This window comes from Variovorax sp. SG517 (genome assembly GCF_013376045.1).
GTDB lineage: Bacteria > Pseudomonadota > Gammaproteobacteria > Burkholderiales > Burkholderiaceae_C > Variovorax.
On the sequence record NZ_JABMJG010000001.1, the window covers coordinates 230,687 to 288,132 of the forward strand.

Below are 57,446 nucleotides of genomic sequence, written 5' to 3' on the forward strand. Positions count from 1 at the left end.
GCGCTGGTGAAGGGCCGCACCGAGTTCCTGGTGGCGTACCAGAACGCCGCGTATGCGCAGCGCTATGCCGAGCTGGTGGAGCGCGTGCGCGCAGTCGAGCAGCGCGCGCGCGGCAGCGACCTGCTGGCGAAGGCCGTCGCCTCGGGTCTCTTCAAGCTCATGGCCTACAAGGACGAGTACGAGGTCGCGCGCCTCTACACCGACCGGCGCTTCATGGAAAAGCTGGGCGAGCAGTTCGAGGGCAAGCCGGTGCTGCGCTTCCACCTGGCGCCGCCGGTGCTGGGCCGCCGCGACGCCGAAGGCCGTGCGCTGAAGACCAGCTTCGGGCCGTGGATGATGGGTGCGTTCCGAATCCTCGCCGGTTTGCGCGGCCTGCGCGGCACGGCCTTCGACGTGTTCGGCCGCACCGCCGAGCGGCGCATGGAGCGGCAGCTCATCGAAGATTACCGCGCGATGGTGGAGGACGTGATCGCGCGCTTCGACGCGGTCGACTTCGACACCGCCCTGTCGCTGGCGCGGCTGCCGGAGCAGATCCGCGGCTTCGGGCACGTGAAGGAAGAGAGCGTGGTGTCGGCGCGGGTGCGGTGGACGGCGCTCGCGAAGCAGCTCGACGCGCGACCGGCGCAGCGGAGCACGCCACACACGACGACGCAGGTGCAGCCGGTGGCGGCCTGAGCTACAGGAGGGTCGGGGGCCACTGGGCCCGTGCGGGAGGATCAAGGCAAAATCCTCCCCGCCGCCGGTCGGCCCCGCCCTTCCATGCCGCCCACCTCCCTGTCGACCCCCGTCCCCGCCCCGACGCACACGGCGTCGGCGCCCTCCCCGGCCCGCCAGCGCCGCCGGCATCGCGCCGTGGCCGCGTGGGTGGCCGCATGCGCGGTGGCGCTGCTGCTGATTGGCCTGGCCGGCCAGTGGGCCGCACGCCGCGAGGCGAACTTCCAGGCCGATTCGATCCGGCGCGCGATGGAGGTGCACGTGCTCGGCCTGCGCGATGCCGCCGGCAAGTACAACTACCTGCCCTTCACCACCGGCCTGCATCCGCTCGTGCTGGCCGCGCTGGACCATCCGCGCGACCAGGCGGCCAAGCAGCGCGCCAACCTCTACATCGAGGGCGTGAACCGCCGCGCCGGCTCCGACGCGCTCTATCTGATCGACATGCAGGGCGTCACGCTTGCGGCCAGCAACTGGGCGACGCCGCAGAGCTTCGTCGGCCAGTCCTACGCCAACCGGCCCTACTTCATCGACGCGCGCGAGGGACGCAACGGCCTGTTCTACGGCGTGGGCCAGACGACCGGCGAGCCAGGGCTCTTCATCTCCTCGCCGGTTCGCGGTGCCGACGGCGACGTGCGCGGCGTGATCACGGTCAAGGTGAGCCTGCGCCAGGTGCAGGAGACGTGGACCTTCGTGCGCGACCCCATCCTGCTGACAGACGCGCGCGGCGTCGTGTTCCTGAGCTCGGTGCCGTCGTGGATGTACCAGTCCACGCGCACCCTGGCCGCCGCAGAGCTCGAGGGCATGCGGCGCGACCAGCAGTACGGCACGCGCACCAGCTTCCAGGCGGTGCCGTGGAAGGTGGAGCGCGACGAAGGCGCGCACAGCTACCTGGTGCGCGCCAGCGTCGGCGGCCGGCCCCGCCAGTTCCTCGCGGTGGACGAGCGCCTGCCCGACCTGGGCTGGACGCTGACCGTGATGGCCGACCACGCCGACGTGGACGTCGCGCGTGAGCGCGCCTGGATGCTGGGCCTGCTGTGCGCCGTGGTGCTGCTGCTGGCCGGCCTCTACTGGCAGTTGCGCGAGCGCCGCTTCGCCGAGCAGCGCGACGCGCGGCGCGACCTGGAACTGCGCGTGCGCGAGCGCACCCATGAGCTGGACGAAGCCCACGCCTTCCGCAAGGCGATGGAAGATTCGCTGCTGGTGGGCATGCGCGCGCGCGACCTCGAAGGCCGCATCATCTACGTCAACCCGGCGTTCTGCGAGATGACCGGCTACGACGCCGACGAGTTGCTGGGCAAGCTGCCGCCCTACCCTTACTGGCACCCGAACGACGTGACGCAGCACTGGCGCCACTACGACGCCATGATGAGCGGCCAGCCCGTGCGCTCGGGCTTCGAGTCGCGCCTGCGGCACCGCGACGGGCACGAGGTCATCACCATGGTCTACACCGCCGCGCTGATCGACGCCGACGGCAAGCACGCCGGCTGGATGAGCTCGGTGGTGGACATCACCGAGCAGAAGCGCGCGGAGCTGCGCCAGCGCCAGAACGACGAGCAGCTGCAGCACGCCCAGCGCCTGGCGAGCCTGGGCGAGATGGCCTCCACGCTGGCGCATGAACTCAACCAGCCGCTGATGGCGCTGAGCAACTTCGCGAGTGCCGCCAAGGCCTTTGCCCAGCAGGGCAACCAGCAGCTGCTGGTGAGCAGCCTCGACGAAGCCATGATGCAGGCCCAGCGCAGCGCCGAGATCGTTCGGCGCATCCGCGGCTTCGTGCGCCAGCGCACCGTGGGCACAGAAGATTGCTCGGTGGCCGCGCTGGCCGGCAACGCCATCGCGCTGCTGCAGGGCGAGATCCGCATGCGCCAGGCGCGTGCCGAGCTGCGCATTCCGCAGGAGCTGCCCGACGTGCGCGGCGACCGCGTGCTGCTCGAGCAGGTGCTGCTCAACCTGCTGTCGAACAGCCTGCACGCCATGCAGACCGTGCCGCCGGAGCAGCGGGTCGTGGAAGTCGAGGCCGGACTGGAAGGAGGCCGCATGCACATCCGCGTGGCCGACCGCGGCCCGGGCATCGACCCGGCCGTGGCAGACCAGGTGTTCTCGCCCTTCTTCACCACCAAGACCGGCGGGCTGGGCCTGGGCCTCAACATCTGCCGCACCATCGTCGAGGCGCACCGGGGAAGCCTGTCGTTCGCCGACCGGCCCGGCGGTGGCACAGTCTTCACGCTCGAGCTGGAAATATCGCCTCCGCCATGACCAACAACACCGCCGCTGCCGCCAACAACCTGTGCATCGTGGACGACGACGAGGCCGTGCGCCGCTCGCTGGGCCTGCTGCTGCTGTCGCGCGGCTATGCGGTGCAGACTTTTGCATCGGGCGAGGCGTTTCTCGAAGGCACCGACCTGCAGCGCGCCGGCTGCGTGATCCTGGACCTGCGCCTGGGCGGCATGAGCGGCCTGCAGGTGTTCGACGCGCTGCGCGCGCAGGACAGCCCGCTGGTGGTGATTTTCCTCTCAGGCCACGGAGACATTCCCGTGGCCGTGGAGGCCGTGCAGAACGGCGCCTTCGGCTGGCTCGAGAAGCCCTGCAACGACGAGCGCCTGCTCGACACCATCGCCCGCGCCCTGCAGCAGGCCGGCGAGATCGCCACCCGCCGCCAGGCCCGCCAGGCCGCGCAGGCACTGTGGGACAAGCTCACCCCGCGCGAGATGCAGGTCGCCCGCCTGGTGGCCGAGGGCAAGCCCAACAAGCAGATCGCGCAGGAACTCGCGCCGCTGGAGCAGCGCACGGTGGAAACGCACCGGGCGCACGTGTTCGCGAAGCTGGGGCTGGCGAACAGCCATCAGCTGGATCGGTTTCTGCGGGAGCATGGGTTGTAGCCTGCCGGGCGCCCCGATCTAGGGTTTACCCTTGCGTACCGATACGTAGACCGCCAACGGCCGGTTACGGACGACAGCGCTGCACGGGCGGGACAGACTCGCCGCAACGGCCCCCGCGTGCCTTTTCTTCTTACGCCGCGGGCCGCAGCCAGAGACAAGGACCCCTTTCATGACCGCCATCGCAAGCGCGGCCGCCGGCGCATCCAGCCCCGACGCGGCCTCCGCCAACGCCCAGAACAACAGCACGCCCTACACCTTCGAGGAAAAGCGCAAGCGCATCTTCGCGATCTTCGCGGCCTCTTCCGGCAACCTGGTGGAATGGTTCGACTTCTACGTCTACGCCTTCTGCGCCATCTATTTCGCGCCGGCCTTCTTTCCCAAGTCGGACCCGACCGTCCAGCTGCTGAACACCGCCGGCGTGTTCGCCGCCGGCTTCCTGATGCGCCCGATCGGCGGCTGGCTGTTTGGCCGCATCGCCGACCGCAAGGGCCGCAAGACCTCGATGGTGACCTCGGTGGTCATGATGTGCGTGGGCTCGCTGGTCATCGCCTGCCTGCCCACCTACGCGCAGATCGGCGCGGCCGCTCCGGCGCTGCTGCTGCTCGCACGGCTGCTGCAGGGCCTGTCGGTAGGTGGCGAGTACGGCACCACCGCCACCTACATGAGCGAAGTGGCGATGCGCGGCCAGCGCGGCTTCTTCTCGTCGTTCCAGTACGTCACGCTGATCGGCGGCCAGCTGCTCGCGGTGGTGGTCGTGGTGGTGCTGCAGCAACTGCTGGACGAGTCCGAGCTCAAGGCCTGGGGCTGGCGCATTCCCTTCGTGCTGGGTGCCGTGGCGGCCGTGGTCGCACTGCTGCTGCGCCGCACGCTGACCGAGACCGCCAGCACCAAGACCCGCGCCGCCAAGGGCGCGGGCACGATGCGCGAGCTGTTCACCCACCACAAGCGCGCCTTCTTCGTGGTGCTGGGCTACACGGCCGGCGGCTCGCTGATCTTCTACACCTTCACCACGTACATGCAGAAGTACCTGGTGAACTCGGCCGGCATGTCGATCAAGACTGCCAGCAACGTGATGACGGCCTGCCTGTTCATCTACATGTGCATGCAGCCGCTGTTCGGCGCGCTGTCGGACCGCATCGGCCGCCGCAGCAACATGCTGCTGTTCGGCGCGCTGGGCGCGCTGATGACGGTGCCGGTGCTGAGCAACCTGCAGAACGTGAGCAGCCCGCTGGTGGCCGGCGCGCTCATCACCCTCGCGCTGGCGGTGGTGAGCTTCTACACCTCGATCAGCGGCATCGTGAAGGCGGAGATGTTCCCGCCCGAGATCCGCGCGCTGGGCGTCGGCCTGTCCTACGCGGTGGGCAACGCCATCTTCGGCGGCAGCGCCGAGTATGTGGCGCTGGGGCTGAAGTCGATCGGACACGAGTCGTACTTCTATTGGTACGTGACGGCCATGATGGTCGTGGCGTTCACCGTGAGCCTGCTGCTGCCGAGGCAGGCGAGCTATCTGCATCACGACAAGTAAGACAGGCAGGCAGACAGGGGCGCCATCGCCCCGCCGGGAGGCTTGCCACCTCCCGACGCGATATCCCGGGAAAGCTTTTTCGAATCGTTCGATCCACCAGAAAGCATGAGGGTAAAGCCATGGCGAAACGGATGGTCCACAACGCAACCATTACCTTGAAGCTGCCGTTCGACCTGGACACCGACGCCAGGGTCAAGGCACTTCGGGCGGCCGGTGTCCCGGTGGATGCGGAAGGCAACGCACGACAGGGATTTCTCTTCGTGCGATCGGGCGACGGCTACAGGAGCCGGGTCGACATCTTCCGATGGTTTCCCGACGAGGTGAGCCCGATCTCGCGCGATGCGGCCACCATGGCGAAGCCCCTGCGCGAGCAACGCGCCGCGCCGCCGCAGGGCAACACGCTCGATCACTGGCTGGCCCGGATCCTCACCCGGCCTATTCCGAGCCTTTCCAGCCAGGACGCCGCGATGCGCTACGAGCCGGAAGCTCCTTCGACCACATTCGGTTGAGATTGCTCGCTCAGGGCACCGGCTGGAGCCGGATGCGCCCGAAGCTTCCGACGAGCACCGGCGCTGCGGTTCCGGGGGCGGCCCGGTGCGGTGTCTTGGGGATGGAAAGAAAGGCGACAGCGGTCGGCATCGAGGCGGTTCCCTGAGCGGTTTTTTTCTCCCTGGCCTCTACCAGCGCCGAACCACTGTCGGGACGCAGTGTGCTGGCGCCGCGTGAATTCGCAGTGAAGTTCAGGAGGGAGTTCCGTGAAACGGTACTTGCCGTCCTGCCTCATGCGACTCGCGGGCTGGAATCCGGGCAAGCCGCCCCGCTTCGAAAAAGAAAAAGCGCTGTCGGCACCGCCCCGGTTTCAGGGCGATGCCGACAGCGCTGATGTGCTCTCGCGTTATTCCTGCGGTTCGAGCGCCACCGGAGCCGCCGGAACACCCTTCTTCCGAGCCTGCAGGACGAAGGAAACGACCTGCCAGGCGACGAAGATCGCGATCAGGCCCAGCAGCGTTCCGCTGATCGGGCGGCTGACGAAGGTGCCGAAGCTGCCGCGGCTCAGCAGCATCGCGCGGCGGAAGTTCTCTTCAAGCATCGGGCCGAGGATGAAGCCGAGCATCAGCGGCGCCGCGTCCAGCTCGAGGCGCATGAACATGTAGCCCATGAAGCCGAAGGCCGCGGTGATGAACACGTCTTCCAGGTTGTTGTTCACGCTGTAGGTGCCGATGCAGCAGAAGAACAGGATCGACGGGAACAGCACGGCGTACGGAATCTTGAACACCGACAGCCAGTAGCGCACCAGCGGCACGTTCAGCACGAGCAGGAAGACGTTGCCGATCCACATGCTGGCGACCAGGCCCCAGAACAGATCGGGATGGCTGCCGATCATGTTCGGTCCAGGCTGGATGCCCTTGATGATGAAGGCGGCCAGCATCAGCGCCATGACGGCGTTCTCCGGAATGCCGATGCTCATCAGCGGAATGAAGCTGGTGCGCGCTGCAGCTTCGTCGGCGGCAGCCTGTCCGGCCACGCCTTCGATGCAGCCGGTGCCGATCTCGTCCTTGTATTTGCTGACCTTCTTGTCGATCGCGTAGGCCGCGAACTGTGCAATGGTCGGGCCGCCGCCGGGCAGGATGCCCAGGAAGGAACCGATCACGCTGCCACGCAGTGCGCTGGGAATGATCCGCTTGAACTCAGCCCAGGTGGGAATCAGGTTGATCTTGCCGTTGAAAGGCGAGCGCTCCTCGCGCGAGTCGAGGTTCTTGGTGATCTCGGCAATGCCGAAGCAGCCCAGCGCAATGCTCACGATGCCGACGCCGTCCACCAGGAAAGGCAGGTCGAGGGTGAAGCGCTGCATGCCGCTGTTCACGTCGGTGCCGATGGTGCCGAGCAGCACGCCGATCATGCACATGGCCAGGCCGTTGAGCAGGCTGCCCGTGGTGACGAAGCTCACGCAAACGAAACCCACCAGCATCATCGCGACGTAGTCGGCGGGGCCGAACAGGAAGGCGACCTCGCCGAGCACCGGTGCCAGGAACGTCAGCACCAGGATGGCGACCGTACCGCCGATGAAGCTGGAGAAGCCCGCCGTGAACAGCGCCAGCCCCGTCTGCCCCTTGAGCGTCATGGCGTACCCGTCGATACAGGCCACGATGCTGCTGGCATGCGGGATCTTCATGGTGATGGCGCTCACGCTGTCGCCGTACTGCGCACCGTAGTAGATGCCGGCCAGCATGATGAGCGCGCCGGTCGTGGGAATGGAATACGTCAGCGGCAGCAGCAGGCTGATGGTGGCCAGAGGGCCCAGGCCGGGCAGCAGGCCGACCAGTGTGCCCACGGTGCAGCCAATGGCGCAGAACATCAGGTTCTGCCAAGTCAGGGCGTGCGAAAAACCGAACGCCAGGTTGTTCAGGACTTCCATCGTCGTCTCCTCAGTACAGCGGCAGGTTCAGGCCGAGGAGCTTCTGGAGGGCCAGCGCCATCACGATCAGGCCCGCGGAGACCTTGACGTTGCGCACCCACGAGTACGAAGTGCCGGCGAACGCCGAACAGAACACCATGAAGACGATGCCGGCGATCATGTTCAGGAAGGTGGAGATCAGCGCGAACCCGCAGAGGCTTGCGAGGATGAGCGAGATGTTCTTGTAGTTGAAATCCAGCCGCACCGGCGCGACGAAGAACGACCGGATCACGGTCGACACGGCGATCACCAGCAGCATGGCGCTGACGAGCGCGGGGAACAGTCCCGGCCCCGCGCGGCTCAGGTCTCCAATGGGGTAGCGAAGCGCAGTGAGGCCGAAGGCCAGCGCGATTGCCATGAGGAAGAGTCCCCTGACAAGATTTCTGTTTCTCATACGTTCCCGATGTACTGGGTAGTTGAATGCCACCGGAGCGAGTGAATCCGCCCGGTCCCGTCTCCATCCGGATGGGAATCCGGACGATGCGATGCTCTTGGGGCTAGCTGATCGCTGTCTGACGAAGGCGTGAGGGGAACTACGTACCCATCGCGCGGGCCGGCCGCGCGAGGCGCCGGCGCCCGGGCGCGGGTTGAGCAAGGAGCCGCGGGCGCATGAAGCGGGGCGCGTGCAGACAAGGGTTTTCACCTATCTCGCGGCGTGTCGATTCTCCTCACGCTCGCCCGACGTGCTGCTGAGGGTCATCCTCGGTTCTTCAGGAGTAATCAACCATGGCTACCCACACCCACACCAATACCAATACCAATACCAATACCAATACCAATACCGTCCGCCTGCACCGCGTCCTGCGCGCCCCGCCGGAGCGCATCTATCGCGCATTCACCCAGCCCGGCGCCTTCGAACGCTGGCTGCCCCCGTTCGGCTACACCGGCAAGGTCCACGCGATGGAGCCGGTGGTGGGCGGCGCCTGGCGCATGTCCTTCACCAACTTCGGCACCGGCCACAGCCACTCGTTCGGCGGCAAGTACCTGGAGCTCGTTCCACACAGCCGCATCGCCTACGACGCGAGCTTCGACGACCCCAACCTTCCGGGCACCATGAAGACGACCGTGAGCCTGACGGCGGTGTCCTGCGGCACGGACGTCTCGATCGTGCAGGAAGGCATTCCCGCCGTGATTCCCGCCGAGATGTGCTACCTGGGCTGGCAGGAGTCGCTGGTCTCGCTGGCCCAGCTGGTCGAGCCGAACATCCCGGACTGAGCCCTGCGGGGCTTCGCTCCGGCACCAGATACCAATCCCCCTGAAGGCGGCTCAGCGCCGCCGTCCTCCCGGCCCACGCCCGGGAATACCCTCTGACGCCTCCCTGTTCGCCTTGCCTACATTTCTTGCATGCAAGAGATGGCATTGCTTGCATGCAAATCCAAGCACGACAGATAGACAGACAGGAGACTCCATGCCCCGCTTCGCCAAATCGCTGTTCGGACAGGTGGTCATCGCGCTGGTGCTCGGCGTGCTCGCGGGGCTTCTTGCGCCCGAGTACGCCGTCAAGCTCAAGCCGCTCGGTGACGGTTTCATCAAGCTGATCAAGATGATCATCCCGGTGCTGGTGTTCTGCGTGGTGGTGCACGGCATCGCCGGCGCGGGAGACCTGAAGCGCGTGGGCCGGGTGGGCGTGAAGTCGCTCATCTACTTCGAGGTGCTGACCACCATCGCGCTGGCCATGGGCCTGGTGCTGGCCTTCGTGTTCCAGCCGGGCGCGGGCATGAACGTCGATCCGTCGAAGCTCGACCCGGCCGCGATGAGCGCCTATGCCTCGAACGCCGACAAGCTCACGAGCGGCGGCACGGTCGAGTTCCTGATGAAGCTGATCCCCACGACGGTGGTGAACGCCTTCGCCACCGGCGACGTGCTGCAGGTGCTGCTGTTCGCGGTGCTCTTCGGCTGCGCGCTCACGCTGCTGGGCGAGCGCGGCAAGCCGGTGGCCGTGGTGGTGGACGCGCTCTCGCTGGTGCTCTTCAAGATCATGGGCATCATCATCAAGCTGGCGCCGCTGGGCGTGCTGGGCGCGATTGCGTTCACGGTGGGCCAGTACGGCATCGGCTCGCTCAAGCAGCTGGGCATGCTGGTGGCGCTCTTCTACGGCGCGGTGCTGGTCTTCGTGTTCGTGGTGCTGGGGGTGGTGATGCGCATGTCGGGCTTCAGCCTGATCAAGCTGCTGCGCTACCTGCGCGAGGAGCTCACCATCGTCTTCGCCACCACCTCTTCCGACAGCGTGCTGCCGCAGGTCATGGCCAAGCTGCGCCGCATGGGCATCCGCGATTCGACGGTGGGCCTTGTCATTCCCACCGGCTACTCGTTCAACCTCGACGCGTTCTCGATCTACATCACGCTGGCGGCCGTGTTCATCGCACAGGCCACCAACACGCCGATCTCGATGGCCGACCTGCTGACGATCCTGGCGATCGCGCTGGTCACCTCCAAGGGCGCGCACGGCGTGCCGGGCTCGGCCATCGTGGTGCTGGCGGCCACGCTGCACGCCATTCCGGCGATTCCCGCCATCGGGCTGGTGCTGGTGCTGTCGGTCGACTGGTTCATGGGCATCGCCCGCGCGCTGGGCAACCTGATCGGCAACTGCGTCGCGACCGTGGCCATCGCCGCATGGGAAGGCGACATCGACCGCGAACGGGCCCATGCGGTGCTCGACGGCACCTACTCGCCCGACGACGAGCCGCTGGCCGAGGCTGAGGGCGACGGCGTGGTGAGCACCACGGCCACCGCCACCGCCTCCGCATCGCGCGCCCACTGAACAGGGAACAGAAGAGAAAAAACATGCCTGCCGACGTCAGCCCCACCGTCATCGCCGAACGCGTCGTCGAGGCCATCCTCGCGCAGAAACTCGCGCCGGGCGAACGGCTCGGCGAGCAGGCGCTGGCCGAGAACTTCTCGGTGAGCCGCACGATGGTGCGCGAGGCGCTGATGCAGCTGCAGGCGCGCGGTTTCGTCGAAGTGCAGTCGCGCCGCGGCTGGTACGTGGTGGAGCCTTCGGCCGAGGAAGCGCGCGACGCCTTCTCGGCGCGGCGCATCGTCGAAGCCGGCATCCTGGAGGCCAGCGAAGGCCGGCCGCTCGCGAAGGTGATCCGCAAGCTGCGCGACCATATCGCCGACGAGCAGCGCGCCATCGAGGGCGCCGATGCAGCGACACGCGCCTTCCTGCTGGCCGACTTTCATGTCTGCCTGGCCGAGCAGATGGGGCACCAACTGCTCGTCGACGTGCTGCGCGACCTCACGGCTCGCACCACGCTGGCAGCCACGCTCTACCAGTCGAAGCACGAGGCCGGGCAGTCTTGTGCGGAGCATGGCGCGATCGTGGCGGCGCTGGAGGCTGGGGATACGGCCGGGGCGCGGCGGCTGATGCTGGAGCACATCGGCAATGTCGAGCTTGCGCTGGAAGTAGATGCTGCGGCGGAGCCGGATGCGACCAGCAGGCTCAAGGCCACGCTGGCGCCTGTGGCGTTGCCGCGCGCGCGGCGCTGAGGGTCGCGGGGGCTTGTGCCGTCGCAACGCTGGTGCAGTTGATACCGCCGTCTGGCTTGCAGTGATCCGTGCCCCCTCGGGCAATGCGCCTTTGGTGATCCGTCACTCCATGGGAGCATCAATCAGATACACGCCCGCCGAAGCGATTGGGTGGTGATGGCCTGGGCTTCCCGCAACGGAATTGAACTTCGGATTTCTATTGTCTGACGTGGATGCCATGTGGTCCGACGGTACCAACAAACTGCACATCCGAACCGAGTCTCCTAGCTATGGCTACTCGTGTATGTCGAATTCCAGGCGGGTTGATTGCGGAAACCACCTCCACATTAGAGCCGAGTCGCACCATGGAGGCGGTTGCTCTATGAGCCCCGTTCGATTCATCTTCGTCATGCCGCGCTGAATCGCATCGAGTTGATTGACGTTACCAATGAATCGGGTCCATTTGGAACAGCAGGAGCACGGCTACATTCCAGCCAAATCTATCGAAATTCTCTATCAATTCGATGCCTCGCAAATAAGAGGATCAAATTTCTTAAGACGGAGGTTAAGCGAAAATTCCATTTTCGAAATGCATATGCTCTTGCATCGCACTCGAAAACTTCCCCACAAACTCCGGCGCCGAATCTCTTTGCGATCTGACTTTGAAGTTACCACTCTCGATCGCCCATTCATATACCGAAATACCCACCGGATACCTTGTCAAGACGCCTGTTAATTCATACTTCCTTATCCATTCAAAGGCATCTTCCTTGACCGCAAAAACTGCAGAAGGGAATTTTGCATTTACGCCACTAAAAACCCAAACCTCCCTAATATCCGCCATATACATTCCTTGGATAAACTACCTCGCCCATGCGTTCGTCGGATTTTTTCGACAGATGATCTTAGCCTAGCCTTATTGCCTTGGATAAGGTCAGTCATTGGGTGACTGCGAACTCTTCGACCTCATTAGCTGGATCTTTTTTTCACCCAATCTGAACATACAACCCTTCTATCCCCTCTTAAATCAGAGCTGCTGACCTTCACCACGATTAAGTGCGAGTGTCGATGCTGTGACGTCCATAGACTACCTCCACATCGGAACCCAAGCCCCTTGGCGACGGCATATGGCCCGTAAGCTTTTCGTAAAGCGATCGCAAGTAGCCCGGCTTGTCTTCCACTTCATCTAGAGGTACCTCATGAGGCACCACTGCGCGCCAGTACTTTTCGATATTGCCCGACGACAGGATGAATTCGATCGCATCCAGCACTCGTTTTCGGCTCTCCGGTCCGAAACGGTGGAAATCGGCCTCCATCGCATCAAACAGCTTGGCACGGCAGCCTGCATCGTTGATATAGAAATCATCCAGCTCGTCATCGCTCATGACGTGCAAGCAGTAGTTCAGCTTGGAGATGTAGTCAGGGAAAATTTGCATGCCCCTCCTCAAGCGGATCGCTCCATTGAGTCAGCTTCCTTCGGTTGCACTCAGATAAAAACCCGCCAAATTGATTGGTCCGGGCAGTGATGACTTGGACTTCGCTCAACTGAATTTACGGTCTGGATTTTTATTGCCTGACATCGATGCCATGCGGTCCGATGGCATCGACCAACTCCACATCCGAGCCGAAGTTTCTTGGCTGCGGCTCACGCCCCGCCAATTTCTCGTAGAGCTCGCGCAAATAGCCCGACTTGTCCTCGACCTCATCAAGCGGCACAGCATGTGGCACTACGTATCCCCAAAGCTTGTCGATCTGACCCGACGACAGGATGAACTCAATTGCCTCCAAGACTCGCTGCTTGCTCAGGGGACCGAAGCGGTCGAAGTCAAGCTTCATCGCGTCAAATAGCCTAGCGCGGCAATCAGAATCATTGATATAGAAATCGGCCAAATCGTCGTCGCTCATGGATCCCAGGTAGTAGTCCAGTTCGCGAATGTAGTCAGGGAATATTTGCTTCATATATCAAGGTCCAAGTTCTGGATACGCGGTAATGATCCCATTTGCCCCCCGGAATACGGTTGCCTTCGTGGCTGTCTCCGGACAGCCTCCACCTCTTCTATAACCTTCACCAATAACACGCTTCATATCAATAGTGGCGCGTGATCTTCCAGTCTTATCCATCTCCTGATTCGCACGCTGGATGGCATCCAACTGATCGACGTTGCTCAAGAACCGGGTGGAATTCACTGGCCGCGGGTTTCTAGGGCAAGGATCATCCGGAGGAATACCGGTTTTGGCCCGATGCTCCTGCTCCGCCATGGTCGTGTGCGCTCCATGCCGCGAATAAGGGTGACCGCCCGAGGCAGCCTCCTGATCTCGGAGGATTTTTCCGGCCCTACGGTTAGCACGATTGCCAGCCAGACCCAATGGATCAATCCACTCCACTGGGTTCGGCGCGAACTGCTGCAGATTCAAGCCGCCAAGGAGCCCGATCGGATCATTGCTTATGAATCGCCCTACTACCGGGTCGTAATACCGATGTCGGTTGTAGTGCAACCCGGTCTCTTCATCCCAATACTGCCCCTGAAACCGAATCGGATTCCGGAACCCCGCTTTCCTTCCCGCCTCACTGATCGCCTGCCTCGCTTCCCCCCAAGCCTTGTAGCTCGCAGACCAAGCCACACGCCCCTCATGATCCGTCAACTCCTGCGGCGTGCCCAGATGGTCGCACTGGTAGAAGGCGATCTCTTCCTTCAGGAATGGCGCAGGCGCTCGGCTCTGTTCTCCATTCCATAGCGGGTCCAGTTCGATGTCGTAGCGTCCGCCGTTGTCGGCCATCAGTGCCTTCACATCCGTCGTCTGGCTCAACACGACTGCCTGGGCCTGCCGGATCTGCACCAGCGGCACGAACGAACCGGGTTCGTGGATGTAGTGGACGCTGTCGCCGCGCCATGCCTGTTCCTGCTGGCCCTCTATGCTTTGCGTGCTCTCGAACGCCAGCGTGTCGCCGTCCCAGCCAAACAAGGTGCAGGCATGCCGCGTGCGCTTGGCGATGCGCCGGCCCAGCGGGTCGTAGCTGAAGCTCGTGGTTTCGCCGAAGGTTTCGGCGCTGCGCATGCGGTTGTAGCCGTCCCAGGTGAATACCGTCTTTTCGCCGTTGCGGCTGCGCTCGATCAGGTTGCCGCGCTCGTCCCACTTGTAGTGGGTGCCGGCGTAGTCCTTCAGCAGGTTGTCCATCAGCTTGCCGGCCATGCTGCGGCCGTCACCGCCTGAGCGAACGGCGACGCGGTGGGTGATGCGGCCCGCAGCCTGCGCACCGCCTTCCACGTCTGAAGACGGGTCGCCGATGTTCCCCGCCGGATCGAACGCGAAGGTCTCCCGTCCCAGTCGGCTGTTGGCTTCGAGCAGTCGCCCTACCGGGTCATAGCGGTAGCTGAGGTTGCCGCGCCGGCTGTCGCCGATGGCGATCAACTGGCCCGCCTTGTCGTATTGGTAGCTGCGGCGGATGCCGGTGGATTGCAGCGCGCCGCGCCTGGTCTGGGAGATCTGCTGCTCCAGCAATCGGCCGGCCGGGTCGTAGCTCTGTTTCTGTAGGAGTCCGTTGTCCTGCTCGCGCGCAATCTCGCGGTGCAGGTCGTCGCGCTCGAAGCCCAGGATGTCCTGCCCGTCGACGAGCAATCCGTGCACGTGGCCGGAGCCGTAAGTGAGCCACTGGGTCGCATGGCCATCAGGGCGGATGGTCGCTACGCGCTGGTTAAGTTCGTCGTAGCGATGCTGCCAGACCGCGGTACGCGCACTCTCCACGTAGTGCTGATGCTCGCGCGTCAGGTTGCCCGCGGGGTCGTAGAACCACTGCAGTTTCGCGTCGCTGTTGCCGGCTTCGACCAACCGGCCGTTGCGGTCGTAGGCAAAGCTCTCGGCAACGCCGCCGACGCTGCGCTCGATCAGGCGGCCGATCGGATCGAATTGCAGCAGCGTGGTGTGCTCGCCCTCAGCCACCTCCGACAGCACCCCCGTGGACTCTTCATAGCCGTACCGGATGGTCTTGCGGTCGAAGCCCACTTCTTCCAGCAACCGGCCCACGGGGTCATAGCGGAAGTCGTACCGGCTGCCGTTCTCGTTGTGCAGTTCGCTCAAACGTCCCAGCAGATCCCAGCGGTACTTGAGCGTGCGCCCTGCCGCGTCGGTGCGCTCGGAAACGAGGCCGGAGCGCGTGTAGTCGTAGCTCGTCCTGCGTCCCAGCGCGTCGGTGTGCGCAAGCAGGCGCCCCTCCGCGTCGTGCACGAAATGCTCGCCGGTGTCGTCGGGCAGGGTGATTTCTTCGAGCTGTCCTGGCCGGTTGGCATTCGCCGCAGTCGTGGCGTACCCCTTTTCGTTCGCCCTGGTGTAGCGATACCGGGTGCTCTGGCCCATTGCATCGGTCGCTTTGACCAAGCGCCCCTGCTCGTCGTATTCCCACCGCGTGGTCTTGCCCGAGCAGTCGGTGTGGCTGGCGAGTTGACCGGCTCGTGTGTAAGCCAGCGCCTTGACGCCGCCTTTCGCATCGGTAACGCGCACCGGCCGGCCAGCCTTGTCGTAGGCGTATTCGGTCTTGTGCCCCAGCGGATCGATTTCTTCGACGAGGTTGCCGTCGGCGTCGTAGCCGCGCTTCCAGACGCCGCCCTCGGCGTCGCGCAGGCCCGTCAGGCGCCCGCGCTCGTCGTGTGCGAAGTGCACCTGGCTGCCGTCGGCCCGGGTGTGGGTTCGCAGGTTTCCGTCGGCGTCGTAGCTGAAGTCGTCCGTGCTGCCGTCGGCGTGGACATGGCGCGTGATGTTCTTTGCTTCATCGCGAAAGAACCATTCCTGGCGCTTGTCGGGATGGATGATCCGGTAGGTGTAGCCGAGGATGTCGTAGTAGTACCAGGTCTCGCCGCCAAGCGCGTCGGTCACATAGGTCAGGCGGATGTTCCTGTCCCACTCCAGCTTGAGGGCAAAGCTCCCGTCATCGCTCCATTCGCGCACGGCCTTGGCGTCGGCACCGGTGCCGTCGTATTCAAGGTTCATGCCCCGGCCCGTGCGGTCGGTGTATCGGGTCACGAGGTGGTGGCTGTAGCTGTAGTTCCAGGTTTCGCCGTTCTCGTCCTGGGCTGAGACGAGGTCGCCTTCAGCGTCATGCACATAGGCGGCGAGTTGGCGCACGACCTGGCCGCCCTTGATCTCCCACAGGCTGGCGATCAGTCCGCTTCGCGCATCGGGGCGAGTGCCCACATGGGCAATCGTGAGATCGCCTTGCTTGCTGATGATGTCGCTCAAGACCTGTTCGCCCGTGGTTGCGATCACGTGGTCGTAGCGCAAGCCGATGCTGACTTCCTTGCCGGCATGCAACGCGACAAGACGGAAGTGCTGCTTGCCTTGCGTAGCGACCTTGCGAGCCGCGGTATTCACCAGCTCGTAGACCTCGCGCCAGTCGCTGGCCTCGCTCGCCTCAACCGCCGGCGTGGCCTTGCCGAAATCCACGGTCAACAGCGTCTCGCTCAGCCGCGTGAGCGTCGCTTCTTCGATGGCATCGCGGTAGCTCTGGCCCACGGCCAGCAGCGGGTAGGCATGGCTGCGGCCGTCCGCGCCGTGATAGATCAGGCTGAGCTGGCCGGCCCGCGGACCCTGGGCCGGGGTGGCGATGTCCACGCGAGTGCTGTAGGGCGTGAGCCACCTCGCACCGAGGCTGCCCTGGTCGAACGCGCCGAGATTGCTGCGGTAGGTGCGCGCCCAGGCGATGGGCAGCGGCGCAGCCAGCGTGAAGTCGACGTGGGTGAAGCTTTCGCAGCCGGTCGCAAGGCTGATGGCGAACTTGCTTGCCGAGGGAACCGGTGCGCCGGAAACCGGACAGTTCTTGCAACCGGGGTCGCCGTTGACCGGCGCCTGCACACGCATGTGCTCGACCCGGCTGTCGGGCCTGTTTTTTGTTGCCTCGGCCCCGGCAACGGGTGGCACGATGGCCGCGCGCGGGCTCTTCCTGTGCGCAATGGCCGCCAGCAGCTTGTGCAGCAGCCACATGATGCTGCCCTGCAGTTCCTGGCTGGCGAGGTCCGTCAGTTGTTTGCGGAAATCGGCCTTCAAGGTGCCAAGACTCTCGATCACCTCGTTGACCTTGCCCTTGACGCTCTCGGGCAGGTAGCCGGCTGCCTTCCTGGCAGCGTAGTTGGCGGCCCGCTTGGCCGTGCCTTCGGAGTACTTCACCGCCCGGCGCCACATGCCGCTCCACGTGCTCTGGGTCTTGGGGTCGTAGTCGTTGGTTTCCGCGGCGCCTGGCTTGGCGACGGTGAAGAGGTCTTGCCCGCCGACCACGCGCTGCAGGATGCCGATCAGGTTGTCCAGGATGCTGTCGGAGAGCTTCGCGCAGTCTTCCAGAATGCCCGAGAGCCTTGCGATGGCCCCGTCGATGAAGGTCTCCAGTTCACCGACGATGGATGCGTTCAGATGCCCCACCAGCGTGGTGACGATGGTCTCGCCGAGATTCCTGGCTCCATGCATGAGCTCCTGCCTGACCAGGTGCAGCGTGGGCCGCAGGCTCATGCGCGCCGCGGCCATGGTGGGCGGCGCCGGAATCAGGCCGATGAGGTTGATGCCCAGGCTGGCCCAGTTCAGGAACCGGGTGACGGCGTCGGTGGACTTCTTCTCGATGATGGTGATGACGTCCAGGAACACATCCACCAGCGCCATGATGTTGCCCACGATGGGGATGCTGCCCAGCACCGTGGTCAGCCGATCGAGCGTGACGTAGCCGCCGGTGAAGGACCGCAGCCATTCGTCCACCACCTTGCTCGCGGCGGCGATGTCTTCCTTGGCGATGGTGTTCAGCGGGGCGACGGCCGTCTGAGGCTCGCGTTCGGCGGTCGATGTCGGTGCGGGCTGGCCCTGAGGTGTGCCCGATGGTGGCCGCTGCGGCGTGCCTGGTCCCATTGTCCAGTCTCCCTGACTGTGTTTGTGCTGTCGCGAAAATCAATTGGGGGAAAGAAAAAGGCTTTGCCGCAACTCGCGGAATTGCAGCGCTTCTGCCCGACGGCGTCGAAATCTGAAGGCGCCAGGCCCTTGCTGGAGCACGGCTGGCAAATAAGAAAAACCGCTTGATGACAATTCGTTCAATACGAATATTGTTTGCAAATCGAGCTTCACGCCCACCTCCCTTTTATTTCTTGCGAACCATTCTAGAGAGCAATTCGACGCAGGTACGGGTGCAAATAAGCGAATGGCTTTTGGCGCGTGATTTATCTCTATATACGTAACGCAAAAAAAGACCTCTGCGTGAACCAATCGCCGAAGACAGCCGGTGACCGGGTCGCGCCGGCACTGCGCTCGGCTAAAGTCCGGGACACCTATGAACTCACCCCAACTCCAGCGCGGCGTGTTCCTCGCCCTTCTCGCCGTCGTGACCGTCGCCTTCCTCTGGGTGCTGATGCCGTTCTTCGGCGCGGTGCTGTGGGGCGTGGCGCTGGCGATCCTGTTCACGCCGCTCTACAAGTGGCTGCTGAAGAAGATGCGCGGCAAGCCCAACGCCGCCGCGCTCTCGACGCTGGCGATCTGCCTGTTCATCGTGATCCTGCCGCTGGCCATGGTGGGCGTGTCGCTGGTGCAGGAGATCGCGCTGGTCACGCAGAACATCCGCTCCGGGCAGATCAACTTCGCGGCCTACTTCCAGCAGATCCTGGACGCTTCGCCGCAGTGGCTGCTGAACCTGGTGGAGCGCTTCAACCTCGGCGACATGGCGGCCTGGCAGGCGCGCATCTCGGCCGCCGCCGGGCAGGCCAGCCAGATCATCGCGAGCCAGGCGCTCGCCATCGGCCAGAACACCTTCGACTTCATCGTCAGCTTCTTCGTGATGCTGTACCTGCTGTACTTCCTGGTGCGCGACGGCGCAACGCTGTCGAAGACGATGCGCGACGCCGTGCCGCTGGCCAAGCCGCACACGCACTACCTGCTCAACAAGTTCACCACCGTGATCCGTGCCACCGTCAAGGGCAACGTGGCGGTGGCGATCGCGCAGGGCTCGCTCGGCGGGCTGGCGTTCTGGTTCCTCGGCGTGCAGGGCGCGCTGCTGTGGGCGGTGCTGATGGCCTTCCTGTCGCTGCTGCCCGCCGTGGGCGCGGCGCTGATCTGGGGGCCGGTGGCCATCTACTTCCTGGCCACGGGGCATTTCTGGCAGGGCGGCGTGCTGATCTTCGTGGGCGTGTTCGTGATCGGCCTGGTCGACAACATCCTGCGCCCCGTGCTGGTGGGCAAGGACACGCAGATGCCCGACTACATCGTGCTGATGTCGACCATCGGCGGCATGGCGATCTTCGGCATCAACGGCTTCGTGATCGGGCCGGTGATCGCGGCGCTGTTCATGGCGGCATGGAGCCTCTTTGCCGACTCCGGCCACGTGGGCGGCGGGCACGAGCAGGCCGAAGGCGCGCAGCCCAGGCAGGTCGCCAAGTACGACAAGGCCGGCTGAGGCCTCCGCCGTCCACTCCCCGCCGCGCGCATTTCGCGCGCGCAATCCCGCATTTCGTCACATGGCGCTGGGCACCGTGCCCGGCCTGCGGGATCGTCGGGCCTCCAACTTCCAACGAGGCCCGCCATGCAACTTCCCGCATTCATGTCCCGCCCGGTTGCGCACGCCCTGTGCGCCGCCGCGATCCTCCTGCCCGCCGGCGCTTTCGCCGCCGACCTGAGCCTGAGCGTCGCCGACGGCCCCGCCGCGGACGCGACGCTCTACGTCGCGCTGTACAGGGACGCCGCCGGCTACGCCGACAGCAAGGCCGTCGCGTCGCAGACCGCGCCGATGCAGGGCGGCAAGGCCCGCCTGGTGTTCGCGGGGCTGGCGTCCGGGCGCTACGCGCTGCGGGTATTCGCCGACGAGAACGGCAACGGCAAGCTCGACACCAACCTCATGGGCATGCCCATCGAGCGCTACGGCTTCTCGAACGACGCCAAGGGCAACCGCGCCGCGCCCGACTTCGAGGCCGCCGCGATCGCCATCGACGCGGACATGCAGACCGTCATCCACCTGCGCTGAGGAGCACGACGCCATGGAACGACGCGAACTCCTGCGCATGCTGGCCTCGGCCGGCGCCCTGCCCCTGCTGGCACCGCTGGCGCGTGCGGCCGGCACGTCTGACGACTGGCAGACCCAGTTCGAGGCTGCCGGTGCCGCCTGGAAGGCCGGCTTCGCCACGCCCGAGGGCGATTTCCCGCTCACCCGCGCTACGGTGCGCGGGCACTTCCCCGACGCCGTGGCGGGCACGCTGTTCCGCATCGGCCCGGCCGGCCACGACCTGGGCGGCGAGCGCTACCACCACTGGTTCGACGGCGATGGCATGGTGCACCGCTTCGTGATCGAGGGCTCCGACGTGCGGCACCAGGGCCGCTATGTGGCCACGCCCAAGCGCGTGGCCGAGACGAAGGCCGGCCGACGCCTGTTCGAGGCCTTCGGCACCATGCCGCCGGGCGTGGAGACACCAACTTCCGCCGACAGCATCAACGTCGCCAACACCAGCGTGCTGCCGTTGCGCGGCGAGGTGCTGGCTCTGTGGGAGGGCGGCTCGGCCACGCGCGTCGATGCGCTCACGCTCGACACGCTGGGCGTGAAGACCTGGCGCGCCGATCTTGCGGGCATGCCGTTCTCGGCCCACCCGAAGGTCGATCCGGACGGCACGGTCTGGAACTTCGGCGTGAGCTCGGGCCAGGGCCTGCTGGCGCTGTACGAAATCGCACCCGAAGGCGCGCTGCGCCGCGCGGCCGTGGTGCCGGTGGCAGACATGCCAATGGTCCACGACTTCGCCGTGACCAAGCGGCATTTGGTATTCCTGCTGCCGCCGCTGGTCTACGACGGCAAGCGCAAGGAAGCCGGCGCCAGCTTTCTCGATGCGCACGTGTGGCGGCCGGAATTGGGCATGCGCGCGCTGGTCATCGACAAGCGGAACTGGGAGCGCCGCCAGATGCTGGCGCTGCCGGCGGGCTTCCTGTTCCACGTCGGCAACGCCTGGGAGGAAGACACGCCTCGCGGTACGCAGATCCACGTCGACTACGTGCGCTCCGACAACGCCGACTCGGTGTTCATCAGCAACCGCGAAGTGATGCGCGCGCGCCGCGTGAAGACCACCGAACCGCACCTGACAGTCGCCACGCTGAACCTGTCCACGGAGCGGGCCACGCAGGCCACGCTCGCGCAGGAGGCCGAGTTCCCGCGCATCGACCCGCGCCGCGTCGGCCTGCGGCATCGCCAGGTGGTGCACGCCACGCAGATCCGGCGCGACCTGCCCGGCTTCGGCGCAATCGCGCGCACCGACGTCGAGACCGGCCGCAGCCAGCGCTTCAGCTACGGCGCGCAGGCCATGGTGGAGGAACACGTCTTCGTGCCCGATGGTTCGAAGCCGGGCTGGGTGCTGGGCACGGCGTTCGACTTCGGACGGCAGAAGACGATGTTGTCGTGCTTCGCGGCCGACAATCTCGCGGCAGGCCCGGTGGCACAGGCCACGCTGCCCTATGCCCTGCCGCTGGGGCTGCACGGCGCCTTCGTGCCGGCCTGACTCAGGCCTCCCACCAGCCTTCGTCGAAACGCCCCTGCAGGAAGGCCACGAAGCCCGACACCTTGCCCGGCACCAGCTTGGGCGACGGAAAGACGGCGTGGATCTCCTGCTCGGGCAGCGCGTGGTCGCCGAGCACCTCGCGCACCTTGCCGGCCGCCAGCGAGTCGCTGGCCACATAGCGCGGCATGAGCGCGATGCCAAGGCCGTCACGCGCCGCCGCCAGCACGGCCGAGAGGTTGTTCGAGCGGAAGCGGCCCGACACGGGCACCGTGACCGGCTCGCCGCGCGGCGTGTGCATGCGCCAGAACTCGTCGCCCACCACGCTGCTGTAGATCAACGCGACGTGCGCGCTCAGGTCCTGCGCGCGCTTCGGCGTGCCATGCTTCTTCAGGTAGGCGGGCGAGGCGACCATGACCCACGGGTTGGCGCCCAGGTAGCGCGCGCCCAGTGAAGAGTCGGCCAGCTTGCCCATGCGGATGGCGACGTCGATGCCCTGCGCAATGAGATCGACGTAGCGGTCCTCGAAGCTCAGGTCGAGCTGCACCTGCGGGTGCCTGCGCATGTACTCGAGCGCCAGCGGCACCACCACGCGCCGCCCGAAGGCCACCGAGGTGCCCACGCGCAGCAGGCCCTGCGCCTGGTTCTGCCGCAGTTGCACGATGCTGTCGGCCTCCTCGGCCTCGCGCACGATGGTCTTGCACTTCTCGTAGTAGAGCGCGCCCGGCTCGGTGAGGCTCACGCCGCGCGTGTTGCGGTTGAGCAGGCGCACCTTCAGCCGTTCCTCGGTGGCGGCGATCTGCTTGGTCACCGTGGGCTGCGTGGTGTTGAACTCGCGCGCGGCCTTCGAGAAGCTTCCCGTCTCGACCACGCGCACGAACATTTCCATTGCCAGCAATCTGTCCATGGGCCGGATGGTAGTCACTTATTCCAGCGTGGAATAGGTTTTATGGTCCGCAGCCGTCTTCTTGGAATCCACCCTGCTTCCTACAGTGGGACCACCTCTAGGAGACTTCAAATGGCAAAGATGACAGCGGTCCAGGCCGCGGTTCTGGTGATGGAAAAAGAAGGCGTCACACAGGCCTTCGGCGTTCCGGGCGCGGCGATCAACCCGATGTACTCGGCCTTGCGCCAGCGCGGCAGCATCGCGCACATCCTCGCGCGGCACGTGGAAGGCGCCTCGCACATGGCCGAGGGCTACACCCGCGCGGTGGCCGGCAACATCGGCGTTTGCATCGGCACCTCGGGCCCGGCGGGCACGGACATGATCACCGGGCTGTACTCGGCCTGGGCCGATTCCATTCCCATCCTCTGCATCACCGGCCAGGCGCCCCGCGCCCGGCTCTACAAGGAAGATTTCCAGGCGGTGGACATCGAGTCGATCTCCAAGCCCGTCACCAAGTGGTCGGTCACGGTGCGCGAGCCGGGCCAGGTGCCGCAGGTGTTCCAGCAGGCCTTCCACCTGATGCGCTCGGGCCGCCCGGGCCCGGTGCTGATCGACCTGCCCTTCGACGTGCAGATGGCGCAGATCGAGTTCGACATCGACAGCTACGAGCCGCTCAAGCCCTACAAGCCGGCCGCCACGCGCGCCCAGATCGAGAAGGCCATCGCCATGCTCAACGCGGCCGAGCGCCCGCTGATCGTGGCCGGCGGCGGCATCATCAACGCCGATGCCTCCGACCTGCTGGTGCGCTTTGCCGAAGCCACCGGCGTGCCGGTGATTCCCACGCTCATGGGCTGGGGCTCCATTCCCGACAACCATCCGCTGATGGCCGGCATGTGCGGGCTGCAGACCAGCCATCGCTACGGCAACGCCACGATGCTGGCCAGCGACTTCGTGCTGGGCATCGGCAACCGCTGGGCCAACCGCCACACCGGCTCCGTCGACGTCTACACCAAGGGCCGCACCTTCGTGCACGTGGACATCGAGCCCACGCAGATCGGCCGCGTGTTCACGCCCGACTTCGGCATCGTGTCGGACGCCAAGGCCGCGCTCGAACTCTTCGTCGAGGTGGCCGAGGAGATGAAGGCCGCCGGCCGCCTGACCGATCGCCGCGACTGGGCCAAGGCGTGCATCGAGCGCAAGAAGACCATGCTGCGCAAGACCAACTTCGACGAAGTGCCGATGAAGCCGCAGCGCGTGTACCAGTGCATGAACAACAACTTCGGCAACGACACCTGCTACGTGAGCACCATCGGGCTCTCGCAGATCGCGGCCGCGCAGTTCCTGCACGTGTACAACCCGCGCCACTGGATCAACTGCGGCCAGGCCGGCCCGCTGGGCTGGACCATTCCCGCCGCGCTTGGCGTGCGCGCCGCCGACCCCACGCGCAAGATCGTCGCGCTCTCGGGCGACTACGACTTCCAGTTCATGATCGAGGAGCTGGCCGTGGGCGCGCAGTTCAAGCTGCCGTACATCCACATCGTGGTCAACAACTCCTACCTCGGCCTGATCCGCCAGGCGCAGCGCGGCTTCGAGATGGACTACTGCGTGCAGCTCGCGTTCGACAACATCAACGCGGCGCCGGACGCGGGCATCGAGAGCAGCTACGGCGTGGACCACATGAAGGTGGTCGAGGGCCTGGGCTGCAAGGCGATCCGCGTGAACCGCCAGGAAGAGATCGCGCCGGCCATTCGCCGCGCCGAAGCGCTGATGTCGGAGTTCAGCGTGCCGGTGGTGATCGAGGTGATGCTGGAGCGCGTGACCAACATCGCGATGGGCACCGAGATCGACAACATCACCGAATTCGAACCGCTGGCCGAGACGCCGGCCGATGCGCCCACCGCCGTCGTGGCGCTGCTCGACTGAGACGAAGAAAGAGACAAGACATGCCCAAGTTCGCAGCCAACCTCACGATGCTCTTCACCGAGCTGCCCTTCATGCAGCGCTTCGAGGCCGCCGCCAAGGCCGGCTTCGAGGCGGTGGAGTACCTCTTCCCCTACCCCTTCGAGAAGAAGGAGCTTGCCGCCGCCCTGCGCGCCAACGGCCTGCAGCAGGTGCTGCACAACCTGCCCGCCGGCGACTGGGACAAGGGCGAGCGCGGCATCGCCTGCCATCCCGACCGCACCGGCGAGTTCGCCGAAGGCATCGGCGTGGCGATCGACTACGCCACCGCGCTGGGCTGCCCGCAGGTCAACTGCCTCGTGGGCAAGGTGCCCGCTGGCGTCGACAGGGACGCGACGCACAGGACCGTGGTCGCCAACCTGCGCCTCGCCGCGCGCGAACTGGAAGCGGCGGGCCTGCGGCTGCTGATCGAGCCGATCAACACCTTCGACATTCCCGGCTTCTTCCTCACGCGCACCGACCAGGCGCTGGCGCTGATCGACGAAGTCGGCTCCGACAACCTGCGCGTGCAGTACGACATCTATCACGCGCAGCGCATGGAAGGCGAGCTGGGCAACACGCTCACGAAGAACCTGGCGCGCATCGGCCACATCCAGCTGGCCGACAACCCGGGGCGCGGCGAGCCGGGCACGGGCGAGATCAATTACCCATGGCTCTTCAGGCACATCGACTCGCTGGGCTACGACGGCTGGATCGGCTGCGAATACAAGCCCCGCACCACGACCGTCGAGGGCCTCGGATGGCGCCAGGCGCTCACGCAGCAGCAATGAATGAACGACATCGGACAAGGAAATAGAGACATGACGACCCAGCAACAGAAAATCGGATTCATCGGCCTCGGCATCATGGGCGCGCCCATGGCGGGCCACCTGCTCGAGGCGGGCTACCAGCTGTTCGTGAACACCCACGGCAACACGCCCGAGCCCTTCGTGTCGAAGGCCACCATCTGCGCCTCGGCGGCAGAAGTGACGCGGCAGTCGGACATCGTCTTCATCATGGTGCCGGACACGCCCGACGTGGAGAAGGTGCTCTTCGGCGCGCCAGGCGCCGAAGGCGTGGCCGCGGGCCTGAAGGGCACGAGCGGCAAGATCGTGGTCGACTGCAGCTCCATCGACCCGATCGCCACCAAGGACTTCGCGCGCCGCATCACCGCGCTGGGCGCGGGCTACATCGACGCGCCGGTCTCCGGCGGCGAGGTGGGCGCCAAGGCCGCGAGCCTCACGATCATGTGCGGCGGCGACGAAGGCACCTTCGAGCGCGTGAAGCCACTGCTCGACAGGATGGGCAAGAACGTCACGCTCGTGGGCGGCGCCGGCGACGGCCAGGTCTGCAAGGTGGCCAACCAGATCATCGTGGCACTGAACATAGCGGCCGTGAGCGAGGCGCTGGTGTTCGCATCGAAGGCGGGCGCCGATCCGGCCAAGGTGCGCCAGGCACTGATGGGCGGCTTCGCGAGTTCGCGCATCCTCGAAGTGCACGGCGAACGCATGATCAAGCGCACCTTCGCGCCCGGGTTCCGCATCGCGCTGCACCAGAAGGACCTGAACCTCGCGATGCAGAGCGCCCGTTCACTGGGCGTGTCGCTGCCGCAGACGGCCGGCGCGGCGCAGCTCATGAACGCCTGCGCGGCGCTGGGCTACGGCCAGCTCGACCACTCGGCGCTGGTGCGTGCGCTCGAAGCGCTCGCGCAGCACACAGTGACCCCCGACTGAAGCCAGGAACACCGTGGAACCGGCTTCGCCGGGCCACCGGTGTTGCCCCCGGCAGGGGGTTGGCGAAGCGACACGAAGTGCGCGAAGCCTGGGGGCGAGCTAAGTTTTCGCGGCTTCCAGCGACTCCTTGAGGTTGCGCCGGCGCCATGCCCAGGTCTTGATGGCCTGCGGCAGGATGCCCAGGCACGAGGCGTAGTAGGTCACCTTGAAGCCCCAGAAGCGCGGGCCGATCGGCGTGTTGCGGAACAGGTCGCCGGCCAGGATGGACAGCAGCGCCTCCTGCATGCGCCAGATGTTGCGCGGGTTCATGAACAGGCGCCGGATGGCCGGCGAGGTGATGCGGTAGATGAACCACGAGAACATCTTCGGCCCGTGCTTCATCACTTTCTCGTAGTGCCTGAACGCCTTCTCGGCCTCCTTCGCCTCGCCCTTGAGCCAATGGTCGGCACAGGTCGCGGCCTCGAAGCCGCTGTTCATCGCCAGGTACACGCCCGAGGAGAACATCGGGTCTACAAAGGCGTAGGCGTCGCCCACCATCATGAAGCGGTCGCCGCGGCAGAACTTGGAGTCGTAGGCGTAGTTGCCGGTGGAGGTGGCGCCTTCCATCAGCGTGGCGTTCTTCAGCCGCGCGGCCAGCTTGGGCGCGAGCGCGATGGTCTCCATCAGGAATTCTTCCAGCGAGCCCTTGCGGTTCTTGAAGTACGCCGGCGATGCCACCGCGCCGACGCTCACCGTGCCGTCCTTCAGCGGGATGTACCAGAACCAGCCATGGTCGAACCAGAACAGCGTGATGTTGCCCTCGAAGCGGCCCGGCTTGCGCTCGGCGTTGGCGAAGTGGCCGAAGAGCGCCGCGCTGGCGTGCTTGCGGTTGCGGCGCTTGGCGTCGAACTGGTTCGACAGCAGGGTGTCGCGCCCGCTGGCGTCGATCACGAAGCGCGGGCGCCAGGTGGTCTCGGTGCCGTCGTCGGCCTTGACCTTCACCGCCGGCCGGTTGTCGGGCGTGCCCTTGCCGGCGTCCATGTCCACGCCGGTGACGCGCTGTCCCTCGAAGGTACGCGCGCCGCGCTTGCCGGCGTGGCGGAACAGCAGCTCGTCGAATTCGGAGCGGCGCACGTGCACCGCGTAGGGAAAGCTCTTGTCCATCGCCTCGCCGAAATGGAACTGGCTGGAATGGTCGTGCCAGGGCGAGACGAACTCGGCCCCATGCTTGCGGATGCCGATGGCCTCGACCTCGGTGCGCACGCCCAGGCGGTCGAACAGCGGCATGTTCATCGGCAGCAGCGATTCGCCGATGTGGAAGCGCGGGTGCTGCGCCTTCTCGATCAGCACCACGTCGTGCCCCTTGTCCGCGAGCAGCGCGGCCACCGTGGAGCCCGAGGGGCCGCCTCCGATGACGACGACATCGGGGTCGTTGCTGGTGAAAGGTCCGGAAGTCATGCGCTGTTGCCCCTCTTGTCGTGGTGTTGTCGTTGTCGGCGATACCCCCGGCTCGATTCCCGGCTGGACGGCCGGTCTGTTAACCAGTTGGTAACGATCGGCAGTTTAGCGAACCCGCCAGCCCGCTCCCATCCGCCGGAACCCCGCCTTGTCAGGCAGAAGCTATGGATTCAGGCGTTTTCGGCATTTCCCCAGTAATAGGAGGCCCTGCTTTTGCGGTAGCCTCATTGCCCGTCAGAAACAAGGAGACTTTCATGGCTGCACCCCTTTCCCCCGCAGAAGAAGCACTTCGCGAAGCAGCGCGCGAATACCACCGATCGCCCGTCAAGGGCAAGATCTCGATCACCCCGACCAAGCCCCTGCTGAACCAGCGCGACCTGTCGCTGGCCTACTCGCCGGGCGTGGCCTATCCCTGTCTCGACATCGCCGCCGATCCGGCAACGGCCTCCGAATACACCGCCCGCGGCAACCTCGTGGGCGTGGTCACCAACGGCACCGCCGTGCTGGGCCTGGGCGACATCGGCCCGCTGGCCGCCAAGCCGGTGATGGAAGGCAAGGGCTGCCTGTTCAAGAAATTCGCCGGCATCGACGTTTTCGACATCGAGCTGGCCGAGCGCGACCCCGACAAGCTGGTCGACATCATCGCGGCGCTGGAGCCCACGCTGGGCGGCATCAACCTGGAAGACATCAAGGCGCCCGAGTGCTTCTACATCGAGAAGAAGCTGCGCGAGCGCATGAACATCCCGGTGTTCCACGACGACCAGCACGGCACGGCCATCATCTCGGCCGCGGCGCTCATCAACGGCCTGGAGCTGGTGGGCAAGAAGATCGAGGACGTAAAGATCGCCGTCTCGGGCGCGGGTGCAGCCGCCATCGCCTGCCTGGACGTGATGGTCGGGCTGGGCGCCAAGCCCGCCAACATCCACGCCTGCGACTCCAAGGGCCTGATCTACATGGGCCGCGCGGGCGGCTTCGACGAATCCAAGGCACGCTACGCCCAGAAAGACACCGGCGCCCGCACCCTGGCCGACGTGGTGAAGGACGCCGATGTGTTCCTGGGCTGCTCGGCCCCGGGCGTGATGACCGCCGAGATGGTCAAGACCATGGGCACGCAGCCCATCATCCTGGCGCTGGCCAACCCCGAGCCCGAGATCCGCCCCGAGCTGGCCAAGGCCGTGCGGCCGGACTGCATCATCGCCACCGGCCGTTCGGACTACCCGAACCAGGTCAACAACGTGCTGTGCTTCCCGTACATCTTCCGCGGCGCGCTCGACTGCGGCGCAAGCAAGATCACGGAAGAGATGAAGCTGGCCTGCGTGCGCGAGATCGCCGAGCTGACCAAGGCCGACATCAGCGAAGAGGTGGCCACCGCCTACGCCGGCCAGGAACTGGCCTTCGGCCCCGACTACATCATTCCCAAGCCCTTCGACTCGCGCCTGATCCTGCGCATCGCGCCGGCCGTGGCCAAGGCGGCCGCCGCCTCGGGCGTGGCCACGCGCCCGATCGAGGACATGGACGCCTACCGCCAGCACCTGACGCGCTTCGTCTACCAGACCGGCATGTTCATGCGCCCGGTGTTCAGCGCCGCCAAGATCGCCGCCGCCAAGCGCGTGGCCTATGCGGAGGGCGAAGACGAGCGCGTGCTGCGCGCCGCCCAGTGGGCCGTCGACGAGGGCCTGGCCAAGCCGATCCTGGTGGGCCGCCCCGCCGTGATCGACGCGCGCATCAAGAAGGCCGGCCTGCACATCCGCGCGGGCGTCGACTTCGAGATCGTCAACCCCGAGGACGATCCGCGCTTCCGCACCTACTGGGAGAGCTTCCACAAGATCATGGGCCGCCGCGGCGTGACGCCGGAGGCCGCCAAGACCATGGTGCGCCGCTCGAACACCACCATCGCCGCGCTCATGATGCACCTGGGCGACGCCGACGCCATGATCTGCGGCCTGGTCGGGCGCTTCGACGTGCACCTGGAGCACATCCGCAACCTGATCGGCCTGAAGCGCGGCGCGCCGGGCTTCGCGACGCTGAACGCGCTCACGCTCGACAAGCGCACGGTGTTCATCACCGACACCAACGTGAACGAAGACCCCAGCGCCGAGCTGCTCGCCAGCATCGCCGTGATGGCCGCCGAGGAAGTGCGCCGCTTCGGCCTGCCGCCGAAGGTGGCGTTCCTCTCGCACTCGAACTACGGCACGTCGAGCCGTTCGTCGGCCCGCAAGATGCGGCTGGCGCGCGACCTGTTCGCGCAGATGGCGCCCGACATCGAATGCGACGGCGAGATGCACGGCGACGCGGCGCTGTCGGAAGAAATCCGCCGCACCGCCCTGCCCGAGACCACGCTCAGCGGCGAGGCCAACCTGCTGGTGTGCCCGAACCTCGACTCGGCCCACATCCTCTACAACGTGCTGAAGATGACCGGCGCGAACGGCATCACGGTGGGCCCGGTGCTGCTGGGCGCCGCGAGTTCGGCGCACGTGCTCACGCCTTCGTCGACGGTGCGCCGCATCATCAACATGACGGCGCTGGCGGTGGCGAAGGTCACGGTCGACAAGTAAGCAGGAAGGCAGCCCAGCGGGAGGAAATCCCGCTTTCGGTGCTTCAAAACGCGGCCCAGGCCGCGTTTTTGCATTGAGCGGGTGCAGATCGCGCCGCCCGCGCACTGCTTCGATCCACGAGGAAGGGTTCGCACCAATCACGTGCGGGCACCGTTTTTGCTTGAATCCAGAAGCATTCAATCCCCTTTCATCCAACGGATCGATCTCCGCATGAACAAGCGCCAACTGCTCCAGTCCTTCCTCGCCGCCTCGGCCATCAGCTTCGGCCTCGCACCGGCCTTTGCGCAGAGCCCGACGCCGATCAAGTTCCAGCTCGACTGGCGCTTCGAGGGACCGGCGGCGCTGTTCCTGCACCCCGCCGCCAAGGGCTACTTCAAGGCCGCGGGCCTCGACGTGACCATCGACGCGGGCAACGGTTCCGGCGGCACCGTCACGCGCGTGGCCTCGGGCGCCTACGACATGGGCTTCGCCGACCTCGCGGCGCTGATGGAGTTCCACGCCAACAACCCCGACAGCCCCAACAAGCCGGTCGCGGTGATGATGGTCTACAACAACACGCCGGCCTCGGTCATGGCGCTCAAGAAGAGCGGCATCGCCAAGCCGGCCGACCTCGCCGGCAAGAAGCTGGGTGCACCGGTGTTCGACGCGGGCCGCCGCGCCTTCCCGATCTTCGCCAAGGCCAACAACATCGGCGCCGTCAACTGGACCGCCATGGACCCGACGCTGCGCGAGACCATGCTGATGCGCGGCGACATCGACGCCATCACCGGCTTCACCTTCACCTCGCTGCTCAACCTGGAAGCGCGCGGTGCCAAGGCGGCCGACGTGGTGATCCTCCCCTACCCCGACTACGGCGTGAAGCTGTACGGCAACGTCATCATCGCCTCGCCCAAGCTCATCAAGGAGAACCCGGCGGCGGTGAAGAAATTCCTCTCGGCCTTCGCCAAGGGCGCGAAGGAAGTCATTGCCAACCCGGCCGTGGCCATCGAGTCGGTGAAGGCGCGCGACGGCATCATCGACAGCAAGCTCGAAACACGCCGCCTGCAGCTGGCCATCGACACCGTCATCAACAGCGCCGACGCACGCGCCGAGGGCTTCGGCGCGGTCAACGCGGGCCGCATGTCGCTGATGGCCTCGCAGGTGTCGGACGCCTTCAACACCAAGACGCGCGTGAGCCCCGACGCGGTGTGGACCGCCGCGCTGCTGCCGCCGGCCGCCGAACTGAACATCCTGAAGAAGTGATGGCAGCCGCATCGCAGGACGCGGCCGCAGTTCCCTTCGTCGCCCCTTTCGTCGATTTCCAGGACGTCTGGCTCGCCTACAACGAGGAGCTGCTGCGCGCCAACCACTTCGCGGTCGAGGCCATCGACCTGAAGGTGAAGCGCGGCGAGTTCATCGCCATCGTCGGGCCCTCGGGCTGCGGCAAGTCGACCTTCATGAAGCTCACCACCGGGCTGAAGATGCCGTCGATGGGCAAGATCCGCATCGACGGCCAGCCGGTGACCGGGCCGCTGAAGATCTCGGGCATGGCCTTCCAGGCGCCTTCGCTGCTGCCGTGGCGAACCACGGTCGACAACGTGCTGCTGCCGCTGGAGATCGTCGAACCCTACCGCTCCAGCTTCAAGTCCAAACGCAAGGAATACGAGGAACGCGCCCGCCGCCTGCTGCAGAAGGTGGGCCTCGGCGGCTACGAGGACAAGTTCCCCTGGCAGCTCTCGGGCGGCATGCAGCAGCGCGCGAGCATCTGCCGCGCGCTCATCCACGAGCCCAAGATGCTGCTGCTCGACGAGCCCTTCGGCGCGCTCGACGCGTTCACGCGCGAGGAGCTGTGGTGCATCCTGCGCGACCTCTGGACCGAGCAGCAGTTCAACGTGATCCTGGTGACGCACGACCTGCGCGAATCGGTGTTCCTGGCCGACACGGTGTACGTGATGAGCAAGAGCCCCGGCCGCTTCGTGGTGAAGCGCGAGATCGATCTGCCGCGCCCGCGCGAGCTCGAACTCACCTACACCAAGGAATTCACCGACATCGTGCTGGAGCTGCGCGGCCACATCGGCGCCATCCGCAATACCGGCGCGAGCGCCGCACAGTCGGCCGCGGCTGTTTCCCACTGAGGCGCAGGATCTCATGAGAAACACCAAGCAAATCGAACGCTGGTCGCCCTGGCTGCTGCTAGTGGCGGTGATCCTGCTGTGGCAGATCATCTGCTCGGCCTTCGAGGTGTCGGACTTCATCTTCCCGAGCCCGTGGCGCATCTGGAACCAGTTCTGGGAATTCAAGGAAGTCATCGCGGGCCACGCATGGCGCACCTTCTGGGTCACGATGGCGGGCTTCGGCCTCGCGATCGTGGTGGGCGTGCTGCTGGGCTTCGTCATCGGCAGCTCGCGCATCGCGTACGCGGCGATCTACCCGCTGATGACGGCCTTCAACGCACTGCCCAAGGCGGCCTTCGTGCCGATTTTGGTGGTGTGGTTCGGCATCGGCATCGGGCCGGCGATTCTCACGGCCTTCCTGATCAGCTTCTTCCCGATCATGGTCAACATCGCGACCGGCCTTGCCACGCTCGAACCCGAGCTCGAAGACGTGCTGCGCGTGCTCGGTGCCAAGCGCTGGGACGTGCTCATGAAGATCGGCCTGCCGCGTTCCATGCCCTACTTCTTCGGCTCGCTGAAGGTTGCCATCACGCTGGCCTTCGTCGGCACCACCGTCAGCGAGATGACGGCCGCCAACGAAGGCATCGGCTACCTGCTGATCTCGGCCGGCTCGGCCATGCAGATGGGCCTGGCCTTCGCGGGACTGATGGTGGTGGGTGCGATGGCGATGCTGATGTACGAACTCTTCAGCGTGGTCGAGAAGCACACCACGGGCTGGGCGCACCGGGGTTCGCAGAACCAGTGAGCCACCGCGTCGATGCAGGCGATGCAGGCGATGCAGGCGATGCGGGCTGCGGCTACGAGGCCGAGCGCTGCAGCCGCATCGACACCGAGAACCGGTCCGCCGGGTGGACCGACACCGAGACCTCGAAGGCCAGCCCCTCGGCATCGAGATAGCGGCGCACGATCTTCAGCGCCGCCGCGCCCTGCTCCACCTGCAGGGCCTTAGCCATCGCCGCGTCCCTGACGATGTCGGCACGCACGTCCTGATGAATCTCCACGATCTGCCGGCCATAGCGCTCGGCGATCAGTGAGCTGACGAGGGTGCCTGGCGACTCTCGCACCAGGTCGCGAACTTCCGAATACGCCGGGTCGACGTACAGGTCGGTCCATCCGATGGGACCGCTTTCTCCGCCGGTGTCGAGCCGCAGGCTGGAGATGCGCAGCCAACGCGTGCCGGGCGCGCAGTCCAGGTCCCTGGCCACCGGGGCCGCCACGGCCACCTCCTCGATCGACTGCACCTGCCGCAGGTACTCGGTGCCGAAGTGCACGAGATCGTCCACCGACGCGATCGAGGGGCGGAAGGTGTCGCGCGGCTTGGTCGCCTCGACGCGGGTTCCCGCGTTCTTGCGCCGCGACACGAGGCCCAGTCGCTGGAGTTCGGCCAGCGCCGCCCTCACGGTATGGCGGCTGGTCTTGTAGTGGTCGCAGAGCTCGAGTTCCGTCGGGAGCACCGAGCCGACGGCGAAATGACCGCTGGCGATGGCTTCGGTGAGGTGGCGCGAGATGTCGCTGTGGTGAGGCTTGGATGGCGAAGACATGTTGCCCCCGAGGATCGCATTCATGGCGTCAAGGGTAAACCCCGATTCGTCGAATATGTTCGGACATATTAAAGTTGAATATGTCCGAACATATTTGCGTTCGCTGCTTCCACTTTCAACGGCTCCCATGAACTTCACCCGCCCACCCATCCCGACGGCCAGCACCGTCGTCGACTCCATCCTGTTCCGCGACGCCTTCGGCACGCAGAAGATGCGGCAGCTCTTCTCCGACGGAGCGCTGGTCCAGCGCTACATCGATGCGGAGATCGCGCTTGCCAAGGCGGAAGCGCGCACGGGCGTGATCCCGGTCGAGGCGGCGGAAGTGATAGCGCGCGAATCGAGGATCGAGCGCATCGACTTCGACCACATGCGCGAGGAGACGGACATCGTCGGCTACCCTATCCTCCCGCTGGTGCACCAGCTGGTCGGGATGTGCGGCGAGGCCGGCCGCTACGTGCACTGGGGCGCGACCACGCAGGACATCATGGACACGGCGGTCGCCCTGCAGGTGCGCGACGCGCTCGACAGCATCGGCGAGGACATCCGCGAGCTGCGCGGCGTCCTCGCCTCGCTCGCAAAGAAGCACCGCGACACGCCGATGGCCGGCCGCACCCACCTGCAGCAGGCGCTGCCCGTGACCTTCGGCTACAAGGTCGCGATCTGGCTCGCGATGTTCGACAGGCACCAGCAGCGCATCGCCGAGCTTCGCCCGCGCGTGGCGGTGGTCGAGTTCGCCGGTGCCGCGGGCACGCTGGCCTCGCTCGGCGACAAGGGCTTCGAGGTGCAGAAGGCCATGGCCGAGGAACTGGGGCTGCGCGTGCCCGCCACCACCTGGCATGTGGCGCGGGACGGCTTCGCCGAGGCGGTGAACCTGCTCGCGCTGGTCACCGGCTCGCTGGGAAAGATCGCGCTCGACATCATGATCATGGCTTCGACGGAGTTCGCCGAGGTCTACGAGCCCTTCGTCAAGGGGCGCGGCGCATCGAGCACGATGCCGCAGAAGCGCAACCCGATCTCCAGCGAGCTGATGCTGGCCGCCTCCAAGGCCGTGCGGCAGCACGCGGGGCTGATGGTCGACGCGATGGTGCAGGACTTCGAGCGGGCCACGGGCCCCTGGCATGCCGAGTGGATCGCCATTCCCGAGAGCTTCATCCTCACCTCCGGCGCGCTGCATCAGGCGAAGTTCGCGCTCGGCGGGCTGATCGTGGACGAGGCGCGCATGAAGCACAACCTCGGCATCAGCCGCGGCCTCATCGTGGCCGAGGCCGTGATGATGGGCATGGCGCCCCACATCGGCCGCCAGCAGGCGCACGACGTGGTCTACGACGCCTGCCGCACCGTCAACGAGAAGGGCGGCACGCTGGCCGAGGCGCTGTCGGCGCTGCCCGAGGTCACGAAGCACTTCGACCGCGCGGCCATCGATCGCATGACCGATCCGGCGAACTATCTCGGCCTCGCGCCGCAGATGGTGGACCGCGCGCTGGCCCTGTCCGCCGAAGTGGCGGCCTGAGCCGCGACGACGAACCACCAACCCCGAGGAGACAAGACAGATGATCGACATCAAGAAGCTGGCCGCGCGCGCCCTGCTGGCAGTGACATTCGCAACTGCGGCGCACGGCGCGAGCGCGCAGGCCTATCCGGCCCGCCCCGTGACCTGGATCGTTCCGTTCGCGGCGGGCGGCCCCACCGATGCGCTCGCACGGGCCGTGGCGGAGCGGGTCGCGCGCGAACTGGGCCAGCCCATCGTCATCGACAACGCACCGGGCGCCGGCGGCACCGTGGGTGCCGGCAAGGCATCCCGCGCGCCGGCCGACGGCTACACCATGCTGGTCGGGCACATGGGCTACATGGGCGCCGCGCCGGCGCTGTACAAGAAGCTCGCGTACGACCCGGTCAAGGACTTCGCTCCGGTGTTCCGCTTTCCCGACACGCCGCTGGTGCTGATGGTGCGCAAGGAGCATCCGGCGAAGGACATCAAGGCGCTGGTCGACTTCGGCAAGGCCAACCCCGACAAGCTCTTCATCAGCAACGCCGGCGTGGGCTCCAGCTCGCACCTCATCGCGGCCCTGTTCGCCGCCTCGGCGGGCATCAGGATCTCGCAGGTTCCGTACAAGGGCGCGGGGCCGGCGCTGATCGACGTGATCGGCGGCCAGGTCGACGGCATCTTCGACCAGACCAACACGGCCCTGCCGCAGATCAAGGAAGCGAAGGTCCGTGCGCTGGCCGTCACCTCGAAGGTGCGGCTGCCGCAGCTCAAGGACGTGCCCACGCTCGCCGAGACGGTGCTGCCCGGCTTCGAGGCCTCGACCTGGTACGGCATCTACGCGCCCAAGGGAACGCCGCAGCCGGTGCTCGACAAGGTGCAGCAGGCCTACCTGAAGGTGATGGGCGACAAGGCCTTCACCGACCGCCTGGCCGAGCAGGCGATCCAGATGCTGCCGCCGGAGCAGTACACCGGCGCCGCGCTGGGCAGGCACACCGAAGCGGAAGTGGCCCGCTGGAGGGCCGTTGCGGCCAAGGCCAGCATCTCGCTGGACTGACGCGATGACGGCCACGCGCATCGAGCACGATGCCTTCGGGCCGGTGGAGATCCCGGCCGGCCGGTACTGGGGAGCACAGACACAACGCGCGCTGGGCGTGTTCGACGTGGGAACCGAGCGCTTCCCTGTATGCCTGCTGCACGCCTTCGGGCTGCAGAAGATCGCGGCGGCAAGAGCCAATGCCCGCTGCGCGGCGCTCGACGCGGCACTGGCGGAAAGTATCGCCACGGCCGCCGGGGAGCTTTCGCGCGGCCTGTTCGACGACCACTTCCCGCTCACGATCTGGCAGACCGGCTCGGGAACCCAGACGAACATGAACGCCAACGAGGTGATCGCGAACCGGGCCAACGAACTGCTCGGACAGCCCCTCGGCACGAAGTCGCCGGTGCATCCCAACGACCATGTGAACGCATCGCAGTCGTCGAACGACAGCTTTCCGACGGTGATGCACATCGCGGCCGCGATGGAGCTGACGCAGCGACTGATCCCCTCGCTCACCGTTCTGAAGGACGCGCTCGAAGACCGCGCACGCGCATTCGCCGACGCGGCCAAGGTGGCGCGCACGCACCTGATGGACGCCGTGCCGATGACGATGGGCCAGGCGTTCGAGGCATTCGCGTGGCAGGCGAACAGCGGCATCGCGCGACTGAAGGACGCATTGCCGCGGCTGCTGCTGCTCGCCCAAGGGGGAACGGCGGCGGGAACCGGGCTCAATGCGCCCGAGAACTTCGACGTGTTCTTCTGCGAGGAAATCGGCAAGCTCACGGGCCTGCCATTCGAGCCTCATCCGTGCAAGTTCGAAGGCATGTCGGGCCACGATGCGCTGGTGGAGCTGTCCGGGGCCCTGAACGTGATCGCCGCCTCGCTGATGAAGATGGCCAACGACATCCGCTGGATGGGATCGGGCCCGCGCTGCGGCATCGGCGAGCTGGTGGTGCCAAACGACGGGCTGACCTCGTCGATCATGCCGGGCAAGCGCAACCCGACCATCGCGGAAGTGGTTGCCCAGGCGGCCATGCAGGTGGCGGGCAACCACGTGACGGTGACGATGGCCGGCGCCTCGGGCAACTTCGAACTCAACGTGGCCAAGCCGGTGCTGATCCATGGCGTGCTGCAGTCGATCCGCATACTGGCGGACAGCGCGCGCGTCTTCGCGAGCAGGCTGGTTGCCGGCCTCGAGGTCGATCGCGAGCGGCTCGAAGCGAACCTGGGCAACGCGCTGCTGTCGGTGACGGCGCTCAATCCGGTGCTCGGCTACGACAAGGTGGCGCGCATCACGCGCACTGCCGTGGAGCGCCGCATTGCGCCAAGAGAAGCGGCCGTCGAACTGGGCTACCTGAGCGCCGAGGCGTACGACCGGCTGGTCAACCCGCTTCGCATGGCGAAGGGAAAGAGCTAGCGGCAGCGCCGGATCAGACCAGATGCCGGCGCCGGCTGTGCTGTCCCTGCTTCGCGAACACGTGCTCGAGATGCTTCTTGTATGTCCCGCGCAATCGCCAGATGGATATGGAGCGCCAGGTCACGGAATCGAGCACCTTCATTGCCGAACTCCTCGGCAACATGGGCCGGGCCCGACGTTCGGTCGCGGAGCTTCGCCAGCGTGCCATTGCCAGGCAGCAGGAGTACCACAAGGAAGTGGAGACACAGCAGGCGGAGGTCAGCCGCGAGGTGCTCGGAGACTTCGAAAAGTTCGTCGCCTTGCGGGACGAACTGGGCCGCACCGAGATCCGCTCGCCCGCTTCGGGCCAAGTGGTGGCACTGGTGGCGCAGACCGTGAAGCGTTCGCTGCAGCCGGGCATGCCGGTCGAAGTGGTCTTCAAGACGGGAGAGCGCTCGCTGCTCGCCTATCTCCTGCACCCGCTCACCAAGCGCATCGCTGCCTCCATGACGGAGGAATGACCGGTGAAGAGAACCGCGCTGGTATTCGCTACCGCCGGCCTTCTCTGGGGGCCGGCCTGGTCGCTCGACCTGTCCCAGGCCTACCGGGAAGCACTGGAACAGGACTCAACGATCCGATCCGTGCGGGCGGCAACGGACGCCCGGCGCGAACGCCTGCCGCAGGCCCGCGCGCAACTGCTTCCCAGCTTGTCGGCAAGCGACTCGCGCTATCGGAACTGGCTGGAAAGAACTTCGCCGGACACCTCCGGGCAACTTGTCACGGCCAACCTGCGCTACACCAGCAGCAGCGAAGTGCTGAGCTTGAGGCAGCCCATCTTCCGCATGTACCAGATGGCCGACTACCGCCAAGCCCAGGCGCAGGTCGACGATGCCGAGGCGACTCTCGAGCGCGAACTGCAGAACCTCGGCGTCCGGGTGAGCGGCGCCTATTTCGAGGCGCTGCTGGCCGAGGAACATCTCGCGCTGGTGCTCTCGCAGAAGACGGCCTGCACGACCCAGCTCGATGCCGCGCAGAAGCGGCTCGGCGCGGGTTTCGGCACACGCACCGACATCGACGAGGCACGCACGCCCCTGGACCTCAACGTGGCGCAGGAACTGGAAGCGCGCCAGAACCTGGACTTCACGCGCAGGCAGCTCCAGAGCCTGGTCAATCGCCCGATCGACAGGCTGGCGCCGCTGGACCCGTCCCGGACAGCTCGTCCGGCCGACGCTCGACCGGGTGGAGGACTGGATCGAGCGGGCCGAACTCGAAAGCCCGGAGCTTCGGTCGCTCGGCGCCCAGGTCGAAGCAGCCAGACACACCAGCATCAAGACCCGCTACAGCAACAAGTTCATCGGACTGCTGCTCAACATTCCGTTGTATTCGGGCGGCCATGTGAGCTCCCCCGTGAGGCAGGCGGTCGCGGGCCAGCAGCGGGCCGCAGAGGCCCTCGAGGCCCTGCGCCGCGACCTCGGGGTGCGGCTGCACCGCGAATTCCGCGGCGTGACCGAAGGCACCCTGAGGGCCAAGGCCCTGGAGCAGGCAGTGCGTTCCGCGGAGCAGGTCGTCCTCTCGAACCGGCGCTCGTTCGAGGCCGGCAGCCGCACCTTGCCCGACGTGCTGAACGCGGAACAGCAGAAGGTCTCCGCCCAGCGCGACCTGGCGCAGGCCCGGTTCGTCTACCTGGTGTCTCGCATACGCCTGCAGGCACTCTCGGGCGGCGCCAAGACCGAAGTCATTGAGGAGATCAACGGCTGGCTCGCGCGCTGACGACGGCGGCGATCCGGATCGGCAGGCCGGGGACTCATGGGCGCTGCACGCCCGCGAAGCGCGCCGGCCCGTCCACCTGCCAGCCGCTGCCGGCGGCCGGATCGAGGTCGCGAACGCAGCGCGTGAGTCCGTCGTCCAGGTCGAGCGTGACACCGATCCGCCAATGGCCGGTGGCGCCGCGCTCCACCTGCAGCACCGCGAAGCCGTTGCCGGTGCCCGTGGCCGCCGTGACCATGGTGCCGCCGAGGGCTCCCGCCATGGGGCCGGGATCGACATGGCCGTCGAGCCAGAACGTGTCGGGCCGGGCATTGACGAAGGGCCAGGGCGCATACAGGCCCGAGGACACGACCGAGATCACCTCCACCGGCCCGTCCGCCCCCTGCAGCCAGAGGCTCGACACGCTCGACATGTGGCGGTCGCCAGACAGCATCACCACGTGGCGCGCGGTGGTGTCGCGCAGCAGTTCGAGCAGCGCTCTCTGCGAGGCCGGGTAGCCGCTCCAGTCGTCCAGCCCCAGGCGCTGCGCCGGGTCGCCGAAGACGGCCGCGCGCGGCATCGGGAACAGCGTCACCGGCGACACGATGAACTTGGGCAGTCCGGCGGGCGCGGCTTCCAGCCACTTCTTCAGGTCGCCCATGCCGGCCTCGGCACGAATTGCTGCCAGATCCAGCGGCGCGGCGACGGCCTGCGCGGCCGTGCGCAGCACCCGCTGCTGGCGCGTGCTGCGCGTGTCGAGCATGTAGAACGGAAAGCCGGCCGGCGCAATGCGGTAGTCGAAGGGCCGCTGGTCGCGGCGCGGCCCGGCGTCGCGCACCAGCTTGTGCTGCTGCGCGTAGTAGGCCTGGAGCGCGGCGCGCACTGCCGGCGTTGCGTAGGGGTCGGGGCCGGGCTCCCAATCGTCCATCACCTCGTGGTCGTCGAGCAGCGGATAGGTCGGCTGCGAGGCCATCACCTGGCGCAGCGCCTCCAGCCTGAAGGTGAGCGCATAGGCCTGGCCGACATCGTCGCCGCCCGCGGGTACGAAGAGGCCCGCGGTCTGGTCGACATACACCTGATCCCCGACGAGCAACAGCAGCTGCGGCTTGTGCGGCGGCTCGAGCACCTCCAGCCGCTGCGCGAGCCGCCGGTACGACGCTTGCGCCGGCACCCGGTCGACCAGGCCCGGCACGTACTGGCAACTGGCGAGCACAAGGCACAGCGAGTCCTGCGCGGGCTCGCCCTCGGGCTGCACCGCGCCGGTCCATGCGGGGTCGAGGCGCACCACGGCGCGCTCGAGCTGCGCGTCGGTGGCCGCCTCCAGCGTTCTCGTCACCTGGCGGCGGATAGGCTCGACCGGTTCGTCCTGCGGCTGCGCGAACAGCCCGGCCTCCAGCCGCCGGCCCAGCACGTCGACGGGGCCGCGTGCCATGGGCAGGTCGTCGTGCGCGGTCAGCACCGCGAAGCCCTGGTACTCGGCGAGCCGGTCGTCGAAGAGGTCGATCTCCACCGCCTCCTGCAGGAGCTTTTCGCGCGTGGTCTGCAGGCCCACCATCCATTCGAAGTCGAAGCACCATCGCCCGCCGCGGCGCCACGCGGGCACGAAGACCACGGCGCGCGCCGACACATGCGCGGGCGGCGGGCGCAGCGCCAGCCTGCAATGCAGCCGGCCCACGTTGCCGGCCTCGCGGCTCGCATGGCCGAGCCAGGGGCCGGTCCACGGCAGGCTGGCGCGCCAGTCCGGCGGCACTGGCGCCTCGGGGCCGGGCTTCGTGTCGAAGGCCTCGAGGAACCGCACGATGTGCGGGAATACGTCGCGACAGGCGTTTTCGCCGATCAACGTGTCCTGGTGGCCGTAGGCGCCGAGCACCAGCAGCTGGTGCGGAGTGCCTTCGCCGAGGAACAGGTCGCCGCCGGAAAGGTTCGCCGAGTCCGATAGGTCCGATGGGTCCGGCAGCTCCGGCGGCTGGCGAGGCAAGCCGGCATCCTTGCCGAACACGCGCTTCAGCAGCCAGAAGCTGTCGTACGAGCCCCGCCAGTCGAACACCGCGTTGCGCTGGCCGTGCAGCATGAACACCGGGAATCCGAAGCGCTCGCCGATCTGCTCGAAGCCCACCGCGTGGCCCTGTCCGCCGGCGTCGGTCAGCACCTCCTCGCGGGCGTAGTTGCCGACCTGGGCGAGGCCGCGCAGCTTCACGAAGCCGTAGATCGAATCGAGCGCTTCGAGCGTGTCCTTGCCGATGTTGTGCAGCCGCATGGTCTGGCCGAAGATGGCGTCGGCCCGGTGCCGCACCGCCGCGAAGCCCGGCGCGTCGCGCAGGCGCTGCGCTTCGCCGTCGCCGTCGGGGTAGGGAAAGGTCGCCAGCAGGCCGTCGACGAGCAGGCGCTTCATGTGCGTGAGCATGGGTCGCGTGTCGAACTCGTCGACGCCGATGAACTGCTGCAGGTAGCCCGCCACATAGCCCCGGAAGCGGTTGAAAGCCGTGGCGCGCAGCAACGGCCCCACCTGCGACAGCACCACCGCGCCGATGGACGCATGCAGCCCCGGCAGGCGCAGCACCGCCACGCTGAACATGGCGGCGCCGATGCAATGCGCCACCACGTCGACCTGCACGGGCGCCCTTTCGTCGGTTTCGTCGGGCATGGCGTACGCCGCCTGCACGGTGCGCAAGGCATCCGGAATGTCGGTCTCGGCGACTTCGTCGAACGACCAGTAGGGCCGCGGCCGGTTCGAAAAGCCGATGCTGGTGCGCAGGTCGAGCACCCACACTTCGCGCCCGGCCGCGAGCAGGCTGTGCACCAGGTTGCCAGGAATGCTTCTGTGCGCGAAGGTGGAACCGCTCGCGCCATAGCCGTGGATCAGCATCACGGGCCTCGTGCCCGCGCGGCGCACCGGCGGGCGATAGCGCGACAGCAGCCGCGGCGGCGCGCTGCCCGGGCCAGCCGCGGCGTCGAGCTCGACCGGCTCGGGCCGCACGCCGAACACCTCGCCGGGCAGGCGCTCCCAGTCGCGTTGAGGCGAATCGGGCGGCGGCACGAAGTCCAGCAGGTGGACGTGAAGCACGATGCGCAGCACCCACAGCGCCAGTTCGGCCAGGTCGCCCAGCTGGTTGGGCATGTCCTGCTGATGCTCGACGCGCAGCAGCGGCTGCAGCTTCTCGACGAAGTAGGAAGGGTCCAGCACCATCCGGCCCAGCCGCTGCGCGCCGAGGTGATCGATCCGCTGCAGTTCGCCCTCGCTGAGCTGCCGCCACGGGTTGCCGCTCTCGACGAACGCGATGCGCTTGGTGAGCCGCAGCCGGTCGCCCTCCTTCAGTGGCGCGCCATGCTCCACCCGCGCCACCGTCCAGTCGTATTCGATGAGGCGCACCTGCCCCAGGTGCGAGCACAGCGCCATCAGGTCGGCCATGACCGGGCCGTCGAAGGCCAGGCCTTCTTCGCCTTCACCTTCGTCGTTGCCGTTGCCGCCGTTCGGCCTCGCCATGGCCGCACGCGAAGGCAGCAGCACCTCCGCCAGCGCCCGCAGCTTCTTGCGCGCCAGCGCGTGGCTGCGCAGGATGCGCTCGATGCTGTCGCTCTTCTCGCGCACCAGCATCGATGCGGTGCCGGTGCAATGCGCGACGGGCGCGTCGTCGCCCTTGCCGAAGCGCAGCACCACCATCGGCTGGGCCAGCGCGCGCGGTGTCGCGCGCAGGGCCGGTACGTCGAAGGGCTCGAATTCCACCTCGGCGCTCAACGCGAAGTCCTGGCCATCGATGTTCACCCGGCCCGTCATCCGCTCGCGCAGGGAGACGCGCGTGGGCGCGGGCGCGCGGGGACGGGTCAGGTCGCGGCGCAACGGGCGCTCCGACGCCGGGGGCTGCGGCGAATCGGCCAGCGCCAGGCCCCAGTCCGCGGCCAGCACCGGCACCGCGCGCTCGGCCAGTGCAGCGATGGTGAGCGATGGGTTGATGCCGAGCGACACCGGCACGATGGAGCCGTCGAGCACCGCCAGGCCGGGCACCAGCGCAGCGGCATCGGCAGCGGCGCCGTCGTGGACGCGGCCCCAGCCGTCGACCACGCCGCGCTCGCGCCCGTCTGCCATGCGGCACCCGCCCAGCGGGTGCACCGTGAGCACCGAGCCCGCCGCGTCCACCAGCGACTCGAGGCTGCGAAACGGCGGGAGCGGATTCCACAGCGGATTGGGCAGCACGCGGCCGCCGAGCCCGTCCGCGCTGTCGTGGGTCGCATGCAGCGCACGCATCTGCGCCGCGAACACCGGCAGGGCCGCGACCTTGTTCCATGCGACGCGCACCTGCGCATCGGCCAGCACCGCGTCGCTGCCGCCATGGCCCACCGGCTCGATGGTGCCGGCGGCGCCGTCGTCGCCCATCATTCCGTAGACCGGCGTGCGGCGCAGCATGTCGTCGTCCACGGCCAGCGGATCGCGGCCCTCGTCCGGCGCGTGGAGGTCGAGGTCCATTTGCGCGAGTGCCTGCAGGGCGTCAGTGGTGGTCACCACTTCGGCCAGCAGGCGGCGCAGCGGCGCGGGAATGGCGAACTCCTCGATCACCAGCGGGCGCTCGCCCTGCTTCGCGCGGGTGCGCAGCAGCCCGGTGATGGTCGGGCCGACGCCGCGCTGCGCCGGCGCGTCGCCTTCGGACGCGCAGGACAGCGCTTCGTCGTGCTGGCCGGCCACCGCCGCGATCATGTCGCCGTTGGCCGAGAAGCCCGCGCCCAGCGCCTGCGAAACCGGCAGGCCGGCGGCCCTGGAGCGCAGCAGCAGCTCGGTGGAGCCCAGCGTGCCGGCGGCCACCACCACCCGGCGCGCGCGCACCACGTAGGGCCGGCTGTTGTCGCTGCGTGCCTTGCGCCGGTCGGTGAAGAAGAACTCGACCGCGAATCCCGCTCCTCCCGGCAGGGCCACGATGCGATGCGCGGTGCCGCCGGTGAACAGGCGCGCGCCCCGCGCATGGGCCAGCGCCAGGTAGTTGGTGTCCAGCGATTTCTTCGCGCGGTGGTTGCAGCCGCTCACGCAGTCGCCGCAGCGCAGGCAGCGGTGCATCGCCACCTGGGCCGGCGTGCGCGTGCCGTCGGCGAAGGCGATCGCAACATGGGCCTTGCCGCGTTCCGCATGCAGCCGCTCGCCGGCTTTCAGCAGGGAGTCGAGCTTCGAGACGCTCTCGGGGATCTGCTCCGGGGCCAGCATGGCCTCGGCCTTGCCGTAGCCTTCCGCCAGCGCGGCGAGGTCGAGGCCCGCAGGCCAGGCACCGCCCTCGAATGCATCGGGCGTGGCGCGCTCCATCACCGCCGCGTTGATGAGCGACCCGCCGCCCAGCCCGTTGCCCAGCAGCGCGTTCACGTCGCCGCCCAGGCGCAGGTCGAAGAGGCCCGACGCATTGCCGCGCGCGGGCCTGCCGTCCTGCAGGCTGAAGCGCACGTGCCCCGGCAGCTCGGCGAAGGTGGCCGGAAATTCGCCCGGCAGGTATTCGCTGCCGCGTTCCAGCACGTAGACCTTGACCGGCACCGCGCCCGCTGCGCCGCCGGCCGATGCATCCACGGGCAGCGCGCCCGCCAGCCGAGCCGCCGCCACCGCGCCGCCGTAGCCGCTGCCGATGACCAGCACCTCGCAATGCTGCGCGTCGGGCGGTGCCGCGAGGATCTCCCGCACCAGCACTTCCGCGCCCTCCGAGAGCAGGCGATCGCCCGGGGTCTGGTCGTGGTGGCGGCCGCCGTCGTCGTCGTCCATGTTCGGCTCCTCGCGGGGTGTTCGCGGATTCAGGAACGTTCGATGGCCGCGGCCAGTGCGCGGCCGAGCGTCCGGTCGTCGACGGGTTTGCGCAGCAGCGGCAGCGCCTGCCGCCGCGCCGCCTCGATCACCGCCGGGCCGGTATCCGCCGTGACCATGACGACGGGCAGCGCCGGCCGTGCGCAGCGCTGCCCGCGCAGGCGCTCGGCGGCGTCGAAGCCCGAGACGCCGCCGAGCCGGCAGTCGAGCACCAGCGCATCGGGCTCGTCGATCTGCTGCAGCGCCTCGTCGAGCGTGGAGGCGGCGAGCACGCGGCAGCCCATAGCGCCCAGCGCGTTGAGGTAGGCGCCGCGCACCATCGGGTCGTCCTCCAGCACCAGCACGCAGCGCCCGTCCAGGCTCCACGGAGCATCTGCGCCGTCTCCCTCGGCGCCCTCGGCTCCGGGCGGTGCGGCCAGCGGCAGCCGCAAACGGAAACAGGCACCCGCGCCGAGGCTGGACTCGAGCTCGACCGGCACGCCCAGCAGCTCGGCCACCCGTCGCACGATGCCCAGGCCCAGGCCGTGCCCCGCAGCCGCCGGGGCGCCGGGGCCCGCCGCATGGAGCTGCACCAGGTCCTCGAACACGATCCGGTGGTTCTCGGGGGCGATGCCGGGGCCGCTGTCCCGCACTGTCAGCTCGACCTCGGCATTCGATGCGTCCGCTGCTGCGTCCCGCACGCGGGCCCGCACCTCGACCTGCCCGTCCGCGGGCGAGAACTTGATCGCGTTGTCGATGAGGTTGGCCAGCATGCGGCGCAGCAGGTCGGGGTCGGTGCGCACCGCCAGGCCGGGCGGGCAGTCGGTGTGCAGGCCGACCCGGCGCGCCGCCGCCGCCGCACCGAAGCTGGCCGCCACGGCCGTCAGCAGCCGGTCGACTCGCACGCGCTGGGGCTGGGCCACGACCACGCCAGCATCGAGCTTCGAGACGTCGAGCAGGGCATCGAGCATGGCGCGCAGCTGCTCCAGGCTGCTGTCGACCACCTCGACGATCGCGCGTGCGTCGGGCGCCATCGCCACGTGCCGCAGCGCGCCCACGTTGAGCGCCATCGCCTGCAGGGGCTGGCGCAAGTCGTGGCTGGCGCCGGCCAGGAAGCGGCTCTTGTCGTTGTTGGCGCGCACCGCCTCGTCGCGGGCGATGGCCAGTTGCGTGCGCTCGAACTCCAGCGAGGTGGCCAGCGCCTGGTTCTCGGCGCGGATGCCGAACGACTCCTCGAAGGTCTGCAGGTTGCGCCGGGCAAAGCGCGTCTGCACGCCGAAGAACATCAGCACCAGCGCGCCCACGCCCCAGCCGAGCCAGCCGCCGGCCATCAGCCACATGGCCGCCGTGGGCACGAAGAGCAACCCCGCGTAGGCCAGGAAAGCGGGCATCACGGTCGCGCTCGTGGACACGGCACCCGCGCCCCATGACACCAGGATCATCGTGAGGACCGCATCGAGCGTCGGGTCGAGCCGGGCCATGAACAGCGCCGCGGAGCCGTTGCAGGCGCCGATCAGCACGTTCCAGCGCACGGTGGCGCGCAGTCGCGCGGCGATCGGGCGGGTGCGGTCGGCGGCCATGCGCGCGAGCGCGGCGGCACGCCACTCGCGGCTGGCGATCACCGCCGCGAACCAGCCCAGCACCCACGGCGCCGGAAGGTCGCGCCAGACGATGGCGGCAACGACGGCGGCGGTGAGCAGGATCTGCCAGCGCAAGCCCACGGCCTGCTCGGCGACCACCTGCAGGCGCCGCTCGTCCAGCTCGTCCAGTTCGTCGGGGGCGGACGGCATGCTCAGGCAGCCTCGAGCGCCCATGCAGCCTGCGCGTCGAAGACGCGGCACAGGGCATCGGTGCGGTTGCGCGCGCCGAGCGCGCGGTAGACCATCGACAGATGCACCTTCACGGTGCCCTCGGCAATCTGCAGCTGGCGCGCGATCAGCTTGACCGGCATGCCCCGCATCGCCAGCGCCAGCACCTGGCGCTGGCGCGGCGACAGCTCGACGCGCAGGAAGCCGGCCAGATCCTCGCGCGGCAGCTCGTCGGGCTCGCGCGCGCGGGTCACGTCGTCGGCCAGCACGAACTCGGCCGGCAGGTAGATCCTGTGGCGCAGCACCACGCGCAGGGCGGCCTCCATGTCCTCGAGCCGGTACGACTTGGGAATGAAGCCGGCCGCGCCGGCCTCGATGACCTCGCGCACGCGCTGCGGCGAACTTTCCGCGGACTGCATGCACACGGGCGTGGCCTCGAAATGCGCCTTCACGGCCTTGAGCGCGGCCAGGCCGGAGAGTTGGGGCAGGTGGTAGTCGAGCAGCAGCAGGTCGGTGCCGGCGGGGTCGAGCCGGCAGGCCTGTTCGGCGTCCCGCACGGCTTCGAAGTGGAAGGGGCGGCCCGGTTCGATCTCGGCGGCCATGCGCTCCAGCAGGAGGCGGGTGCCGTTCCAGACGATCTCATGGTCATCGACCAGCAGAACCTTCATACGGGCCTCTCGTCTACGGTGGCCCTCCCCGTCCTGATGCAGATTAGCGCAAAGCTTCCCAACAAGCGAGCGCACGCACCTACACCAAAGGCCTAGTCGATCGGCCGCCCCGGCACCGCCCCGGAGACTAGGCGCTGCGTTCAATTGTTGCGGCGGGCACCGCGCGGAAGACTGGCCGCCTCCGATGCACCAAGGACCGCCGCCATGAACACCCCGAAGCCTTTTGCCATGCTGCGTGCCGCATGGGAGCCGCTTGCCTGCCGGTTGTGCATCCTGGCGCTCCACCACCCGGTGCTCGCCCGCGCGCTGTGCGCCGCGGCCATGGCCGCGATCTCGCTGCTGGCCGGTTGCGCCGCATTGCCCGGCGACGTGCAGCGGGTCGCGTCGCAGGCGCGCACCGACGTCGAAGACAGTGCGCTCGCACGCATCGCCGCCGCGTCGCTGCCGGGCCTGGACGGCGCGATGGCCGAAGCAACCGGTGTGTCGGGCGTGTCGGGCGTGCGCCTGCTGCCCGGCGGCGACCAGGCCTTCGACGCGCGCATCGCGCTCGTGCAGGCCGCACGGCATACCGTCGACGCGCAGTACTACGTCGTGGCCGGCGACGCCTCGGGGCGGCAGTTCCTGCGCGAGTTGCGCGACGCGGCTGCGCGCGGCGTGCGCGTGCGCCTGCTGGTCGACGACCTGTACGCGGGCGGAGACGACGAGATGCTGGCCGGGCTGGCCGCGCACGCCAACGTCGAGGTGCGCGTCTTCAACCCGCTGCCGGTGCGCAGCGGCGGCGTGCGCACGCGCGTGCTGCTGTCGCTGCACGAGATCGGCCGCGTGAACCGGCGCATGCACAACAAGCTCTTCATCGCCGACAACAGCTTCGCCATTACCGGAGGGCGCAACGTTGCCGACGAGTACTTCGGGCGCAGCAAGCCGGCGAACTTCATCGACATGGACGCGCTGCTGGCCGGGCCGGCGGTGCGCGCGCTGTCGGCGAGCTTCGACGCCTTCTGGAACGGACCGCTGTCGTACCCGTTCGAGGCCATCGCGGCCGGTCAGCGCCCGACACCGGCCCGTGCCCGCGAACGCTTCGCCGAGCTGGTACGCGACCTCGGGCGCTTCGTGCCTCCTTCGAACGAGCTCGACGCGCTGGGGCGCGGCCCGGTCGGCGCGCAGCTGGCGCGGGGGCTGGTCGAGCTGGTGCCCGCGAGGGTGCGCGTGGTGGCGGATGCGATGGTGCAAGGCCCGTTCGCGAGCGACGCCGGCGAGAGCATCAGGAACGCCGGGGATGCCGGAGAACCGCAAGGCCGCGAAGGCGCGGTAATGGCCGCGAACCTCGATCTTTTTCGCGCCGCGCGCTCCGAGGTGCTCGTCGTCTCGCCCTACTTCGTTCCCATGCCCCGGATGATCGAGGCGCTCGCCCACGCGAGCCGCGAGGGCGCGAGCGTGTCGGTGATGACCAATTCGCTCGCCACCACCGACGAGCCGCTGGTGCACTACGGCTATGCGCGCTACCGCAGCGCCCTGCTGCAGATGGGCGCCGCACTATATGAACTGATGCCGGCCAGCGAACCGCATCCGGCCTGGAGCGACACCGAGAACGGCCGCGGCTCGCTCGGCCGCCTGCACGCCAAGCTGGCGGTGGTCGACCGGCGCTGGTTCTACGTGGGGTCGATGAACATGGACCGGCGCTCGGCACATTGCAACACCGAGCTGGGCCTGATCGTCGACAGCCCCGCGCTGGCCGGCGAGCTGGCCGACCTGATCCGGCGCGCGCGCGTGCCCGCGAGCTTCGCCGTGAGTGAAGCGCCCCGGCGCGGCGGCCTGCAATGGAGCTTCCTGCGCGACGGACGCCGCTGGGTGCTGCACCGGGAGCCCGAATCGAACTGGGCCCAGCGGCTGCGCTGGTCGATGCTGTCCCTGGTGGTGGACGAAGATTTCCTGTAGCAGGGAACCGATGACAATCGACTGCAGCGGCAGCGGCAGCGGCGGTGGCCATCGCGCCCGCGGAACCGCCCTGCCCCTCCTCCCTCAGCGATACATGTTTGCCCTGACCCGCCTGACCATCGACCGCGCCAGGAATGAGCGCCTGCCGCAGGTCGCCGGAAGCCTCGCGTTCACGACCCTGCTGTCCATCGTGCCCCTGCTGGCGGCGAGCTTCGCGCTGCTCACGCGATTCCATGCCTTCGCGCGGTTCAAGGATGCGCTGCAGGAGTTCCTGTTGAGCAGGCTGCTTCCCGTGGACATCGCGCGCACGGTGCTGAAGTACCTGAACCAGTTCGCCGCGAACGCCAGCGGCCTGACCTGGGTCGGATCCCTCCTCTTGCTGGGCACGGCCATCGCGATGCTGCTCACCGTGGAGAACGCGCTCAACCAGATGTGGAAGATCCGGAAGAACCGGCCGTTCTTCAAGAGGGTCGGCCTGTATCTGGCGATGCTGGCGGTCGGCCCGCCCGTCCTGGGCCTGAGCCTGTGGGCCACGTCGTATCTGCTGGGCATCTCCATGGGCCTGATCGGCGCGCTGCCGGCCTCGCTCGCATTCGTGCTCGACCTCGGGCCGCTGCTGCTCGGCACGGTCGTGCTGACGAGCATGTTCTACCTCGTGCCCAACACCAGGGTGAGGCTGCGCGATGCCTTCGCGGGCGGCCTGGTCGCCAGCATGGCTTTCGAGCTCGGCAAGCGCGGCTTCACCACCTATCTCGTCAAGGTGCCGACGTACAAGGCGCTGTATGGCGCATTCGCGGTGCTCCCCATGTTCCTGCTGTGGGTGTACTTCTCATGGCTGGTCACGCTGCTCGCGGCCATGATGACCGCCAACCTCGCGCTCACCCGGCGGCGACCGGCGGGCAAGCCCGCCCGGGCCCGGTTGCCGCGCCGGCCTCGTTCGGGCCTTCAGGCGAGCAGCAGCGAAGCCTCGTCGCGCCAGTAGTTCACCGCGGCGAGCCACCCCTCCCACACGCAGCCATTGCAGCCGCGGCCGCAGCAGGTGGTGGGCTCGGGCGGCGGTGGGCGCAGCGTGAGGCCCTGGGCATCGAGCAGCGCCTGCACGTGCTCGATCAGCGCTTGCGCACCGGCGAGGTTGGTAGGTTCGGGAAGCTGGTCGATGGGGTTCATGGTGCAGAGGTCTTCAGGCCAGCAGGTTCAGTTCGAGCCGCATCTTCGCCCCGCCCGATTCGCTCGACCCGATGGTGAGCCGGCCGCCGTGCAGGCGCGCCACCTCGGCCACCAGATGCAGGCCCAGCCCCGCGCCGCGCCCTCGCGGCACCAGCCGGTGGAACGGCGCCACCACGCGCTCGCGGTCGGCCTCGGGAATGCCGGGGCCGGAGTCGAGCACCTCGAAGCCCGAGGGCTCCCACAGCCGCACCTGGATGTCGCAGCCCTGCCCGCCGTGCTCGATGGCGTTCTGGATCAGGTTGCTCAGCGCACGCTCCAGCGAGGGCGCATCGCCGCGCACCCACAGCGGCTTCGGCGCTTCCACCGACAGCGTGCAGCGGTTCATGATGGCCAGCGGCGCGATATCGCCCGCCACGCGCTCGCACAGCGCCTTCAGGTCGACCTCCTGCTGGTCGTGCGCGGCGATGCGGTCCAGCCGCTGCAGGTCGAGCAGCTGCTCGGCCAGCGTGGCGAGCCGCGCCGAGGCCTGCAGGAGCTTCACCTTGAGCGGGCCGTCCTGCAGCCCCTCGAGATGGATCTGCAGCGTGGTGATGGGCGTGCGCAGCTCGTGCGCGGCATCGGCCAGGAAGCGCTCCTGCCGGTCGTAGCCTTCGTTGAGCCGGTCGAAGGCACGGTTCACCGCGTTGACCAGCGGACGGATCTCGCTGGCCACGTTGGCCAGCGGCAGCCGCGTGGTGCGCTCGTGCACGTCGATGCTCTCGGCATGCTCGGCCGTGGCCACCACGCCCTTGAGGCCGCGCTTCACGACGAAGGGCGTGGCGAGGATCACGCCAAGGCAGGTCACCAGCGCCATCGGCGCCACCAGGAACAGGAAGGCAATGGCGGTGCCCTTGAGCGTGTTCCTCACCGTCAGCGGGCTGCCGGTCTGCGTCATCAGGGCCACGGGGCCGGCGCGCGTCTCCACCCGCTCGAAGCGGGCCTTGGGGCGCGTGTTGTCGCTCTCGGGGTCGATGGCCATGCGCTCCATGCCGTCGAGCGAATCGAAGAGCCTGGCGTAGACGGGCGGTACCTCGCCGTTGCGCAGCTCCGAGCCGCGGCTGTCGCGCGCGATGAACCAGAAGGGCGGATCGGCCTCCCGCAGGCGCTGCACCTCCGGCGTGGGCTCTATCGCGAGCTTGCCGTCGGGCGCCAGCACCAGCGCGCGCTGGATGGCCTTGATGGTCTCCTGCCCGGTCTCGTCGACCACGCGCCCCAGCACCCAGGCAAGGCCGAGAAAACCGCCCATCACGAGCACGCCGACCACCACCTGCAGCAGGATCAGGCTCCAGATCAGCCGCCAGCGCAGCGAGAGCAGGCCGAGTCTCATGCGATGGTCATGCCGCCGGACGCGCCGCGCAGATCAGGTAGCCCACGCCGCGGATGGCGTGGATCTCGACCTGCGCGCCGGCCTTGTCGAGCTTGGAGCGCAGGCGCGACACGTGCGTGTCGAGCGCGTTCGACTGGATCTCGTCCTCGTGGCCGTACACGCGCTCCTGCATCGCCTCGCGCAGCACGGTGCGGCCGCGGTGCTCAAGCAGCGCCTCGAGCACGAGCAGCTCGCGGCGCGGCAGCGTGATGCTGTGCTCGCCCACGTGGGCCTGCCGCGTGTGGTGGTCGAAGCGCAGTTGCCCGAGCGTCATGACGAGATTGGCGCGCACCGCAGGGCGCCGCGCCAGCGCGCGCACGCGCGCCATGAGCTCGTCCATCGAGAAGGGCTTGGCGAGATAGTCGTCGGCGCCGCCATCGAGGCTCAGCACGCGCTCGGCCACGTCGGTCATGGCAGTGAGCACCAGCACGGCGGCGGGAATGTCGTTCTCGCGCAGGAAGGCCACCAGCGAGAGGCCGTCGCCGTCGGGCAGACCGCGGTCGAGCACGATCACGTCGTGCTGCGCCGAGAGCGCCGCATCCTCTGCCTCGCGCAGCGAGCCCGCCACGTCGACCACCGCCTGGTTCTGCCGCAACGCGGAGGCCAGGGCTTGCGCGAGGTCGACTTCGTCTTCGACGAGCAGGATTCTCATGGAGCTGGAAGCGGAAGCAGAAGCGGAAGTACGGAGAAAAGGGAGGCCAAAGGCCGGCCATTCTAGGAGAGGCTCTCTCGCGGAAAGCGCAATGTTCACGCAATGCAGTTGCATAAGCTGGGGCGCCAATGAACTCCCGCACGGCGACTTCCCTCCCCGCAACTTGCGTTCCCTGGTACCAGGCATTGGGCAGTCGCTTCGCCACGCTCTGGGTGGCGAAGATGATCGGCACCACCGTGGGCATCTCGGGCTTCTTCGCCATCTACTTCTGGGTGATGCACAACCCGCCCTCGGAGCCGACCGTGATGCCCCTCACGCTGCTCGACCACTGGGTGGGCGTGAGCGACGAAGCGATGCTTCTCTACGGATCCCTGTGGTTCTACATCTCACTGCCGCCCGCCTTCGCGAAGGACTGGGCCGGGCTGCGCGCCTGCGCGCGCGATGCGGCGTTCATTGCGGGCGCAGGCCTCGCGGTGTTCTGGTTCTTTCCGACGACGGTGCCGGCATTCGCGGTCGACTGGGCGCAGTACCCGTCGCTGATGTTCCTCAAGAACGCAGACGCGGGCGGCAATGCCTTTCCGTCGCTGCACGTGGCCTTCGCGGTGTTCACCGCCGTGCTGCTGGAGCGTCAGCTTCGCGAGGTGCGGGCGCCGTCGTGGGTGCGCGTGCTCAACGTGCTGTGGGCCCTGGGCATCGTCTACTCGACGCTGGCGACGCGCCAGCATGTGCTGCTCGACGTGCTCGGCGGCACGCTGCTGGCGGCCGTCGTGAGCCGGGCAGGCACCGCGCGCGCCCGGCTGGCATGGAACGAGGCCTGAGCCCTTACCAGAAGATCCAGAGCGCCAGGCCGCCGAAGATGGCCCACTTCACGAGGTAGTACACCCGCTTGTCCCACGCCTTCAGGCGCTTGCCGACCACGCGGATCTGGTAGATGTACCTGAAGGCGCGGTTGATGCCGCCGGTCTTGTCGCCAGCATCGTTGGGCGATGCGGCCGCGGCCAGCAGGTTCTTCGCGAACCAGCGGTTCACCGCGCTGGCCCAGCGGTACTTCAGCGGGCGCTCGATGTCGCAGAACAGGATCACGCGGTCGTGGTCGGTCGTGTTCTCGGCGTAGTGGATGTAGGTTTCGTCGAACACCACGGCCTCGCCGTCGCGCCAGTGGTAGCGCTGACCGTCCACGTCGATGTAGCAGCCTTCGACGCCCGGCGTCCACAGGCCCAGGTGGTAGCGCAGCGAACCGGCGAAGGGGTCACGGTGGCGCACGAGGCGGCTGCCCGGCGGCAGCTCGGCGAACATCGCGGCCTTGATGGTGCCGATGCCCTTGAGCAGCTCGGTGGTGCGCGGGCACAGCACGGCGGCCGAGGGATGCGCATCGTCGTACCACTTCAGGTAGAAGCGCTTCCAGCCGCTCTTGAAGAAGGAGTTGAAGCCCACGTCGTTGAACTGGCTGGAGGCCTTGATGCTGCCGCCGTTGCGCATGGCCAGGGCTTCCTCGCGGATCACTTCCCAGTTTTCCTCGAGCACGCGCATCTCGGGAAACTCCGCCGGAGACAGGTAGGGCGTACCCGGCACCTTCGAGAAAAGGTACATGAAGACGTTCAGCGGCGCCAGGAAGGTCGAGTGATCGGAGAGCTGCCTGAAGAAGCGATGCCGAACCTGGCCGCGGAAATGAACGTAGAGCGCGCTGAGCGCGAAGATGGCAAGAATGACCCACTTCATGGGAAAGCGTCCTGTAAAGCGCCGGCTAGTGTAATTCCTCGCCCCGATTCGGGCCTGACCGCGTTCCTATGCCCTTTGTCCGTGCACCGGGGAGGTCTCAGCTGCACAGCAGGGGTTGGGGCGCTTCGGCCACGGCCAGCGGCAGCCGCACGGTGGCCAGCAGGCCGCCGCTCGCGGTTTCGCCGAGCCTCACCTCGCCGCCGTGCCGGTCGACCACCGACTTGACGATGGCCAGGCCCAGCCCGCTGCCGCTCTGGCTCTGGTCGGGGTTGCGGAAGAAGCGGTCGAACACCCGCTCGCGCAGTGTGTGCGGGATGCCGGGGCCCTGGTCGGCCACCGTCAGCAGGGCCTGCGATCCATCGCGCGACACGTCCACCACCACCGTGCCGCCGGGGGGGCTGTATTTGATGGCGTTGTTGATGAGGTTGTCGATCATCGAGACCAGGCTTTCGCGCTCGCCGAGCACCGGCACGCTGTCTTCGCATTCGAGTTCCAGCTCCACTCCGCGGGCGCTGGCCAGGCTTTCGATCATGGCCAGCCGGTCCTGCACGAGTCCGTCGAGCGACAGCATGACGGGCAGCGCGCTGTCGGACACCGCGTCGCTGCGCATCAGCTGCAGCAGCTGCCCCACCAGCCGCGCCGCGCGGTCGTTGCTGCGCAGCAGGTTGCCCATGAGTTCGCGCTGGCGCTCGTCGGTGCTCTGCTCCTTCAGCGCCTCCACGTTCACGCGCATCGCGGCCAGCGGGGTGCGCAGCTCGTGGGCGGCGTCGGCGATCAGGCTGCGTTCGCGCGAGGTGCTGTCGCGCACGCGCTGCAGCAGGCTGTTGATGCTCTGCACCAGCGGCTGAAGCTCCTTGTGCGGCGGCATGTACGACAGCGGCGTGAGGTCGGCCGGCCCGCGCTCGGCCGTCTCCTGGCTCACACGGCGCCACGGCCGAAGCGCGAGGCGCACCGAAAGCCATGCGGGAAACACCAGGAACGGCAGGCTGATGACCAGCGGCAGCAGGTAGTAGCCGCGGGACACCACCGTCACCGTGAGCCGCCAGACGCTGGGCTCGGCCAGCATCACGCGAACATCGCCTTCAGGCGAGGCCAGCGTGCGTGCGCGCCATTCGCGGCCTCCCGCCTTCACGGTTTCGATGCGATTCAGCCCGGTATTGAGGATGACGGGCGCTGCGGCCGTCGAGCGATAGATCAACCTGCCCGACTGCCACACCTGCAGGACCGACGAGCTGTCCGCGCTCCCGTCGCCATCGCCGGCGGCCTCCATCAGCGCGGCATCGAAGGCCGCGATCGTCTCCTGCTGCTTGTCGGGCCTGTCGGCCGTGTTCTTCACGATGGCGATCACCGTATTGAAGATCTTGTCGAACTTCAGCATCTCGGGGTCTTCATAGGAGTCGTACAGCAGCAGCGCGATGGCCATGGTCCACAGCAGCGCGACCACGCCCATCTGCGCAAGCAGCAGGCGCCGCATCAGGGAAGGTTGTTTCCAGTTCTTCCAGCGCCGCGCCAGCGCCCGAATCATTTCTGCGTGCTCCGCGCGAGCGATTGCACGTCGATCACGTAGCCGATGCCGCGCACCGTGCGGATGTAGCCCTGGCCGATCTTCTTGCGCAGGTTGGAGATGTGCACCTCGAGCGAGTTGCTGCCGTTGGCCTGGCCGCCGGGCAGCACCTGCTCTTCCATCACGCGGCGCGTGACCACGCGGCCGGTGCGCTTGAGCAGGAGCGCCAGCAGGTCGAACTCGCAGCGCGAGAGCTCGACCGGCTCGCCGTCGACGATCACGCCGCGCGTGGGCTCGTGCATCGCCAGGCCGCGCATGCGGATGGTCTCGTCGTTGAAGCCGTAGCTGCGGCGCGCGAGCGCGCGAACGCGCGACAGCAGCTCGGCCAGCGCGAAGGGCTTGACCAGGTAGTCGTCGGCGCCGTCGTCGAGGCTTCGCAGGCGGTCGTTGAGCGCGTCGCGCGCGCTGAGCACAAGCACCGGCAATATCTGGCGGTCGCGGCGCAGGCGGAACAGCAGGTCGAGCCCGTCGCCGTCGGGCAGGCCGAGGTCGAGCAGAACCATGTCGAAGGTGCCGCCGTCGAGGGTGCGCAGGGCGTCGTCGAGTCTGCGGACCCACACCACATCCATGCCTTGATTGGCCAGCGCGATGCGCACGCCATTGCCGAGGTCAAGGTCGTCCTCAACAAGCAAGAGATTCATGAGCCTCCACGTGAACTGACCATTCCGCTTCCGGAATGTGGCGGAAGTATCTGCCAAGCGCCGAAGCCGCACTTCAGGAAATCTTCATGAATGCCGAAGCAGTTCTTCAGGTGCGGCCGGGACACTGGAGCCATTCCCTGCACACGGAAACGGAACACCCCAGTGAATGGCCTGCCCTCGCTACCCGCACGTACTGCCCGACCGGAGCGCTACGGCCTCCGACGGCGGGACCTCTTTCATGCCATGGCACTGACCGGCGTCGCGGGCCTCGCGGCCTGCGGCGGCGGCAGCCATGGCGGCGTCGGGGTTGGCGGAGCCGGTGGGGTCGGCACCGCCGGCGGCAAGCCCGTCGTCATCGATCGCCGGGTGAAGGTCTCGGCCTCGCCCGAAGTCTCGCTGCAGGTGCGCGACTGGCAGCCGCCCGGCAGCAGCACGGGGCCCGTCTTCGTGCTTCTGGCCGGACTCGGGGGCAATGCGCGCTACTTCGACAGCCTCGCGCCCGCGCTGGCCGCGAGATCACGGGTGATCGCCATCAGCAGGCGCGGCTACGGGCTTTCGGACAAGCCGCTGCCGGTGAAGACCGCCACGCAGTACTACGAGGTCGACACGCTGGTCGCGGACCTGAAGGCGGTGCTCGATGCGCTGGGCGTGCGACGTGCGGTGCTCGGCGGCCATTCGATCGCGGGCAACGAGCTCACCAGATTCGCGGGCC

General features: G+C 67.5%; 46 protein-coding genes and 1 pseudogene (2 of these 47 running past the window's edge). 28 read left to right on the forward strand and 19 right to left on the reverse strand.

Annotation, left to right across the window (positions count from 1 at the left end; translation table 11 throughout):
• The 5 genes from FHT32_RS00985 to FHT32_RS01005 all read left to right on the forward strand — a co-directional run.
• On the forward strand, positions 1-675 hold the end of the coding sequence (locus tag FHT32_RS00985; protein ID WP_176662808.1) for an indolepyruvate ferredoxin oxidoreductase family protein. The gene continues 2,886 nt to the left of window position 1, outside the view; 675 of the gene's 3,561 nt are visible here — the last part of the coding sequence; its start codon lies beyond the left edge, outside the window; the stop codon is at positions 673-675.
• Between the two features lie 84 nt (positions 676-759).
• Positions 760-2,967, forward strand: a complete 2,208-nt coding sequence (locus tag FHT32_RS00990) for an ATP-binding protein (RefSeq protein ID WP_176662809.1) — start codon at positions 760-762, stop codon at positions 2,965-2,967.
• On the forward strand, positions 2,964-3,590 hold the full coding sequence (locus tag FHT32_RS00995) for a response regulator transcription factor (RefSeq protein ID WP_176662810.1): 627 nt from the start codon (positions 2,964-2,966) through the stop codon (positions 3,588-3,590). The genes FHT32_RS00990 and FHT32_RS00995 overlap by 4 nt, the downstream gene beginning before the upstream one ends.
• 169 nt (positions 3,591-3,759) lie before the next feature.
• Complete coding sequence (locus FHT32_RS01000; protein WP_176662811.1) at positions 3,760-5,115, forward strand: MFS family transporter; 1,356 nt, start codon at positions 3,760-3,762, stop codon at positions 5,113-5,115.
• Between the two features lie 119 nt (positions 5,116-5,234).
• Positions 5,235-5,624 (forward strand): hypothetical protein, encoded by a 390-nt coding sequence (locus FHT32_RS01005; protein WP_176662812.1) that lies wholly within the window; start codon positions 5,235-5,237, stop codon positions 5,622-5,624.
• Positions 5,625-6,010: 386 nt separating this feature from the next.
• Here FHT32_RS01005 and FHT32_RS01010 read toward each other — a convergent pair whose 3' ends face one another.
• A complete protein-coding gene (locus FHT32_RS01010) occupies positions 6,011-7,531 on the reverse strand; it encodes a tripartite tricarboxylate transporter permease (protein ID WP_176662813.1) in 1,521 nt (506 codons plus the stop codon).
• A gap of 10 nt (positions 7,532-7,541) precedes the next feature.
• On the reverse strand, positions 7,542-7,964 hold the full coding sequence (locus tag FHT32_RS01015) for a tripartite tricarboxylate transporter TctB family protein (RefSeq protein WP_371132114.1): 423 nt from the start codon (positions 7,962-7,964) through the stop codon (positions 7,542-7,544).
• A 332-nt stretch (positions 7,965-8,296) separates the two neighbouring features.
• Between FHT32_RS01015 and FHT32_RS01020 the strand changes: the two genes are divergently transcribed.
• From FHT32_RS01020 to FHT32_RS01030, 3 genes are all read left to right on the forward strand, one after another.
• On the forward strand, positions 8,297-8,785 hold the full coding sequence (locus FHT32_RS01020; protein ID WP_176662815.1) for an SRPBCC family protein: 489 nt from the start codon (positions 8,297-8,299) through the stop codon (positions 8,783-8,785).
• Between the two features lie 193 nt (positions 8,786-8,978).
• A complete protein-coding gene (locus tag FHT32_RS01025; RefSeq protein ID WP_176662816.1) occupies positions 8,979-10,331 on the forward strand; it encodes a C4-dicarboxylate transporter DctA in 1,353 nt (450 codons plus the stop codon).
• A 23-nt stretch (positions 10,332-10,354) separates the two neighbouring features.
• Positions 10,355-11,059, forward strand: a complete 705-nt coding sequence (locus FHT32_RS01030) for a GntR family transcriptional regulator (protein WP_176662817.1) — start codon at positions 10,355-10,357, stop codon at positions 11,057-11,059.
• Positions 11,060-11,603: 544 nt separating this feature from the next.
• Here the strand turns inward: FHT32_RS01030 and FHT32_RS01035 are convergent.
• The 5 genes from FHT32_RS01035 to FHT32_RS01055 all read right to left on the reverse strand — a co-directional run bounded on the left by FHT32_RS01035 (position 11,604) and on the right by FHT32_RS01055 (position 18,130).
• On the reverse strand, positions 11,604-11,882 hold the full coding sequence (locus FHT32_RS01035) for a hypothetical protein (protein WP_176662818.1): 279 nt from the start codon (positions 11,880-11,882) through the stop codon (positions 11,604-11,606).
• Positions 11,883-12,090: 208 nt separating this feature from the next.
• Positions 12,091-12,474, reverse strand: coding sequence for a hypothetical protein (locus FHT32_RS01040; protein WP_176662819.1), 384 nt, complete (start codon positions 12,472-12,474; stop codon positions 12,091-12,093).
• Between the two features lie 130 nt (positions 12,475-12,604).
• Complete coding sequence (locus FHT32_RS01045; RefSeq protein WP_176662820.1) at positions 12,605-12,997, reverse strand: hypothetical protein; 393 nt, start codon at positions 12,995-12,997, stop codon at positions 12,605-12,607.
• 3 nt (positions 12,998-13,000) lie between these two features.
• A complete protein-coding gene (locus FHT32_RS01050) occupies positions 13,001-17,917 on the reverse strand; it encodes an RHS repeat-associated core domain-containing protein (RefSeq protein WP_256098830.1) in 4,917 nt (1,638 codons plus the stop codon).
• A gap of 39 nt (positions 17,918-17,956) precedes the next feature.
• Positions 17,957-18,130 carry a hypothetical protein gene (locus FHT32_RS01055; protein ID WP_176662821.1) on the reverse strand — a complete coding sequence of 58 codons (174 nt, stop codon included), beginning with the start codon at positions 18,128-18,130 and terminating at the stop codon, positions 17,957-17,959.
• 202 nt (positions 18,131-18,332) lie between these two features.
• On the opposite strand from FHT32_RS01055, the gene FHT32_RS01060 reads away from it, so the two are divergent.
• The 3 genes from FHT32_RS01060 (at position 18,333) to FHT32_RS01070 (ending at position 21,525) form a co-directional block, all read left to right on the forward strand.
• The gene (locus tag FHT32_RS01060; RefSeq protein WP_176662822.1) at positions 18,333-19,448 is read left to right on the forward strand and encodes an AI-2E family transporter; all 1,116 of its coding nucleotides are present in this window, start codon (positions 18,333-18,335) and stop codon (positions 19,446-19,448) included.
• 126 nt (positions 19,449-19,574) lie between these two features.
• Positions 19,575-20,012, forward strand: coding sequence for a DUF2141 domain-containing protein (locus FHT32_RS01065; RefSeq protein ID WP_176662823.1), 438 nt, complete (start codon positions 19,575-19,577; stop codon positions 20,010-20,012).
• A 13-nt stretch (positions 20,013-20,025) separates the two neighbouring features.
• Entirely contained in the window at positions 20,026-21,525 is a 1,500-nt protein-coding gene (locus tag FHT32_RS01070; protein WP_176662824.1) for a carotenoid oxygenase family protein, read from the forward strand.
• Position 21,526: 1 nt separating this feature from the next.
• On the opposite strand, the gene FHT32_RS01075 is transcribed toward FHT32_RS01070, so the two are convergent.
• A complete protein-coding gene (locus FHT32_RS01075) occupies positions 21,527-22,429 on the reverse strand; it encodes a LysR family transcriptional regulator (protein WP_019657004.1) in 903 nt (300 codons plus the stop codon).
• Positions 22,430-22,540: 111 nt separating this feature from the next.
• Between FHT32_RS01075 and gcl the strand changes: the two genes are divergently transcribed.
• From gcl to FHT32_RS01090, 3 genes are read left to right on the forward strand one after another with little or no spacing between them, the layout of a single operon-like run.
• Entirely contained in the window at positions 22,541-24,331 is a 1,791-nt protein-coding gene (gene gcl, locus FHT32_RS01080; protein ID WP_176662825.1) for a glyoxylate carboligase, read from the forward strand.
• Between the two features lie 20 nt (positions 24,332-24,351).
• A complete protein-coding gene (hyi, locus tag FHT32_RS01085; protein WP_176662826.1) occupies positions 24,352-25,137 on the forward strand; it encodes a hydroxypyruvate isomerase in 786 nt (261 codons plus the stop codon).
• Between the two features lie 30 nt (positions 25,138-25,167).
• The gene (locus tag FHT32_RS01090; RefSeq protein WP_176662827.1) at positions 25,168-26,079 is read left to right on the forward strand and encodes a 2-hydroxy-3-oxopropionate reductase; all 912 of its coding nucleotides are present in this window, start codon (positions 25,168-25,170) and stop codon (positions 26,077-26,079) included.
• A 99-nt stretch (positions 26,080-26,178) separates the two neighbouring features.
• Here the strand turns inward: FHT32_RS01090 and FHT32_RS01095 are convergent, their stop codons facing one another.
• Positions 26,179-27,516 (reverse strand): NAD(P)/FAD-dependent oxidoreductase, encoded by a 1,338-nt coding sequence (locus FHT32_RS01095; protein ID WP_176662828.1) that lies wholly within the window; start codon positions 27,514-27,516, stop codon positions 26,179-26,181.
• Positions 27,517-27,770: 254 nt separating this feature from the next.
• On the opposite strand from FHT32_RS01095, the gene FHT32_RS01100 reads away from it, so the two are divergent.
• The 4 genes from FHT32_RS01100 (at position 27,771) to FHT32_RS01115 (ending at position 32,969) form a co-directional block, all read left to right on the forward strand.
• Positions 27,771-30,071 (forward strand): NADP-dependent malic enzyme, encoded by a 2,301-nt coding sequence (locus FHT32_RS01100; RefSeq protein ID WP_176662829.1) that lies wholly within the window; start codon positions 27,771-27,773, stop codon positions 30,069-30,071.
• Positions 30,072-30,281: 210 nt separating this feature from the next.
• Positions 30,282-31,313 (forward strand): ABC transporter substrate-binding protein, encoded by a 1,032-nt coding sequence (locus FHT32_RS01105; RefSeq protein WP_176662830.1) that lies wholly within the window; start codon positions 30,282-30,284, stop codon positions 31,311-31,313.
• The gene (locus FHT32_RS01110) at positions 31,313-32,185 is read left to right on the forward strand and encodes an ABC transporter ATP-binding protein (protein WP_176662831.1); all 873 of its coding nucleotides are present in this window, start codon (positions 31,313-31,315) and stop codon (positions 32,183-32,185) included. The genes FHT32_RS01105 and FHT32_RS01110 overlap by 1 nt, the downstream gene beginning before the upstream one ends.
• Before the next feature lie 13 nt (positions 32,186-32,198).
• Positions 32,199-32,969: an ABC transporter permease gene (locus tag FHT32_RS01115; RefSeq protein WP_019656996.1), complete on the forward strand. Its 771-nt coding sequence runs from the start codon at positions 32,199-32,201 to the stop codon at positions 32,967-32,969.
• Between the two features lie 52 nt (positions 32,970-33,021).
• On the opposite strand, the gene FHT32_RS01120 is transcribed toward FHT32_RS01115, so the two are convergent.
• Positions 33,022-33,765 carry a GntR family transcriptional regulator gene (locus FHT32_RS01120; RefSeq protein ID WP_176662832.1) on the reverse strand — a complete coding sequence of 248 codons (744 nt, stop codon included), beginning with the start codon at positions 33,763-33,765 and terminating at the stop codon, positions 33,022-33,024.
• A 127-nt stretch (positions 33,766-33,892) separates the two neighbouring features.
• On the opposite strand from FHT32_RS01120, the gene FHT32_RS01125 reads away from it, so the two are divergent.
• The 6 genes and pseudogenes from FHT32_RS01125 (at position 33,893) to FHT32_RS34885 (ending at position 39,453) form a co-directional block, all read left to right on the forward strand.
• Complete coding sequence (locus FHT32_RS01125) at positions 33,893-35,275, forward strand: adenylosuccinate lyase family protein (RefSeq protein ID WP_176662833.1); 1,383 nt, start codon at positions 33,893-33,895, stop codon at positions 35,273-35,275.
• Between the two features lie 40 nt (positions 35,276-35,315).
• Positions 35,316-36,305 (forward strand): tripartite tricarboxylate transporter substrate binding protein BugD, encoded by a 990-nt coding sequence (locus FHT32_RS01130; RefSeq protein WP_176662834.1) that lies wholly within the window; start codon positions 35,316-35,318, stop codon positions 36,303-36,305.
• A gap of 4 nt (positions 36,306-36,309) precedes the next feature.
• The gene (locus tag FHT32_RS01135; RefSeq protein WP_176662835.1) at positions 36,310-37,704 is read left to right on the forward strand and encodes a lyase family protein; all 1,395 of its coding nucleotides are present in this window, start codon (positions 36,310-36,312) and stop codon (positions 37,702-37,704) included.
• Between the two features lie 77 nt (positions 37,705-37,781).
• Positions 37,782-38,204 carry a hypothetical protein gene (locus tag FHT32_RS01140; RefSeq protein WP_256098831.1) on the forward strand — a complete coding sequence of 141 codons (423 nt, stop codon included), beginning with the start codon at positions 37,782-37,784 and terminating at the stop codon, positions 38,202-38,204.
• 120 nt (positions 38,205-38,324) lie between these two features.
• Positions 38,325-38,429: pseudogene (locus FHT32_RS34880) on the forward strand (hypothetical protein); the annotation flags it as partial.
• 493 nt (positions 38,430-38,922) lie between these two features.
• A complete protein-coding gene (locus FHT32_RS34885; protein ID WP_371132115.1) occupies positions 38,923-39,453 on the forward strand; it encodes a TolC family protein in 531 nt (176 codons plus the stop codon).
• 34 nt (positions 39,454-39,487) lie between these two features.
• Here the strand turns inward: FHT32_RS34885 and FHT32_RS01150 are convergent, their stop codons facing one another.
• The 3 genes from FHT32_RS01150 to FHT32_RS01160 are packed head-to-tail and all read right to left on the reverse strand — an operon-like array spanning position 39,488 to position 47,651.
• Entirely contained in the window at positions 39,488-45,157 is a 5,670-nt protein-coding gene (locus tag FHT32_RS01150; RefSeq protein WP_176662836.1) for an alkaline phosphatase D family protein, read from the reverse strand.
• A gap of 29 nt (positions 45,158-45,186) precedes the next feature.
• On the reverse strand, positions 45,187-46,965 hold the full coding sequence (locus tag FHT32_RS01155) for a hybrid sensor histidine kinase/response regulator (protein ID WP_176662837.1): 1,779 nt from the start codon (positions 46,963-46,965) through the stop codon (positions 45,187-45,189).
• Positions 46,966-46,967: 2 nt separating this feature from the next.
• Positions 46,968-47,651: a response regulator transcription factor gene (locus tag FHT32_RS01160; RefSeq protein WP_176662838.1), complete on the reverse strand. Its 684-nt coding sequence runs from the start codon at positions 47,649-47,651 to the stop codon at positions 46,968-46,970.
• A gap of 204 nt (positions 47,652-47,855) precedes the next feature.
• On the opposite strand from FHT32_RS01160, the gene FHT32_RS01165 reads away from it, so the two are divergent.
• Together FHT32_RS01165 and FHT32_RS01170 are read left to right on the forward strand one after the other, a co-directional pair.
• On the forward strand, positions 47,856-49,586 hold the full coding sequence (locus FHT32_RS01165) for a phosphatidylserine/phosphatidylglycerophosphate/cardiolipin synthase family protein (protein WP_176662839.1): 1,731 nt from the start codon (positions 47,856-47,858) through the stop codon (positions 49,584-49,586).
• A gap of 94 nt (positions 49,587-49,680) precedes the next feature.
• Positions 49,681-50,568 (forward strand): YihY family inner membrane protein, encoded by an 888-nt coding sequence (locus tag FHT32_RS01170; RefSeq protein ID WP_256098833.1) that lies wholly within the window; start codon positions 49,681-49,683, stop codon positions 50,566-50,568.
• Here FHT32_RS01170 and FHT32_RS01175 read toward each other — a convergent pair.
• From FHT32_RS01175 to FHT32_RS01185, 3 genes are read right to left on the reverse strand one after another with little or no spacing between them, the layout of a single operon-like run.
• Complete coding sequence (locus tag FHT32_RS01175) at positions 50,532-50,753, reverse strand: oxidoreductase-like domain-containing protein (RefSeq protein ID WP_176662840.1); 222 nt, start codon at positions 50,751-50,753, stop codon at positions 50,532-50,534. The genes FHT32_RS01170 and FHT32_RS01175 overlap by 37 nt on opposite strands.
• Before the next feature lie 13 nt (positions 50,754-50,766).
• Positions 50,767-52,119, reverse strand: a complete 1,353-nt coding sequence (locus FHT32_RS01180; protein ID WP_176662841.1) for a HAMP domain-containing sensor histidine kinase — start codon at positions 52,117-52,119, stop codon at positions 50,767-50,769.
• A gap of 7 nt (positions 52,120-52,126) precedes the next feature.
• Positions 52,127-52,810 carry a response regulator transcription factor gene (locus FHT32_RS01185; protein ID WP_176662842.1) on the reverse strand — a complete coding sequence of 228 codons (684 nt, stop codon included), beginning with the start codon at positions 52,808-52,810 and terminating at the stop codon, positions 52,127-52,129.
• Positions 52,811-52,938: 128 nt separating this feature from the next.
• Here FHT32_RS01185 and FHT32_RS01190 point away from each other — a divergent pair, with 128 nt between their 5' ends.
• The gene (locus FHT32_RS01190) at positions 52,939-53,628 is read left to right on the forward strand and encodes a phosphatase PAP2 family protein (protein ID WP_256098834.1); all 690 of its coding nucleotides are present in this window, start codon (positions 52,939-52,941) and stop codon (positions 53,626-53,628) included.
• A 4-nt stretch (positions 53,629-53,632) separates the two neighbouring features.
• On the opposite strand, the gene lpxO is transcribed toward FHT32_RS01190, so the two are convergent.
• The 3 genes from lpxO to FHT32_RS01205 all read right to left on the reverse strand — a co-directional run bounded on the left by lpxO (position 53,633) and on the right by FHT32_RS01205 (position 56,734).
• The gene (gene lpxO, locus FHT32_RS01195) at positions 53,633-54,529 is read right to left on the reverse strand and encodes a lipid A hydroxylase LpxO (RefSeq protein WP_176662843.1); all 897 of its coding nucleotides are present in this window, start codon (positions 54,527-54,529) and stop codon (positions 53,633-53,635) included.
• 97 nt (positions 54,530-54,626) lie between these two features.
• Positions 54,627-56,054, reverse strand: coding sequence for a HAMP domain-containing sensor histidine kinase (locus tag FHT32_RS01200; RefSeq protein ID WP_176662844.1), 1,428 nt, complete (start codon positions 56,052-56,054; stop codon positions 54,627-54,629).
• Positions 56,051-56,734 carry a response regulator gene (locus tag FHT32_RS01205; protein WP_176662845.1) on the reverse strand — a complete coding sequence of 228 codons (684 nt, stop codon included), beginning with the start codon at positions 56,732-56,734 and terminating at the stop codon, positions 56,051-56,053. The genes FHT32_RS01200 and FHT32_RS01205 overlap by 4 nt, the downstream gene beginning before the upstream one ends.
• A 243-nt stretch (positions 56,735-56,977) precedes the next feature.
• On the opposite strand from FHT32_RS01205, the gene FHT32_RS01210 reads away from it, so the two are divergent.
• On the forward strand, positions 56,978-57,446 hold the 5' portion of the coding sequence (locus tag FHT32_RS01210) for an alpha/beta fold hydrolase (protein WP_176662846.1). It continues 593 nt past the right edge of the window; only the first 469 of its 1,062 coding nucleotides appear in the window; it begins with the start codon at positions 56,978-56,980; its stop codon lies off the right edge, out of view.

Excerpts from the sequence above, each read along its gene's own strand:
- FHT32_RS01040 (WP_176662819.1), bottom strand. The coding sequence starts at position 12,474 with ATGCAAATTTTCCCTGACTACATCTCCAAGCTGAACTACTGCTTGCAC.
- FHT32_RS01185 (WP_176662842.1), bottom strand. The coding sequence starts at position 52,810 with ATGAGAATCCTGCTCGTCGAAGACGAAGTCGACCTCGCGCAAGCCCTG.
- FHT32_RS01175 (WP_176662840.1), bottom strand. The coding sequence starts at position 50,753 with ATGAACCCCATCGACCAGCTTCCCGAACCTACCAACCTCGCCGGTGCG.
- FHT32_RS01180 (WP_176662841.1), bottom strand. The coding sequence starts at position 52,119 with ATGAGACTCGGCCTGCTCTCGCTGCGCTGGCGGCTGATCTGGAGCCTG.
- gcl (WP_176662825.1), top strand. The coding sequence starts at position 22,541 with ATGGCAAAGATGACAGCGGTCCAGGCCGCGGTTCTGGTGATGGAAAAA.
- FHT32_RS01020 (WP_176662815.1), top strand. The coding sequence starts at position 8,297 with ATGGCTACCCACACCCACACCAATACCAATACCAATACCAATACCAAT.
- FHT32_RS01120 (WP_176662832.1), bottom strand. The coding sequence starts at position 33,765 with ATGTCTTCGCCATCCAAGCCTCACCACAGCGACATCTCGCGCCACCTC.
- FHT32_RS01005 (WP_176662812.1), top strand. The coding sequence starts at position 5,235 with ATGGCGAAACGGATGGTCCACAACGCAACCATTACCTTGAAGCTGCCG.
- FHT32_RS01130 (WP_176662834.1), top strand. The coding sequence starts at position 35,316 with ATGATCGACATCAAGAAGCTGGCCGCGCGCGCCCTGCTGGCAGTGACA.
- lpxO (WP_176662843.1), bottom strand. The coding sequence starts at position 54,529 with ATGAAGTGGGTCATTCTTGCCATCTTCGCGCTCAGCGCGCTCTACGTT.
- hyi (WP_176662826.1), top strand. The coding sequence starts at position 24,352 with ATGCCCAAGTTCGCAGCCAACCTCACGATGCTCTTCACCGAGCTGCCC.
- FHT32_RS01100 (WP_176662829.1), top strand. The coding sequence starts at position 27,771 with ATGGCTGCACCCCTTTCCCCCGCAGAAGAAGCACTTCGCGAAGCAGCG.
- FHT32_RS01050 (WP_256098830.1), bottom strand. The coding sequence starts at position 17,917 with ATGGGACCAGGCACGCCGCAGCGGCCACCATCGGGCACACCTCAGGGC.
- FHT32_RS01170 (WP_256098833.1), top strand. The coding sequence starts at position 49,681 with ATGTTTGCCCTGACCCGCCTGACCATCGACCGCGCCAGGAATGAGCGC.
- FHT32_RS01110 (WP_176662831.1), top strand. The coding sequence starts at position 31,313 with ATGGCAGCCGCATCGCAGGACGCGGCCGCAGTTCCCTTCGTCGCCCCT.
- FHT32_RS01160 (WP_176662838.1), bottom strand. The coding sequence starts at position 47,651 with ATGAAGGTTCTGCTGGTCGATGACCATGAGATCGTCTGGAACGGCACC.
- FHT32_RS01015 (WP_371132114.1), bottom strand. The coding sequence starts at position 7,964 with ATGAGAAACAGAAATCTTGTCAGGGGACTCTTCCTCATGGCAATCGCG.
- FHT32_RS01025 (WP_176662816.1), top strand. The coding sequence starts at position 8,979 with ATGCCCCGCTTCGCCAAATCGCTGTTCGGACAGGTGGTCATCGCGCTG.
- FHT32_RS00990 (WP_176662809.1), top strand. The coding sequence starts at position 760 with ATGCCGCCCACCTCCCTGTCGACCCCCGTCCCCGCCCCGACGCACACG.
- FHT32_RS01105 (WP_176662830.1), top strand. The coding sequence starts at position 30,282 with ATGAACAAGCGCCAACTGCTCCAGTCCTTCCTCGCCGCCTCGGCCATC.
- FHT32_RS01010 (WP_176662813.1), bottom strand. The coding sequence starts at position 7,531 with ATGGAAGTCCTGAACAACCTGGCGTTCGGTTTTTCGCACGCCCTGACT.
- FHT32_RS01155 (WP_176662837.1), bottom strand. The coding sequence starts at position 46,965 with ATGCCGTCCGCCCCCGACGAACTGGACGAGCTGGACGAGCGGCGCCTG.
- FHT32_RS01150 (WP_176662836.1), bottom strand. The coding sequence starts at position 45,157 with ATGGACGACGACGACGGCGGCCGCCACCACGACCAGACCCCGGGCGAT.
- FHT32_RS01125 (WP_176662833.1), top strand. The coding sequence starts at position 33,893 with ATGAACTTCACCCGCCCACCCATCCCGACGGCCAGCACCGTCGTCGAC.
- FHT32_RS01165 (WP_176662839.1), top strand. The coding sequence starts at position 47,856 with ATGAACACCCCGAAGCCTTTTGCCATGCTGCGTGCCGCATGGGAGCCG.
- FHT32_RS00995 (WP_176662810.1), top strand. The coding sequence starts at position 2,964 with ATGACCAACAACACCGCCGCTGCCGCCAACAACCTGTGCATCGTGGAC.
- FHT32_RS01190 (WP_256098834.1), top strand. The coding sequence starts at position 52,939 with ATGAACTCCCGCACGGCGACTTCCCTCCCCGCAACTTGCGTTCCCTGG.
- FHT32_RS01065 (WP_176662823.1), top strand. The coding sequence starts at position 19,575 with ATGCAACTTCCCGCATTCATGTCCCGCCCGGTTGCGCACGCCCTGTGC.
- FHT32_RS01205 (WP_176662845.1), bottom strand. The coding sequence starts at position 56,734 with ATGAATCTCTTGCTTGTTGAGGACGACCTTGACCTCGGCAATGGCGTG.
- FHT32_RS01030 (WP_176662817.1), top strand. The coding sequence starts at position 10,355 with ATGCCTGCCGACGTCAGCCCCACCGTCATCGCCGAACGCGTCGTCGAG.
- FHT32_RS01035 (WP_176662818.1), bottom strand. The coding sequence starts at position 11,882 with ATGGCGGATATTAGGGAGGTTTGGGTTTTTAGTGGCGTAAATGCAAAA.
- FHT32_RS01090 (WP_176662827.1), top strand. The coding sequence starts at position 25,168 with ATGACGACCCAGCAACAGAAAATCGGATTCATCGGCCTCGGCATCATG.
- FHT32_RS01115 (WP_019656996.1), top strand. The coding sequence starts at position 32,199 with ATGAGAAACACCAAGCAAATCGAACGCTGGTCGCCCTGGCTGCTGCTA.
- FHT32_RS01135 (WP_176662835.1), top strand. The coding sequence starts at position 36,310 with ATGACGGCCACGCGCATCGAGCACGATGCCTTCGGGCCGGTGGAGATC.
- FHT32_RS01060 (WP_176662822.1), top strand. The coding sequence starts at position 18,333 with ATGAACTCACCCCAACTCCAGCGCGGCGTGTTCCTCGCCCTTCTCGCC.
- FHT32_RS01200 (WP_176662844.1), bottom strand. The coding sequence starts at position 56,054 with ATGATTCGGGCGCTGGCGCGGCGCTGGAAGAACTGGAAACAACCTTCC.
- FHT32_RS01045 (WP_176662820.1), bottom strand. The coding sequence starts at position 12,997 with ATGAAGCAAATATTCCCTGACTACATTCGCGAACTGGACTACTACCTG.
- FHT32_RS01095 (WP_176662828.1), bottom strand. The coding sequence starts at position 27,516 with ATGACTTCCGGACCTTTCACCAGCAACGACCCCGATGTCGTCGTCATC.
- FHT32_RS01070 (WP_176662824.1), top strand. The coding sequence starts at position 20,026 with ATGGAACGACGCGAACTCCTGCGCATGCTGGCCTCGGCCGGCGCCCTG.
- FHT32_RS01000 (WP_176662811.1), top strand. The coding sequence starts at position 3,760 with ATGACCGCCATCGCAAGCGCGGCCGCCGGCGCATCCAGCCCCGACGCG.
- FHT32_RS01075 (WP_019657004.1), bottom strand. The coding sequence starts at position 22,429 with ATGGACAGATTGCTGGCAATGGAAATGTTCGTGCGCGTGGTCGAGACG.